This is a genomic window from Methylobacterium trifolii, from assembly GCF_022179685.1.
Lineage (GTDB): Bacteria > Pseudomonadota > Alphaproteobacteria > Rhizobiales > Beijerinckiaceae > Methylobacterium > Methylobacterium trifolii.
Genome location: NZ_BPRB01000035.1, coordinates 1 through 56555 on the forward strand (window position 1 = coordinate 1; position 56555 = coordinate 56555).

Genomic DNA, 56555 nt, shown 5'->3' on the forward strand with positions numbered 1-56555 from the left:
CCTGGCACTACACGCCGCGGGAGATCTTCGCGGCGTGTAGTGCCAGGTCAGAGCCAGGGGTCTTCCGTCATCGGCCACGAACATCGCCGCCTCCTGCAACACGTGCAGGCTAATTCTTCAACCCTTCAAGACGTTCCCCGTAAAAACTGCGCACACACAGGCTATCCCCATCGTTCCGGCCGGATGGTGAAGATTTGTGCCGCGCAGCAAGACTGTTGCACGGCAAACAGGCTCATGCGCGCCCCTTCGCCAGCCCCTCGAAGCCGAAGGCGGCGGCCTCCGGGACACCGACCCGCCTCGTGCGGACGTGCCCGCGGCTGAGCCGGGCGTGGACGGTGGCCATCACCAGGACGGCCATGGCGAAGACCTGATGAGCCAGCGCCGCCCAGAGGGGCACGGCCAGCAGGAGCGTGGCGATGCCGAGCCCCGCCTGCGCGAGGACGAGCCCCGCGATCCCCGCGGCACGGCGCGATGCGCCCGCCCCGCCCTGAACGATGCGGGCGTCGAGGGCGTGGAGCAGGGCCACGGCGAGGAGGAGGTAGGCCGTGAGCCGGTGGTTGAACTGGACCAGGGTGGTGTTGTCGACGAAGTTCTCGATCCAGGGCCTGACGGAGAACAGGTCGTCCAGGGGCGGGACGAGGCTCCCGTCCATGTCGGGCCAGGTGTTGTGGACCAGCCCCGCATGAGAGCCGGCCACGAGGCCGCCGAGGAAGATCTGCGCCAGCACCAACACCGGCAGGAGGGCGGCCGTCGCGCGCAGGCGCCGCGGCGCAGGGGCGCGCGCCTCGTCGCGCTCGCCCGCCGCGAGCCAGACCAGCCCGGCCAGGATCAGGCTCGCCATGGTGAGGTGGAGGGCGAGCTTGAGGGGGGCCACCGCGATCATGCCCGGCTGCAGCCCGGAGGCGACCATGATCCAGCCGATCGCGCCTTGCGCCGCGCCGAGCACGCCCAGGGCGAGCAGCCCGAGGCCGAGGCGGCGGCCGAGCATGCCCCGCCACCAGAACACGAGGAGCGGCAGGAAGAACGCGAGCCCGACGATCCGGCCGAGGATCCGGTGCCCCCATTCCCAGGCATAGAGCACCTTGAAGTCGGACAGCCCGAGGCCCTCGTTGAGGATTCTGTACTGGGGCGTGCCGCGGTACTTCTCGAATTCGGCGGCCCAGTCCGCGCCCGAAAGCGGCGGCACCACGCCGGTGACGGGCCGCCACTCGGTGATCGAGAGCCCGGACCCGGTAAGCCGCGTCGCGCCCCCCACCGCCACCATCGCCACCACCAGCACGGCGAGCAGGTAGAGCCAGGTCCGGACGGGGCCGGTGCGCTCGGGGTGGGGCCTCATGGCCGGGTCATCCGTCTGGTGTCGCGATCGGCTGCCGGATTAGGCGCTGGCGCTGCGGGCGGCAACGTTCGGCGGTGCCGCACCGCCGAAGCGGCCGTGCATCACGCGATCCCCGGACCTCCGAACGGTCCTCGCCGTTCGGAAAAGGCCCTGTCGCGCTGCAGGCGAGGTCTTCGCAACGGACGTGGTCGGGCGGGGACGGCCGGTCCTGTGCCGCTCAGGCGGCCTTGAAGGCGGCCTCGGCGGTGCGGCCGTCCAGCAGGGCCGGCAGGGCCTTGAGGTCGAGGGGCTTGGCGAGGAAGCCGTCGAAGCCAGCCGCGCGCGCGGCCCGTTCGTCCTCGCGGCCGGCATTGGCGGTGAGCGCCACCAGATGGAGGTGCCCGATGCCGGCTTCCCCGGAGCGGATACGGCGGGCGGTCTCGTGGCCGTCGAGGTTGGGCATGCGGATGTCGATCAGGGCGAGGTCGAAGGGCCCGCACCTGGCGAGCCGGTCCAGGGCCTCCAGGCCGTCGGCGGCGTGCACCACCTCGGCGCCCAGGCGCTCCAGGGCGCGGGTGGCGAGCAGCGCGTTGATCGGGTTGTCCTCGGCCAGCAGCACGCGGACGGCAGGCCCGGTGCGCCCGGCCGCCGGCAGCGGCGCCGGCCGGGCCGGCTCGGTCTCGGGATTGGGCGCGAGCAGGCGGTCGAACAGGGAGCGGGCGCGCACCGGCTTGATCAGGTAGCTGTCGAAGCCGGCGGCCCCCGGGGCGCCGAACTCGCGCCGGTCGAAGGGCGAGAGCAGGATCAGGCTGCAGCGGACGCCGCTGGCCCGCGCCGCGTCCGCGAGCCGGCGGACGGGGGCGTCGCCCAGGGCCCGGTCGGCGATCACGGCGTCGAAGCCGGCCCCGCACAACGCGGACAGGCCCTCCTCGATGCCCGCCACGACCACGGCGGCGGCCCCCGAGCGGGCGAGGCTGCCGGCGAGGTAGGGCGCCTGGAACGGCGAATCGGCCACGATCAGGACGCGCCGCCCGGAAAGCTGGACCGGCGGGGCAGCCTCAACCGAAGCGTCCGCCGGGGCCGCGGCCAGCGGCAGCGTCACCCGGAAGGTCGAGCCGCGCCCGAGCTTCGAATCGGCCTCGATCCGCCCGCCCATCCGGGCCACGAGGCGGCGGGTGATGGCGAGCCCGAGGCCGGTGCCCTCGTGGCGTCGGCTGGCACTGCCGTCCCCCTGCTCGAACTCCTCGAACAGGATCGGGATGCGGTCCTCCGGGATGCCGGGACCGGTATCCGACACGGAGAGGACGACGCCCTCCCCCGTGCGGCCGAGCGTGATGCCGACCCCGCCGGAGCCGGTGAACTTGATGGCGTTGCCGGCGAGGTTGACCAGGATCTGCCGCATACGGTCGGCATCGCCCACGACGAGGCCGGACAGGTCCTCGCCCACGTCCAGGGCGATCTCGATGCCCTTGTCCTGCGCGCGCGGGGCCAGCAGCTCGACCACGCCCTCGGCGAGCGCGGGCAGGTCGAAGGGCTCGGCCGCCAGATCCAGGCGCCCGGCCTCGATGCGGGAGAAGTCGAGGATACCGTCGATCAGCCCGAGCAGCGCCTGCCCGCTGGTGCGCACCGCCTCGACGTAGGTGCGCTGCTCGGCGTCCAGCCCCGTGTCGAGGACGAGGTCGGCCATGCCGAGGATGCCGTTCAGGGGCGTGCGGAACTCGTGGCTGACGGTGGCGAGGAAGCGGGATTTCGCGACGTTGGCGGCCTCGGCGCGGGCCAGCGCCACGTCGAGGGAGCGGGCGGACTCGACGCGGGCGGTGACGTCGTGGCCGGCGCGCAGCCACTGCATCGGCTCGTCGCCCCGCGCGATCGGCATCTCCACGAAGGCGAACCAGCGCGGCACCCCGTCCACCGGCAGCACCCGCGCCTCGATCCGGCGCACCCCGTCCGGGCCGATCTCGACGGAGCGGCTCTCCAGCACTTCGAGGTCCACGCTCGCGCCGACGAGGTCGAAGGGCCGGCGGCCGAGGAGGCGCGCGTAGCCCTCGTTGGCGAAGGTGATGCGCTGGAGACTATCCCGCTGCACGATCACCTCCATCGTCGCCTCGACCAGCGCCCGGTAGCGGTCCTCGCTCTCGGCGATGCGCCAGATCCGGTCGTGCAGGTGCTCGGCCTCGGCCTCCGCGCGCCTGTGCGGCCGCCGGCGCCACGCCAGCACGGCGAGGCTCGCGGCGGCGATCAGGGCAGGCAGGATCAGGGCGAGGTCCCGGAGGTCCATGGCAGGCTCCCCCGGCGGAAGGCCGGCTGGCGCCAGCTTCGCAAGGGAGATTGAAGGAGGCGTTGGGAAAGGCGCTTAACCGGAGCTTGCGCGGATACGCGAGCAGCAGACCGCCCTGAACCTCAACCCGCGGGAAAGTCGGCCCCGACGCTCGCCTCGCGCCAGGCCTCGATCTCGGCCAGCCGGCCCTTCAGCCGCTGCGTGACGGCCTCGAAACCCCAGGCGCCGAGGACGAGGTGGCGCGGCGGGTCCTCGACCTCGGTGATCCGGATCATCGCCTCCCCGGCCCGCACCGGGTCGCCGGCCTGGCTGCCGCCCTTCTCCGCCGTCGCCTTCAGGCGGGCGCCGGCCGTCTCGGCGTAGTCGGGGATCGTGCTCGGCGTCTGGACGCGGGAGCGCCCGGCCCGCTGCGCCCGCATCATCGGCAGCACGGCACGGGTCAGGGCGAACAGGCCGAAGACGTTGGCGTCGATCTGCGCCCTGATCCGGTCCGCCTCGCCCTCCTCGACGGAGGATTGGTAGCCGTGGCCGGCGTTGGTCACCAGCACGTCCAAGCGCCCGAATCTCTTGTGTGCCGCCGCCACGGCGGCTTCGATCTGCCCGGCCCTCGGTCACGTCGAGGGCCAGCGCCAGCGCCCGGTCCTCCGCGCCCGCTACGAGATCGGCCACCCGCCCGGCGTCGCGGGCCGTCACCACGGCGCGCCAGCCGCGGGCGAGGACGAGCCGGGCGAGGTCGTTCCCGAACCCGGTCGAGCAGCCGGTGACGAACCAGACCGGCGTGGTCGATGACGCCGTGATGTCCGTCCCTCGCGGCCCGCCCTGCGGGCCGTTCTCGCGATGGAGCGGGAGGTCGGGGCAGGCGCCGCGGGGTGGAGGCGTGGGCGCATGCATCCGCCTCATGTCAGCCCGCGGTGGAGTCCCTTCGGGGGGTCCCTTCGCATTGCTGGATCAGCAGGGCGACGAGGCCCGACCAGCCGGTCTGGTGGGAGGCGCCGACGCCGCGGCCGGTGTCGCCGTGGTAGTACTCGTAGAACAGGACGTGGTCGCGAAAGTGCGGGTCCTCCTGCTCGATGCGGCTGTCGCCGTAGACCGGGCGGCGCCCGTCCGCGCCGCGGGCCGAGAGGCCGATAAGGCGGCGCGAGAGGTCGTCGGCGATCTCGCCCAGCGACAGGGTCCGCCCGGAGCCGGTGGGCGCCTCCACGCGAAAGTCCGGGCCGTAATAGTCGTGGAAGCGGCGCAGGCTCTCGATCAGCAGGACGTTGACCGGCAACCAGACCGGCCCGCGCCAGTTGGAGTTGCCGCCGAACAGGCGCGAACCCGATTCGGCCGGCTCGTAGGCGAGGCCGAGGTCCTGGCCGGCCCAGGAGAAGCGGAACGGCGTGGCCGCGTAGACCTTCGAGACCGCGCGGATGCCGTTGTCGGAGAGGAACTCGGCCGGGTCGAGCATGCGCCTGAGCAGCGCCTTGAGGCGGTGGCCGCGCAGGAGCGAGAGCAGGCCGGTGCGGCCCTGGCCCGGCTCGTTCCAGCGGGAGACGAGGCGGGCGAGGTCGGGCCGGCTCTCCAGGAAGAACTGCAGCCGCGCCGAGAAGCGCGGCAGGCGCGCGATCTCCTCCTCCTTCAGCACCGCGACCGCGTAGATCGGGATCAGCCCGACCATGGTGCGCACCCGGATCGGCAGGCGCTTCCCGCCCGCGCTCTCGATCACGTCGTAGAAGTAGCCGTCCGCCTCGTCCCAGACCCCGTCGCCGGAGGCCGCCGCGATCAGGAGGAAGTGCTCGAAGAACTTCTCCGCCATGTCCTCGTAGGTGGAATCCTGGAGCGCCAGCTCGATCGCGATCCGCATCAGGTCGAGGGCGTACATCGCCATCCAGGCGGTGGCGTCGGACTGGGTGAGTTCGGCGCCTTCGCCTACCGGCTTCGAGCGGTCGAAGATGCCGATGTTGTCGAGCCCAAGGAACCCGCCCTGGAACAGGTTGCGCCCGGCCGCGTCCTTGCGGTTGACCCACCAAGTGAAGTTCAGGGTCAGCTTGTTGAAGATCCGCTTGAGGAAGGCGTGGTCGGGCCGGCCCGTGAGTGCCCGGTCCATCTCGAACACCCGCCACGCGGCGAAGGCGTGGAGAGGCGGATTGGCATCCGAAAACCCCCATTCGTAGGCGGGTAGCGCCGCGTTCGGGTGCATGTAGGCCTCGTCCACGAGGAGCAGGAGCTGCCCCTTGGCGAAGTCCGGGTCGACCATCGCCAGCACGAGGCTCTGCAGGGCGAGGTCCCAGGAAGCGAACCAGGGATATTCCCAGGCATCGGGCATCGAGACGATGTCGGCCGCGCGCACGTGGCGCCAGTCGGCGTTGCGGCCCCCGCGCCGTCCGGCCGGCGGCGGGGGCTCGGCCGGGTCGCCGTCCTGCCACTCGCGCACGTCGTAATGGTAGAGCTGCTTCGACCACAGCATGCCGGCGAGCGCCTGCCTCTGGACGCTGCGCAGGTCCGGATCGGGGATATTGGCCTGGAGGGCTTCGTAGAACGCATCCGCCTCATCCTGCCGCGCGGAAAACACCGCGTCGAAATCCGCGAAGGGGTCCGCCGCCTCGGCCTCCGGGCGGAATCGCAGGCGCAGGGTCCGGGTCTGCCCGGGGGCGAGGTCGAGGCGGTAGAGGGCGGCGCATTTGGTCCCGCGCTGCGCAGGGTTCACCGCGCCGGCCTCGCCACGGACGACGCGGGCGTCGATGCCGTCCTTGTAGAAGCCCTCCTTGTCGGAGGCCTTGGCCGGCCCGGTGCCGAAGAGCCGGTGGGTGTTGGTCTCGTTCTCGGTGAACAGCAGGTCGTCGGCCCCTTGCGCGTGGAAGCGCATCGGCGCCAGCCCCGGATGCAGGGCGCGCACGCTCCCGTCCCCGGCGGCCGACAGCTCCGGGCGCTCCGCCTCGCCGCGCCAGGACCAGGTGTTGCGGGCCCAGAGCTGCGGCAGCACGGTGAGCGCGGTCGCCTCCGGGCCGCGGTTCGTCACGCTGATCCGCATCAGCACGTCGTCCGGCGCCGCCTTGGCGTAGGCGATCTCCACGTCACAATAGCGGCCCGCGTCGAACAGGCCGGTGTCGAGCAGCTCGAATTCCGGGTCGTCCAGGCCGCGGCGGCGGTTCTCGGAGATCAGCCCCTCGTAGGGGAAGGCGTCGTGCGGGTACTTGTAGAGCATCCGCATGAAGGAATGCGTCGGCGTGGCGTCGAGGTAGTAGTAGAGTTCCTTCACGTCCTCGCCGTGGTTGCCCTCGGCGTTGGTCAGGCCGAACAGGCGCTCCTTCAGGATCGGGTCGCGCCCGTTCCACAGGGCCGGGGCGAGGCACCATTCGAGGTGGGCCGTGCCGAAGCCGCCGATGCCGTCCTCGCCCCAGCGATAGGCGCGGGAGCGGGCGTGGTCGTGGGGCAGATAGTCCCAGGCCTCCCCGTCCGGGCTGTAATCCTCCCGCACGGTGCCCCATTGCCGGTCGCTGAGATACGGCCCCCAGCGGCGCCAGGCGGGGTCGCTCCGCGCCTGGACGAGGCGGGCGCCCTCCGCCGTGTCGAAGAGGCGGGACGCCGCGTGGGGCTGGGTCATGGATTCGGGTCTCCCGTGCGAATGCCGCCGGCCGCTCCCGTCCGCATCCTGCGTGGCCTTCGGTATCGCAAGGGGGACGCGTGCGGGAGAGGGCGCCCGTCGCACCGCGCTTCACGGGCCGGCCCCGATGGTGTAGGCGCGGCGCGACCCCGGACCGGTCCACGGTCGTGAGACGTACGAGCATCATGCCGAGCCGCATCGACGCCACCTTCGCCCGCTGCCGTGCGGAGAACCGGGCCGCCCTCGTCACCTACGTGATGGCGGGCGACCCCGACCCCGAGACCTCGCTGAAGGTGCTGGAGGCCCTGCCGGAGGCGGGCGCCGACATCGTCGAGTTCGGCCTGCCCTTCACCGACCCGATGGCGGACGGGCCGGCGATCCAGGCCGCGGGCCTGCGGGCGCTGAAGGCCGGCCAGGGCGTGGCCAGGACCCTGGAGCTGGTGGCCCGCTTCCGCGCGGGCGACGCGGACACGCCCGTGGTGCTGATGGGCTACTTCAACCCGATCCACACCTACGGCGTCGAACGCTTCCTCGACGACGCGCTGGCGGCCGGCATCGACGGGCTGATCGTGGTCGACCTGCCGCCGGAGGAGGACGACGAACTCTGCCTGCCGACTTTGGCAAAGGGCCTCGCCTTCATCCGGCTCGCCACCCCCACCACCGACGAGAAGCGGCTCCCGGCCGTCCTCGCGAACACCGCGGGCTTCGTCTACTACGTCTCGATCACCGGCATCACCGGCACCGCGACGCCCGATTTCGGCAAGGTGGCGCAGGCGGTCGGCCGCATCCGGCGCCACACGGCCCTGCCCGTCGTCGTCGGCTTCGGGGTCAGGACCGGTGCGCACGCGGCCGAGATCGCCCGGGGCGCGGACGGCGTCGTCGTCGGCTCTGCCCTGGTCGACCGGCTGCAGCGGTCGCTGGACGGCGAGGGCCGGGCGCAGGCGGGAACCGTCGAGGCCGTGGCCGGGCTGGTGCGGGAGCTGGCAGCCGGCGTACGCTCGGCGGGCGGCGAGCGGGCGGCCTGAGGCCGGCCGCACTGGCGGTCCGGGCGACCGGCCACGATATCGACCTCGGAACAAACCGGACGGGCGCCTCACCATGGTCGAACCGATGAACTGGATCTCGGAGGTCGTGCGCCCCAAGATCAAGACCCTGTTCAAGCGCGAGACGCCGGAGAACCTCTGGGTCAAGTGCCCGGATACCGGGCAGATGGTGTTCCACAAGGAGGTCGAGGGGAACCACTGGGTCATCCCGGGCTCCGAGCACCACCTCAAGATGAGCGCCCAGGCCCGCCTCAAGATGATGTTCGACGGCGGCACCTGGCTCGACGTGCCCCTGCCCGAGGTCGCCGTCGACCCCCTCAAGTTCCGCGACGAGAAGCGCTACGTCGACCGCCTCAAGGAGGCGCGGGCCAAGACCGGCATGCAGGACGCCTTCAAGGTCGGGTTCGGCCGCGTCGGCGGGATGCCGATGACGCTGGCGGCCCAGGAATTCGGCTTCATGGCCGGTTCGCTGGGCATGGCGGCGGGCGAGGCCTTCGTGCGCGGCGCCGAGACGGCGCTCGACAAGCGCACCCCCTACATCCTGTTCTCAGCCTCGGGCGGGGCCCGGATGCAGGAGGGCATCCTCTCCCTGATGCAGATGCCGCGCACCACGGTGGCGGTGCGGCGCCTCAACGCAGCCAGGCTCCCCTACGTCGTGGTGCTGACCAACCCGACCACGGGGGGCGTGACCGCCTCCTACGCCATGCTCGGCGACGTGCACCTGGCCGAACCCGGCGCGCTCATCTGCTTTGCCGGCCCCCGCGTCATCGAGCAGACCATCCGCGAGAAGCTGCCCGACGGCTTCCAGCGGGCGGAATACCTGCGCGAGCACGGCATGGTGGACCAGGTGGTGCACCGCCACGCCCTGAAGGAGACGGTGGCCCGGATCTGCGGCCTCCTGATGAACGTCGGCCCGGAGGCCGGCACCGCCCGCGCGCCGGCGCAGGCGCCCGTCCCCGAACCCGCCTGACGAACGCCGCCGAACCGATGGATTCCTCCGACGCGCTGATGGCGCGCTTCCTGGCCCTGCACCCGCGTACGATCGACCTGTCGCTCGGGCGGATCGAGCGCCTGCTGGCGCGCCTGAACCACCCGGAGCGCCGGCTGCCGCCGGTGATCCACGTGGCCGGCACCAACGGCAAGGGCTCGACCATCGCCTTCATGCGGGCGATCCTGGAGGCGGGGGGCCTGGCCGCCCACGTCTACACCTCCCCCCACCTCGTGCGCTTCCACGAGCGCATCCGCTTAGGGGGCATCGGCGGCGGGCACTACGTGGCCGAGGACCGCCTGGCCGACGCCTTCGCCCGCTGCGAGGCCGCCAACGCGGGCGACCCGATCACCGTGTTCGAGATCACCACGGCCGCCGCCCTCCTGCTGTTCTCCGAGGCCCCGGCCGACGTGCTGCTGCTCGAAGTGGGCCTGGGCGGCCGGGTCGACGCCACCAACGTCATCGACGAGGTGGCCGCCGCCGTGGTCACGCCGATCGGGCGCGACCACGCGGAATATCTCGGCGACACGGTCGAATCGGTAGCCACCGAGAAGGCGGGCATCTTCAAGCGCGGCTGCCCGGCCGTGATCGCGGCCCAGGACTACGCCGAGGCCGATGCGGTCCTCTGCCGGCAGGCGGCGGCCGTGGGCGCGAGCCCGATCATCGTCGGAAACCAGGACTTCTCCGTGCACGAGGACAGCGGGCGCCTGGTCTTCCAGGACGAGACCGACCTGTTCGACCTGCCCAAGCCGAAGCTGACCGGCCGCCACCAGTTCACGAACGCCGGCACGGCCATCGCGGCTCTGCGCGCGGCCGGGTTCGGGGATATCGGCGTGGCCGCGATCGAGGCGGGCCTGCGCAACGTCGACTGGCCGGGCCGGCTGCAGCGCCTGAGCCGCGGCCGGCTCGCGGCGCTGGTGCCGGCCGGGAGCGAACTCTGGCTCGACGGCGGACACAACATCGACGGCGGCCGCATCCTAGCGACCGCGCTGGCGGATCTGGGCGAGCGCAGCGACGTGCCCCTCGTCCTCATCGTCGGGCTGCTCGGCACCAAGGACGCGGAAGGCTTCCTGCGCCACTTCGTCGGCCTCTCCCGCGCCCTGATCGCGGTGCCGATCGCCGGCCAGATGGCCGCCCGCCCGGCCGAGGAGGTCGCCGACATCGCCGGCCGGGTCGGCCTGAGCGCCCGCGTGTCCCCGAGCATCGAGGCGGCGCTGTCGGCCGTCAGTGACATCGCCTTCGAGAAGCCGCCGCGCATCCTGATCTGCGGCTCACTCTACCTCGCCGGCGCCGTACTCACCGCCAACGGCACGCCGCCTTGCTGATTGCTTGACGAGAGGCAATAGGCGCCGTCTCGACCTGGAACAGCGCCCCGCCCCGGCCGGCCATGCTGATCTTCCGAGAACAACCGCCGGATCGGCGAGTCCTCGGACCTGTGGCACGGGCGCTACATCTTGGCTGTGGAAAATGACCTATCTTCCCCATCGATCGGGCACATGCTGGGGATCACAAAAAATGAAAAAGCTTCTTTCTACGCTCGCAGCCTTCACGGCTCTCACCGCCGCCGCTTCCGCGGCTGACCTTCCGCGCCGCGCTCCGCCGCCGGTGTTCACGCCGGTTCCCGTCTTCACCTGGACGGGCGCCTACTTCGGTATCAACGCCGGCTACGCGTTCGATGCCAGCGAAGGCCGCAACGGCTTCATCGACGCCGCCAACAACCCGGTGGCCTTCAACCCGGCCACGGGTGCCGTGCTCACCCCCAACACCGTGCTGCCGTTCGTTCCCGGCCGCACCGTGCTGTTCACCCAGGATTCCCGTGACGGGTTCTCCGGCGGTGGCCAGGTCGGCTACAACTACCAGTTCACCCCGGGCTCCGGTCTCGTGATCGGTATCGAAGCCGACGCTCAGTACCTCGACTTCGGCGGCCGTCGTAACAACGGCATCACCTTCAACGGCGGCGCCGGCGTGGTCGCCCCGACCTTCGCTCCGGTCAACGGCAACCTGAGCGCCCTCGACTACTTCGGTACGGCCCGCGGCCGCATCGGCTTCGCCTTCGACCGCGCCCTGTTCTACGGCACCGGCGGTTTCGCCTATGCCGGCGGTGACGGCACCGCTCGCGTGAACAACTCCGTCGGCGGCCGTGACGGCTTCCGCACCGGCTGGACCGCCGGTGCCGGTGTCGAGTACGCCCTCCCGACCGACTCGTTCCTGAACTTCTTCCGTTCGTCCGCCGTGACGATCAAGGTCGAAGGTCTGTACGTGAGCCTGGACCGGAACCGCAGCAACCTGAGCCTCGTCGGCGCGACCTCGCAGTTCCCCGGCCTGGGCATCCTGCCGGTCTACGATCGCCTCGGCTTCAACACCCGTCGCGAAGACGCCTTCGCCGTCGTCCGCGCCGGCCTGAACTACAAGTTCGGCTCGTACTAGGCCGTTCTGCTGCGATCCGGACGGCGCGAGCCGTCCGGATCGTGAACGACAAAAAAACACTGGGTCCTGAAACCGAAAAAGCCCGGCCTCACGGCCGGGCTTTTTTTGTCGCGGCGGCACGACGTGGACGGACGACGGGATGCCGTCCGTCCGTTTTCGTCAGGCGCTGGCGGTCTGGGCGCTGATCCAGCGCGAGAGGTCGCCCTTGGGCGCCGCGCCGACCTTCTGGTCGACCTGCTCGCCGTTCTTGAACAGCAGCAGCGTCGGGATCGAGCGGATGCCGTACTGCGAGGCGATGCCGGGATTCTCGTCCACGTTGACCTTGGCGATCTTCACGCGGCCCTGAAGGTCGGAGGCGATCTCCTCCAGGGCGGGGCCGATCTGCCGGCACGGGCCGCACCATTCCGCCCAGAAATCCACGACGACCGGCTCGGCGGACTTCAGGACGTCCTGCTCGAAGCTCGCATCGGTCACTTTCACGGTCGCCATCACAATCCCTTTCCCATACCGCGCGGCGGCAAACGGCCGGCTCGCGCGACTGCGGCAGAATTGGCGATGGGGCGAGGCCCGGTCAAGGCGCCTTGCGGGCCCTGCATGACCGCCTCCCGCGGCCCTCATGCCGGCAGCGCGCACGGGGGAGGCCGAGAAAAACCTCGAAGTCCGGCCGGTTACGCCCCATCTCCGCCTCACCGAGCATCGGCGCGCAACCGCGCGCGCCTGAAGACGCGGTGCGGCCGTCGGCTGCCCGCCACCCCCGCCGTCCCGCACGGCGGCTCCGAGATGAGGAATGTCCCAGGTGACGCGAATCCGCTCCATCGCACTGGCCGGCCTGGCCACCGTCGCCCTCGGCTCCCCGGCCTTCGCTCAAGGGGCGGGCGGCTCCGAGGCGCGGCCGTCGCGAGTCGAGGGCGAGGCGTTCAGCGCGCCGGCCGCCAAGGGTGCGGGCGACAGCCCGGCCGAGACCGAGGCGCCGAACACGCGCTACAAGCCGCTGCTGCCGAATCAGACCCGCGCCCCGAAGCCCGCCGAGGCCACGAAGATCGAGGTCGCCACCGTCGCGAAGGGGCTGGCGAGCCCCTGGGCGATGGAGTTCCTGCCGGACGGCCGGATGATCGTCACCGAGAAGGCCGGCAAGATCCGGATCGTGGCCAAGGACGGCACGGTGGGTCCGGCCATCGCGGGCGTGCCCAAGGTCGATCCCCGCGGCCAGGGGGGCCTGCTCGACATCGCCCTGAGCCCCGGCTTCTCCGCCGACCGGATGGTCTATTTCAGCTACGCCGAGCCCCGCGACAAGGGCAACGGCACCACCGTGGCCAAGGCCAAGCTCACCGAGGACGGCAAGGGCGGCGGCAAGCTCGAGGAGGTCAAGGTCGTCTTCCGGCAGATGCCGACCTACGACGGCGACAAGCATTTCGGCTCGCGGCTGGTCTTCTCGGGCGACGGCAAGCTCTTCGTTACGGTGGGCGAGCGCTCCGACAAGGTCACGCGGGTCCAGGCCCAGGACCTCGCGAGCGGCCTCGGCAAGGTCTTCCGCATCGACACGGACGGCAACGCGCCCAAGGACAACCCCTTCGCCGGCAGCGACAAGGCCAAGGCCGAGATCTGGTCCTACGGCCACCGCAACGTCCAGTCCGCGGCGCTGGACGCGCAAGGGCGGCTGTGGACGGTGGAGCACGGCCCCCGCGGCGGCGACGAGCTGAACCGGCCCCGTCCGGGCCTGAACTACGGCTGGCCGGTGGCGACCTACGGCATCGAGTATTCCGGCGAGACGCTGGGGGACGGCGTCACCCAGGCGGCGGGCACCGTGCAGCCGGTCTATTACTGGGACCCGGTGATCGGCCCCTCCGGCATGGCCCTCTATACCGGCGACCTGTTCCCGGCCTGGAAGAACGACTTTCTGGTCGGCGGCCTCGTCAGCGGGGGGCTCGTGGTGCTGAAGGTCGACGGCGACAAGGTCGTCACCGAGGAGCGCGTGCCCCTCGACGCCCGCATCCGCGACGTGCGGGTCGGCCCGGACGGGGCGGTCTACGCCGTCACGGACGGGGCGGACGGCAAGATCCTCAAGCTGACCCCGCCCAAGGCCAAGGAAGGCTGATCAGGTCGACAGCCCGGCCTCGGCGAGCGCCGAGGCCATCTCCGCCTCGCTCAAGGGCCGGATCACCGGCCCCGAGGCCCAGACCAGCACCGGCCGGATGTGGTGCTCCGGATAGATCCGCGCCAGCAGGGCGGCGTAGAGGGCGATCTGGCCGGCATCGGCCTTCGGCAGCGCCGCCCCGGCGGCGGGCGGCCGACCGGTCTTGAAGTCGGCCAGCCAGACGGTGCCGTCCGTCACCGCGAGCCGGTCGACCCGGCCGAATACCGACCGCTCGGCCCCGTCCACCCGCACCGTCCCAGACAGACTCACCTCCGCCCGCGCGCCCTCGGAGAACAGGGGCGCGAGGTCGGGCTCCCCGATGACCCGCATCGCCGCCTGGACGATGCCCCGGTGCTTGCCCTCCGCCAGGCCCGGCGCGCGGGCCGCCACGAAGGCCAGGGCCGCGGCGTCCCGGCGGGTCGGATCGAGCCGCGGCAGGTGCTGCAGCAGGGCATGGATCAGGACGCCGCGCCGGCGCGCCTCGGCGTCGGCCTGCCGCGGCGGGATCAGCCGCGAGCCGTCCGCGGCCTGCATCATCCCAGACGGGGAGAGAGGCGGCGGCGCCTCGGCCTCGGCCGGCACGGGCGTGCGGAGCCATGCCGGGATCGGGGTCGCCTCGGCAGGCGCGCCGGCGTCCACGTCCGGCCGGAGCCCAGCCTCGCCCCCACGCCAGAGGGTGACGGGACCGTAGGTCGTCTCGACGGCCTCGCCGGGGCCGACGTGCCGCTCCATCCCGGCGAGCACCATCCGGCACCAGGCGGCCTCGGTCTCGCGCTCGTGCCCGCGATAGGGCGCGATCACCAACCGGTCGGCCGCCCGCGTCATCGCCACGTAGAGGAGCCGGTTGTGCTCCTCGCGGGCGCGGGCCTGCAACGCGGCCCGCGCGGAGCCGAGGACGGCGTTGTCGTAGGATCTGGCGCTCGACCAGACCGGTGGCAGGCCCGCACCCATGGCCGCCATCGGCAGGAGCGGCGGGTCGTTGCGGCCGAGGGGCTCGCAGCCGTCGATCACCACGACGACGGGGGCCTCCAGGCCCTTGGCGCCGTGCACGGTCATCACGCGGACCTCGTCGCGGCCCGATTCCATGTCGCGCTTGACCGTGTGCGCCCCCTCCCCCGCCGCGCCGACGTAGCGGGCGAGGAACCCGCCGAGCGAAGGCGCGTCGTTGGCCTGCTCGGCCTGCGCGGCGGCTGCGAGGAACACGTCGATGGCGTCGCCGGCTTCGCCGCCGAGGCGCGCGACGAGCTTTGCCCGCCCATTCCGGGGACCGAGGAGGGCGGCGTAGAAGCCGAACGGCCCCTCGGCGCCGGCCAGCGCGATCCAGCCGGACAGGGCCGCGAGACCGGCGATCGCGGCGGCGTCGCCCATGTCGGCGTGCCGGTGAAGGGCGTCCTCCAAAGTTTCCGCGAGGTCGCGGCGGGCCGCGATGCGGACGAGGTCGTCGTCGGACAGCCCGACCAGGGGCGTCTTGAGAGCGGTGGCAAGCGTCAGGTCGTCGGCCGGCAGCAGCCCGGCGCGGCCGACCGCGACGAGGTCGGCGACCGCGATGTGGGCGGCGACGTCGAGGCGGTCCTGGCCGGCGACCGGCACGGCGAGGCCCTTCAGGGCCCGGATCACCTCCTCGAAGGCCGCCCCGCGCTTGCGCACCAGGACCAGGATCTCGCCGGGCCGCCAGACCCGGCCGCCCTCGTCGCCCACCGTCGTCCAGCTCCGCACGGCCCGCGCGATCCGCCGGGCGGTGACGATGGCCGGGGCGTTGGCCTCCGGCGCGTCGACGGGGGCGGCCCAGGCATCGGGCTCGGTCTCCTCCACCGGCTCGGCCACCGGCCAGAGTTCGACCGCGCCGGCAGCGCCCGGGCGGGCGCTCGTATGAACCGTGCCCACGGCCGCATCGTCGAAGGACAGCCCCTCGTAATGCTCCGGCACGGAGAAGACCGCGTCGACCGCCCGGAGCACGCTCTCCGTCGAGCGGAACGACAGGGTCAGGGGTACGTCCGCGAAGTCCATCCCGGCGGCCTTGGCCGCGCCGATCCAGGCCGCGCGGGTCCGGGCGAACTCGCGGGGCTCCGCGCCCTGGAAGCTGTAGATCGACTGCTTCGGGTCGCCCACCGCGAAGCGGGTGCGCCGCAATTCCCGAGCGCCCTCGCCGGCCGCGAACTCGGCCGTGATCGCGTCGAGGATCGCCCATTGCTGCGGGTTGGTGTCCTGCGCCTCGTCGATCAGGACGTGGTCGATGCCGCGGTCGAGCTTGTACAGCACCCACCCGGCCCCGACCCGCGAGAGCAGGTCGAGGGTCTTGTGGATCAGGTCGTCGAAGTCGAGGGCGCCCAGCCGCGCCTTCTGCGCCTCCACGCGGCGGTGGATCTCGGCCGCCAGGGTGAACAGGGCGCGGGTGCGGGCAAGGGCGTGGGCCGCCCGCAGACGGTCGAACAGGGGCACGAGCCGGTCGCGCTCGTTGATGAGCGCCTCGCGCAGGGCCTCCGGCACGGCCTTGGTGCCGAGGCTCCTGTCGGCCTTCGGCTCGTCCTTGGCGGTGAAGAAGACCGACCGGTAAGCGTCGAGGGCGTCGGCCCTCGCGCCCGCCGCCTCGACCGCCAGCAGGGCATCGGCTAGCCCCTCGTCGGTGGACTTACCGGTGCGCAGGCGCGCGGCAAGATCGTGCAGGTCGCCGAGGCCGCCGTCGAGGATGCTCTTCTCGATCGTCTCGGCCGTCTCCCGCGCGCCGAGCCCGAGGGCCGCGTGCAGGGCCGCGAATTGCGGCCCCAGGCCCCGTCGGTCGCCGAGCACCGTGCGGGCCGACATCGCGGCGCGGATCGCCCGGCGCAGGATGTCGCCCGAGGCCTCGGGCGCGACCCGGGCCAGGGCGTCGCTCAGGACCGGGTCGCCCCTCACCGCGTCGGCCAGCACGTTGTCGGTCTCCAGGGCGAAGGCGGCCCGCGACTGGTCCTCGTCCAGCACCACGAAGCGGGCCGGCACGTTCGCCTCGAAGGGGAACATGTGCAGCAGTCGCTCGCAGAGGGCGTGCAGGGTCTCGATCTTGAGGCCCCCCGGCGTCTCCACCGCGCGGGCGAACAGGCGGCGCGCCGCTTCCAGTCGCTCGCGGCTGGGGGTGGCGCCTGTGAGGTCGGCGAGCTCAGCGCCGAGCGCGGCGTCGTCCAGGGTGACCCAGCGCCCGAGCAGCCGGAACACCTGGATCGACATGTTGGCGGCGGCCGCCTTGGTGAAGGTGAGGCAGAGGATGCGCCCGGGCGCCGCCCCGTCGAGGAGCAGGCGCACCACCCGGTCGGTGAGCACCTTGGTCTTGCCGGCCCCGGCATTGGCCGAGACCCAGGCCGAGGCGCGCGGGTCGGCCGCGTCGCGCTGACGCTCCCGCGTCAGGTCGTCGACGACGAAGGCGTCTTCGGCCATCAGCCCTCTCCCTCGCCCCCGAGCGACCATTCCAGCACGCGGGCGAGATGGTCGTAATCGCCGTAGGACTTCGCGAATTTCGGGTAGGGCCGCGAGGTGTAGGCCGCCTCCCCGGCCATGAAGCGGGCCACCAGCCCGCGCAGGCGCCCGGCATGCTCGGCCACGATCGCGTCCACCGTCCGGGCCTCCCCCCGCGGAGGCTTGAAAGGCGCCGGCACGAAGGGCTTTCGGCCGCCGGAGGCGTGGACGTAGAGAAGGTCGGGCGTCGCCTTCACGGCAGGGAGGCCTTCGAAGGCGCCGGCCATCAGCATCGCGGCCTCCAGGGTGAGCTGCGGCGAGAAGCCGGCGAAGACCTCGCGGTTGCCCGGCGGCTGGCCGGTCTTGAAGTCGACGATGCAGGCGCTGCCGTCCGGGCGCAGTTCGATCCGGTCGGCGCGGGCGCGCAGGGTGAAGACCTCCCGGCCCATGGGGATCGCCCAGCGGCCGGAGATCTCGGGGTGGATGCGGGCGAGGTCCGGGCGGCGGGCGGCCTCCCAGGGCAGGTAGGCGCCGGCCGTGCGCTCGTAGCGGGGCCACCACTCGGCATAGAGTTCGGGATAGGTGTCCTTGATATCCGTGAAGTGGTCGACGGCGACCTGCGCCAGGACTTCGCGTGCGAGGCCTGGATCGGGCAGGTCGGCCGGGTATTTCAGCGCGAAGCGCCCGAAGACGTCGTGGACGATGGAGCCCCGGTCGCTGGCGCCGGGCGCGGCGGCCACCGGCTCCAGGGGATCGAGCCCGAGGACGTGGCGGGCGAAGATGACGTAGGGGTCGCGCACCAAAGTCTCGATCTCGGTGACGCTCAGGCGGCGCGGGAACAGGGCCGGGTCCGGCCGCGGCTTCGGCTGGGTCAGGCGGGGTTGGGCCGGGGCGGCGTCGAGGGCCGCGGCATAGCCGGTGAAGCGCCGCCCGGCGGCCAGCGCCTCCCCCCAGCGCGTTTCGCCTGAAAACGCGCGCAGGCGCTGGAGCAGCCGGGACGGCACGGTCGGCGCGCCCTCGCGCTTGAGCGCGCGGGTGATCACCGCGTCGCGGCAGCCCAGGGCCTGGACGAAGTCGTGCGCCATCTGGCCGACGCGGCGCTCGGGCGGATCGAGGCCGACGCGCTCGCGCATCGGGCGGTTGAGGAAGGCGTCGGTGACGGTCTTCATCGGCCAGACGCCCTCGTCGAGGCCGCCGAGGACGACGCGGTCGGCACCGAGCAGGCGGGCTTCCAGCAGGCCGAGGATGCGCAGGCGCGGATGCGGGGCCGTCCCTGCGCAGGCCACGACCCGCTCGCGGGCCAGCGCCGTGAAGAAGGCCGGGTAGTCGGCGAAGCGCCCGTCGAGGCGGTCGGGCCGGGCCATCGCGAAATCGTCGAACAGGGCGTCGAGGCAGGCCAGCGACGCCTCGGGGGCGGGCTCCCGGTCGTCCGGCGGCCCTTCGAGCAGCCACTCGCAGGCGGCCCGGTGGCGGCCGGCGAGGGTGACGAGATCGCCGGTCTTCGCCTCGTCCGGGGCCGGGAAGTCGACGAAGGCCGCCTCCAGGCCGTCCACGACCCGCTCGGCCAGGTCCCAGTCGAGGTCGGTCAGGCGCTGCTTGGCGCGGGGGCGGCGCTGGCCCTCGCCCTGCCGCTGGTCGCGCAAAGCCGCGCGGATGCCGGCAAATCCGGCCTTGGGCGCCGGCCCGCGCAACGCCCCGATCTCCAGGGCCGCCGCGCCGCGCACGACCTCGCCCCGCGGCAGCCCGATCCGCACCAGGGGATGGGCCAGCAGGGCGATGATCCGGGCGGGGATCGCGTCGCCGTGCCGGTCGCCTGCGCGGATGAGGAGGTCGGCGGCCAGTTCCGCGGCAAGCCGCGCCAGCCGCCCCGCGGGGCTGCGCGCCAGGGGGAGGCCGGCCGAATCCTCGGCGACGATGCCCCAGCGGGCGAGTTCGGCAGCCACGCGTATGGCCAGCCCCCGGTCCGGGGTGACCAGGGCGGCGCTGGCGCCAGAGGTCTCCAGGGTCTCGCGCAGGGCGATCGCGGCGACGAGCGCCTCCTCCCGCTCGTCGGCCGCCTCCACCACGGCGAGCCCCGCGAGCCCGAGAGCGGCGGTGGCGTCGCGTTCCTGCGCATCCAGGCGCGCCCAGGCGTCCGTCGTCTCGGCAGGCCGCAGGGCCTCGGACAGGAGGCGCGCCCGCGCCGCCTCCTCGGGGCGAGAGCGGCCGAGGTCGGTCACGGCCCCGCGCGGCAGGTTCATGCAGTCCGGGCCGAGCAGGCGGTGCAGCACCGCCTGCGGGTGGCCGTGGGCGATCGCGCGCGTAGGCCCCTCCCCCGTCTCGATCGCGTCCCATCCGGTCGCATCGAGGTCCAGGTCGAGGCCCGGCAGCACCACGGCGCCCCGGCGCAGACCCGCGACGGCAGCGATCAACTTGGCGGTGGCCGGCACCGAGCCGGTCGAGCCGGCGATCACCACCGGGTCGTCCGGCCGCTCGCGCGCGAGGCGCGCCGCCTCGGCCAGGACGAGGCTTCGGGCGCGGAAGACCGGGTCACTCAAACTCCGCTCGGCCAGGATCGCCGGCCACGCCTCGGCGGCGATGCGCAGGAAGTCGAGGGTGAGGCCGAAATAGCGGGAGTATTCCGCCTCGACGGCGGCGCCGATCTCCGACCAGGGCAACCCCTCCACGGTCAGCGCATCCATCAGGCGTTCGAGGTCGCCGGCGAGGCCGATGGCGTCGGCCGGCGAGGACGGCACCAGGAACGGCACGTCGTCGTCGATGGGCAGGAGCCGGCGGTCCACCGTGTCGGCCCAGGCCTGGACGAGGCGGGCGAGGATGAGACGCCGCTCCAGGGGCGGGATCGGCGGGTTGAGGCTGTCGGGGCCGTTCTCCAGCAGCGGCTCGGCGGCGAGATCGAGTTCCGCCTCGTCGGCCTCGCCCAGGGGAATCATCCGCGGCAGCAGCGCCGCCGCGCCGAGGCGCCGTCCGAGGATCGCCGCCAGCGCGCGGGTCGCCCGGCGCGTGGGCAGGAACACCGTCACGCCGGCCAGCGCCAGGGGATCGGCCCCGACCGGGCCCACGAGGCGCCCGTCGATCAGGGCCTCGGCCAGGGTCGGCAGGAAGGGCGCGCCGCGGGAGATGGTGAAGACGTGGGAGTCGGGCATGCGAGGTTCCATCACCGCTTCGCCGAACCGGGCCGACGCACGACGGCGCGCCCGATCCGGCGACCGCCTGCAACGACGACTCTACGCGTTCATTGTTCGTTCTTCAAACGCCCCAAGCCTTGGCGCCTCACCCCTCCCGCGCGCTCAGCCGCACCCGCTCCTCCGCCGCCCGGATCGCCTCCGGCGTGCCGACGTGCAGCCACTGGCCGTCGAGGCGCACGCCGAACAGGCGCGCGTTCGCAATGGCCCGGTCGAACAGCAGGTTGAGGGAGAAGGCGCCCTCCGGCGTGTCGGCGAACAGTTCCGGCTTCAGGATCGCGACGCCCGCGTAGATGAAGGGGGCGATCTCGCGCTCGCCGCGCCGTTCCAGGCGCCCGTCCGGGTCCATCACGAAGTCGCCCGCGCCCTCGTAGCCGAGGCTGGTGGCGGTGGGGGCGACCAGCAGCAGGACGTCCATGGCGTCGGCGTCCCAGCCCGCGATCATGCGCGCGAGGTTGGGGTTCGGGCCCTCGAGCCAGAAGGAATCCGAGTTCAGCACCACGAACGGCCCGTCGCCGACAAGCTCGAGCGCCTTCCGGATGCCGCCGCCGGTCTCCAGCAGCGCCGCGCGCTCGTCGGAGACGACGATGCGCGGGGCCGTCTCGCGGCGGGCGAGGTGCCCCTCGATCAGGTCGGCGAGATAGTGGACGTTGACCACGGCCGTCTCGATGCCGGCCTCCGCCGCGCGGTCGAGGGCGTGGTCGAGAAGGGCCTTGCCGGCCACCTCCACCAGGGGTTTCGGCACCGTCGCGGTCACGGGCCGCATGCGCTTGCCCAGGCCCGCCGCGAGGACGAAGGCGCGGGTGACGGCGGGAATCGCGGCGTCTCGGGTCTCGCTCATGCGGTCGGCTCGACTGTGGGGAGGCGGCGGTCAGGCCACGTCGATGGTGGGCTTCACCAGGTCCGGCAGGTGCTCCGCGTGCCAGGCACGCAGGTCGGAGAGCGCCGGATGGGCGAGGTTGCGGGCGAGGTAGCCCTCGATCCGCGGCAGGTGGGCGAGGTAGCCGGGCTTGCCGTCGCGCCGGTCGAGACGGGCGAAGATCCCCAGGATCTTGGTGGCGCGCTGCGCGGCCAGCAGCGCGTAGGCGGTGGCGAAGGCGCCCACGTCGAAGCCGGGGTCGCGGGCCCGGCGCTCGCGGGCGTAGAGGCCGAGCAGGCGCAGCTCGAACTCGGCGCTGGCGTCGACGCGGGCATCCTGGAGCAGCGAGGCCACGTCGTAGGCCGGGTGGCCGAGGACCGCGTCCTGGAAGTCGATCAGGCCGACGCGCTCCAGCCCCGTGCGCTCGGGCAGCCAGATCAGGTTCGGCGAGTGGTAGTCGCGCAAGGTCCAGGTCGGCCGGTCGGGAACCGCCCCTTTCAGTGCCTCGCGCCAGAGCCGGACGAAGTCGGCGCGGGCGGCCTGCGACAGGGTCACGTTCCGGATCGCCGGAGCGTACCAGTCCGGCAGCAGCTCGGCCTCGAACAGCAGGGCCTCCACGTCGTAGGTGGGCAGGACGTGGTCGATGCCCTCGGCCACCGGCAGCACGCCCGGCAGTTCCGTGGCGTGCAGCTTGGCCAGCAGCCGCGTCGCCTCCGAATAGCGCTCCGGCCGCGGGCCGCTCGCATCCGCCACCGGCTCGCTGCCGAGGTCCTCCAGGATCAGCAGGCCCTCGGCGAGGTCCTCGCCGTAGATGCGCGGCGCGGAGAAGCCCAGCGCCCGCAGGCCCCGGTCCAGGGCCACGAAGGCGTGGACGCTCTCGGCGAGCTTGACGATGGCGCTGTAGGGCTTGCCGTCCCGCACCGGCGGCCCGTCCGGGCGCGGCGGCGAGATCATCAGCACGGCGCTGGTGCCGTCGGCATTGGTCAGGCGCTCGTAGGCGCGCGACGAGGCGTCCCCCTGCATCAGCCGGCGCTCGGCCATGTCCCAGTTGGCGCGGGCGAGCAGCCCCCGTACGGCGCGGGCGCGGTCGAGGCGCGCGCGCATGCCGCCGCTGCCGTCGATGCGGGCGAAGCGCGAGCCCTCGCCGAACTCGGGACGCAGGGCGAGGTCGATGGTGAGCGTCGGGCCGTCCCGGTGCGGCAGCCGGTCGGGCCACTCCACCAGGGCGATGGCGGATTCGGTCATCTCGTCGAAGCCGAGTTCCACCAGTTCGTCCGGCCCGCGCAGGCGGTAGAGGTCGGCGTGGACGATGGCGCGCCCGTCATGGGCCGCGTAGGGCTGGATCAGGGTGAAGGTCGGGCTCGGGACTTCGAGCGCCGGGTCGCGCGCCATCTCGCGGATCAGGGCGCGAGCGAGCGTGGTCTTGCCGCCGCCGAGGCCGCCGGAGAGCGCCACGAGGTCGCCCGGCATCAGGAACTCGGACAGGAACAGGCCGAGGTCCTCCGTGGCGCCCTCCTCGGGCAGCACGATCTCCCACGGGGCGGGCTCCGAAGGCGCGGGCTCGGAGGGCGCGGGCGCTCCCGGAGCAGGCTGGTCCTGCGGGCGCATGTCCGGATCGTCCTCGCCCAAAGCCGACATCTCCTCGGTCCGCCACGTCCCCGGCCCGCTGCGCGGTCCTTCGCGGGGACGGCGCGGCTGCGGGCGTTTCTAGCGGAGGATCGTTAACCGAACATCGTGCCAACCCGAAGCCGCCCGTGGCATGACCGCCCGCATGCCATCAAAAAGTCCGGCGCGCGCGATCGAATCGAGGACATGGATGCCTCGCGCCCTTGACCGTCCATTGCGCCGGTGTCATCTCGTCTCCTGTCGCTAACGCGTTGAAAATCAACTAGTTTTCAAGAGTTCTAATCTAGCGCGAACCTAAGACGACCCGCTTCAGCCGCGGGGCATTCCACACGAGAAGGCGGGTTTTACGGATCGCATGATCGTCTGTTCCTGCAACGTCCTGTCCGACGGCGCCGTGCGCGACTGCCTCAACGGCGGCCCGGCCTGTCCGCGCACGCCCGCCCAGGTCTATGCCTGCCTCGGCTGCAGCCCGAAATGCGGGCGCTGCGCCCGCACCATCCGCGCGATCATGCGCAACGCCCTCGAAGGTGCGGCCCTGGACGCCGCGCATGGGGGCAGCCATGCCTGCAATACGGGTTGCGCGAGCGGATGTAGTTTGGGAAAGGTCCAAACTGCGGGTGAGGGGATCGCCGCCTGACGGCTTGAGCCCGGCCCATCCCCTCCCGAACCAGACGGGACAGAAGGGGAGTCCGATCGGATGAAGGGCGACACCAAGGTCATCGAGTACCTCAACCGGGGCCTGCGCAGCGAACTGACGGCCGTGAGCCAGTACTGGCTGCATTTCCGCATGCTGAACGACTGGGGCTACATCGAGCTCGCGAAGTTCTGGCGCAAGGAATCGATCGAGGAGATGAACCACGCGGACCGCTTCGTGGACCGCATCCTGTTCCTCGACGGCTTCCCGAACCTCCAGGAACTCGATCCGCTGCGGATCGGCCAGAACGTCCAGGAGATCATCACGTGCGACCTCGCGGCCGAGAACGAGGCCCGCGCCCTCTACCTGGAAGCCGCCAAGTACTGCGATTCGATCAACGACCGGGTCACGAAGAAGCTGTTCGAGGCCCTGGCCGAGGACGAGGAGGGCCATATCGACTTCCTCGAGACGCAGCTCGAACTGATCGGCCAGATCGGCCTGCCGCTCTACGCCCAGCGCCACATCGGCGGCCTGGAGCCGATCGCGCCGGAAGCCGTCTAGGTTCTCGACGCCTCCGGCCGGGCAGGTCGCGGACGTGCCGCGACCCGAGTGCGGCCTCTCCTCCCCCACGGATCTCGGGCTTGGCCGAGATCCGCACTCTCGCTGGCTCAAGTCGGGCAAGCCCGACTTGGGATGGGGCGGGGAACCGCGTTCCGGAATAGTGACTCATCCGGGCGCGGGCGCTGCGTGAACCTGCCAGCCCCCTAACAGAGGCAGATCCGAGACAATGCGGCTCGTCGTTGTGGGCGCCGACGGGCGCATGGGGCGGATGCTGGTGCGCGCGGTGGCGCAGGCCGAGGGCTGCACCCTGTCGGGGGCGATCGAGCGCGAGGGCTCGGCCGCGCTCGGCCAGGATGCCGGGGTGCTGGCCGGCCTGCCGCCCCTGGGCGTGCCGGTCACGGACGACCCGCTGACGGCGTTCGCCGCGACCGACGGGGTGCTCGACTTCACAGGTCCTGCCGCCACCGTCCACTTCGCCGAACTCGCGGCCCAGGCCCGCATCGTCCACGTGGTAGGCACCACGGGCCTGTCGGAGGCCGACCTCGCCAAGCTCCGGGCCGCCGCCTACCACGCCCGCATCGTGCGCTCTGGCAACATGTCGCTGGGCGTCAACCTCGTGGCCGACCTGGTGCGGCGGGTCGCGGCGGCTTTGGGACCGGACTTCGACATCGAGATCGCCGAGATGCACCACCGGATGAAGGTCGATGCGCCCTCCGGCACGGCGCTGCTGCTGGGCGAGGCCGCCGCCGAGGGCCGCGGCGTGGACCTGGCGGAGGTGCGCGTCTCGACCCGCGACGGCCATACCGGGGCCCGCAGGCCCGGCGACATCGGCTTCGCGACGCTGCGCGGCGGCAGCGTGGTCGGCGACCACAGCGTGATCTTCGCAGGCGCCGGCGAGCGCATCACCATCAGCCACCACGCCGAGGATCGCGGCCTGTTCGCGGCCGGCGCCGTCAGGGCGGCCCTGTGGGCACATCCCAAGCCCCCCGGCCTCTATTCCATGACGGACGTGCTCGGCCTGTAGTGCCCGAGCTTGGGCGTTGGCACCGCCTCTGCTACGAGCCGGCCGCATGTAGTCGGCGCCGATCCGCCGGCCCGACCCCAAGGAATCTTTCGCGATGGAGCGCCTGCTCGTCCTCGCTCGCCACGGCCAGAGCGACTGGAACCTCAAGAACCTGTTCACGGGCTGGCGCGACCCGGACCTGACCGACCTCGGCATCGAGGAGGCCCGGAAGGCCGGGCGCTGGCTCAAGGGCGAAGGCTACGGCTTCGACGTGGCCTTCACCTCCAAGCTCAAGCGGGCCCAGCGCACCAGCAGCCTGCTGCTGCAGGAGATGGACCTCACCGAGATCGAGACGATCCGCTCCGAGGCCCTGAACGAGCGCGATTACGGCGACCTCTCCGGCCTCAACAAGGAGGACGCCCGCCAACGCTGGGGCGCCGAGCAGGTGCACCAGTGGCGCCGTTCCTACGACGTGCCGCCGCCGGGCGGCGAGAGCCTGAAGGACACCGCCGCCCGCGTGCTGCCCTACTACATCGAGACCATCCTGCCCCGCGTGATGGCGGGCGACCGGGTGCTGGTGGCCGCCCACGGCAACTCCCTGCGCGCCCTGGTGATGGTGCTCGACCACCTCAACCCCGCGACAATCGCCGGGCTGGAGATCGCCACCGGCGTGCCGCTGGTCTATCGGCTGAACGCCGACACCACCGTGGCGATGAAGACGGTGCTGGAGCGGCACATCGACGAGACCTGACCGGGCTCCCGCCATGCCGGTCGAACTCGCGCCCGGGCTGATCCACCATCCCGGCCGGCTCGATGCCGCGGCCCGGCGCCGGCTCGCCGCGGACGTCGCGGCCGTGCTGGCGGCGGCCCCGCCCGTCACGCCGCGGATGCCGCGCACCGGCAAGCCGTTCTCGGTGCGGATGTCGAATTGCGGCCCCCTCGGCTGGGTCTCGGACCGGGACGGCTACCGCTACCAGCCCCACCATCCCGAGACGGGCGCGCCCTGGCCGGCCATGCCGGCGGCGGTCCTGGAGGCCTGGGAAGACCTGTCAGGCCACACCGCCCCGCCGGAGGCCTGCCTCATCAACCTCTACGCCCCGGGCACCCGCATGGGGCTGCACCAGGACCGGGACGAGGCGGACCTGTCGGCCCCCGTGCTGTCGCTCTCGCTCGGCGCCCCGGCCCTGTTCCGCTACGGCGGCCTGCGGCGGTCCGACCCCACCCGCTCGATCCGCCTCATGGCAGGCGACGCCCTGGTGATGGGCGGCCCCTCGCGCCTGATCCACCACGGGGTGGACCGCATCCTGCCGGCGGGCGACCTCCTCGGCGCCGCCGAGGACCCGCTGCCGGGAATCCTGCCGGCTGGTGGGCGCTGCAACCTCACCCTGCGGCGCGTCACGCAACCCGGCGCGGTCTCCGGCGTTCAAGCTTGACGGTGCGAGCCTGTCCGGCGCGGCGGCCGCGACCGTGGAACGAGGAGGTCTCCATGGCTCTGGTCCCATGCCCTGCCTGCAATCACCCGGTCTCGGAGCAGGCGCGCGCCTGCCCCTCCTGCGGCCATCCCGGCAGCGGCGAACGCGGGGGCGTGGCGCGCGTCCTCGGCAACGTCGCCGGCACCTACATCTCGGCGACCAGCTTCGCGAGCCTCGTGCTCGGCGTCGTGATGTTCACCGGCTTCTCAGCCATCATGATCACGCTGATCCTCAGCCACCGCTGAGGCGGGGTTCGCGCGCCTTCGACGGGACGAGCGATGCCCTTCGGCGACGCCGAAGAAGAATCGTCCGTCGGCAGGATTGCCGAGGGTCTTCTCGACGTGTCCTGACAGAGCAGCCGGCGTGTCATTACCTTCGAGGAAACGTTCGACAACACTGCGCCGCCACGCTATGGCGACGGAAAATGCATAATCCATTCGGACGAGATCTGCCCGTTCAAGAGGCAGAGGTGATACCCGCGACAGACTAAGCTGGCGTCAGCACTACGGAGGAGACACGGAATGAAACCCACGACGCGTGCGTTCGTCGGCACCCTGTTCGGTGCGACGGCGCTGGCAACGGCCCTGGCGATGCCGGCCTTTGCGGCGGACCCGATCAAGATCGGCGTGACCGGCCCCTATACCGGCGGCTCCTCGGCCATGGGCGTCTCGATGCGCGACGGTGCGCGCCTGGCCGCCGCCGAGATCAACAAGAACGGCGGCGTGCTCGGCCGCCAGATCCAGCTGGTCGAGCGCGACGACGAGGCCAAGAACGAGGTCGGCGCGCAGGTCGCCCAGGAACTCATCAACAAGGAAAAGGTCGTCGCGACCTTGGGCTTCATCAACACCGGCGTGGCCCTGGCCGCCCAGCGCTTCTACCAGGAAGCCGAGATCCCGGTGTTCAACAACGTCGCCACCGGCACCGTCATCACCAACCAGTTCAAGACCCCGGACTACGACAGCAACTACGTCTTCCGGAACTCGGCCTACGACGTGCTCCAGGCCGGCATGATGGTCGACGAGGCCCTGGCCAAGGGCCACAAGAAGATCGCGGTGCTCGCCGACTCGACCAATTACGGCCAGCTCGGCCGCGAGGACATCGAGAAGTACCTCGCCACCAAGAGCGTGAAGCCGGTGGCGGTGGAGAAGTTCAACATCAAGGACGTCGACATGACGGCCCAGCTGCTGAAGGCGCAGCAGGCCGGTGCCGAGGTGATCCTGGCCTACGGCATCGGGCCGGAGCTGGCGCAGATCGCCAACGGCATGGCCAAGCTCGGCTGGAAGGTGCCGATGATCACGTCCTGGCCCGCCTCGATGCAGAGCTTCATCGACATCGCCGGCAGCAACGGCAACGGCGTGATCATGCCGCAGACCTTCATCGAGGATAAGACGCTGCCCAAGCGCAAGACCTTCCTCGAAGACTACTACAAGACCTACGGCGTCACGAAGATCCCGACCCCGGTGGCGGGCGCGCAGGGCTACGATTCGGTGTTCCTGATCGCCGCCGCGATCAAGCAGGCCGGCTCGACCGACGGGCCGAAGATCCGCGAAGCCCTGGAGAACCTGAACACCAAGGTCGAGGGCGTGGTCACCACCTACGACAAGCCGTTCACGGCCACCGACCACAACGCCATCACCCGCAACATGGTGGTGTTCGGCAAGGTCCAGGACGGCAAGATCGTCTACGACAAGGCCGAGGACGCCAAGAACGCCGGCGTCGTCCGCCTCAAGGAGAAGACCTCGAACTGATCCTTCGGGATCGGTATCGATCATGACCGCCGCCGGGCCGCCCGGCGGCGGGACGGGCCGTCCGGGCAAGGCCATCCCCCGCGTGGGCGCGCGGGGGTGGTCCGGACGGGGCGAGGCGCGCGACCCACCCGAGACGGGCATTCGAACCAGATGACCATCTTCCTGCAGCTCGTCGCGTCCGGCGTCGCGGTCGGCATGATCTACGCCGCCATCGCCTTCGGCTACCAGCTCACCTTCGCGACCTCCAAGACCCTGAACTTCGGCCAGGGCGAGGCGCTGGCGCTGGGCGCCCTGTTCGGCCTGACGCTGGCGCCCTTCACCGGCTACTGGCTGATGATCCCGCTGGTGCTGGTCTTCGGCTTCGCACTCGGCGCCGTGGTCGAGCGGCTGGCCGTGCGCCCGGCGGTGAAGATCAAGTCCGAGTACGGGTGGATCATGGCGACCATCGCGCTTGGCATCATCTTCAAGAATCTTGCCGAGAACATCTGGGGCCGGGACGACCTCAAGTTCCCTTCGCCGCTTCCCGAGGAGGCGATCCAGGTCGCCGGCGTCCGCATCCTGCCGATGGAGCTGCTGATCATCGCCGGCGCCCTGCTGATGATGCTCGCGGTCGAGATCTTCAACCGCAAGTCGATCTGGGGCAAGGCGGTGATCGCCACCTCGAACGACATCGACGCGGCCGGCCTGATGGGCATCAACACCAAGCGCGTCATCACCCTGTCCTACTCGATCAGCGCCATGACCGCGGCCTTCGCAGGCGTCCTCGTCGCCCCCGTGACGCTGACCGGCGCCACCATGGGCGCGGTGCTGGCCCTGAAGGCCTTCGCGGTGGCGATCATCGGCGGCTTGGAGTCGGGCCTCGGCGTCATCGTCGGCGGCCTGATCCTGGGCGTGGCCGAGACGATGACCGGCTTCTACATCTCCACCGGCTACAAGGACGTGCCGGGCCTGATCCTGCTCCTCGTCGTGCTCTCGGTCCGCCCGGTCGGCCTGTTCGGCAAGGCCGTGATCAAGAAGGTCTGAGCAGTGAATACCTGCGCCCGGCTCACACTTTCCCAAACACCGGGCGTCTCCCTCCCCCCTCTGCGCAGGAGGGCGGCCCTCGCGTCAGCGAGGGTCGGGAGAGGGGAACGCGTTGTCCGGCTACGGCGCTTCCCTCTCCCGACCCGCTTCGCGGGCCACCCTCCCCCGCAGAGGGGGGAGGGAAGGACGTGTTGCGCTTCGAATCCGACATCCTTGATCCCGCCCGCTCCCACGAGGTCCTGACATGGCGCAATCCACGCTCGCGCCGACGGTCGCCCCGGCGGCCACCCCCGGCTTCTCCCGCCACGTCGGCGCCCTGGGCGCGATCCTGCTCGTGGTCTTCCTCGCGGCCTTCCCGCACGTGATCACGAGCAGCTACTACGTGCACCTGCTGATCGTGATCGCGATCTACGCGATCCTGATCCTCGGGCTGGACATCGTGGTCGGTTATACCGGCCAGGTCAGCCTCGGCCATGCCGGGCTGTTCGGCGTCGGGGCCTATGCGGCCGCGATCCTGTTCCTGAAGTTCAAGCTCGGCATCTGGGCCGGGCTGCTGGCCGGCATCGGCTTCACCTCCGTCTTCGGCCTGTTGCTGGCGGTGCCGGCGCTGCGGGTCACGGGCCCCTACCTCGCGATGGTGACGCTGGCCTTCGGCACCATCATCCAGATCTTCATCAACGAGCTGACGCCGATCACCAACGGGCCGCTCGGCATCACCCTGCCGCCGGCCCGCGTCATCGACTTCGCGATGTTCGGCATCACCCCGCCCTGGGGGGCGGCGGGCCGCAAGCTCGAATTCTACTACCTCGTCTGCGCCGCCCTGCTGCTGACCATCCTGGTGGTGAACCGGGTGGTTCGCTCGCCCTTCGGGCGCGCCTTCGAGGCCCTGCGCGACAGCCCCATCGCCTGCGACTGCATGGGCGTCAGCGTCTACCGCTACAAGGTCTACGCCTTCGTGGTCTCGGCCGCCCTCGCGGGGCTGGCCGGCGCCCTGTTCGCCTGGTCGGAGCGCTACGTCGCCCCGAACTCCTACGGCTTCGAACTCACGGTGCTGTTCCTGCTCGCCGTCACCATGGGCGGGCGCAAGTCGCGCGCCGGCCCGCTGATCGGCTCGGCCATCATCGTGATGATGCCCAACATCCTGGCCGACATCGAGCTGGTGCGGATCATGGCCGGGATCATCGCCGCGGTCGCCCTGGTCGTCGGCGCCCTGGCGTTCATCCGCAAGCAGGACAACCGCTACGCGATCCTGGTGCCGGTGGTGCTGTGTATCCTGTTCTTCCCGGCAACGCTCGCCCTGCAATCGGTCACGGACTTCCGGCTCACCGTCTTCGGCCTGATGATCCTGTTCGTGGTCTACTACCTGCCCGACGGCATCGTCGGCTTCCTGCGCGACAAGATCCCGGCCCTGCGTCCCGCCCACACCGCCGAGGGGCGGACCGTGCAGGCCGAGGGCGCGGCCCTGATCGCCCAGCGCGGCCGGGCGGCCGGCACCGAGCCCCTGCTGACGGTGGACCAGGCCCTGATGCAGTTCGGCGGCCTGAAGGCGCTGGCCGGCGTCGACCTCGCCGTGCGGCCGGGCACGATCCACGGGCTGATCGGGCCCAACGGCTCGGGCAAGAGCACGATGATGAACGTGCTCACCGGCATCTACAAACCCACCGCCGGCTCCGTGACGCTGGCGACGGCCGGCGGGCAGGCTAGGCGCCTGGACGGCCGGACGCCCTCGGAGATCGCGCTGGCCGGCGTCGCCCGCACCTTCCAGAACGTTCAGCTCTTCCGCGAGATGACGGCGCTCGAGAACGTGCTGGTCGGCCTCCACCACGCCTTCCACGGCACCATCGTGGACGCGATCCTCGGCACGCCCCGGCGCCGGCGTGAGGAGCGCGAGGCCCGCACCCGCGCCATGGCGATCCTGGACTTCATGGGGCTGGCGAGCCTGGCCCAGGTCGAGGCGCGCAACCTGCCCTACGGCAAGCAGCGCCTGCTGGAGATCGGTCGCGCCCTGGCGCTCGACCCCGTCCTGCTGCTGCTCGACGAGCCGGCCGCCGGCCTGACGGCCCCCGACATCGCGGACCTGACCGCGATCATCCGCAAGATCCGCGATGCCGGCATCACCGTGATCCTCATCGAGCACCACATGGACGTGGTGATGGGCCTGTGCGACCGGGTCAGCGTGCTGGATTTCGGCCACAAGATCGCGGAGGGCGGCGCCCGCGAGGTCCAGCAGGACCCGAAGGTGATCGAGGCCTATCTCGGCAGCCCCGCCGAGACCGAGGGGCAGCCCGTCCATGCTTGAGGTCACCAACCTGTCGGCCGGCTACGGCCAGATCGAGGTCCTGCACGGCCTCTCCTTCACCGTCCCCAAGGGCCAGGTCGTCACGCTCATCGGTTCCAACGGGGCCGGCAAGACCACGACGATGCGGGCGCTCTCGGGCATGATCCAGCCGCGCTCGGGCTCGATCAAGCTCGCCGGCCGCGAGATCGGCGGCCTCGACAGCCACGACGTGGCCCGTGCGGGGCTGGCCCACTCGCCCGAGGGGCGGCGGGTGTTCCCGACGCTCAGCGTGGAGGACAACCTGACGCTGGGCGCCTTCCCGCGGCTCACCGGCTCGCGGCCGAAGGGGGACGTGGCCGCCGACCGGGAGCGGGCCTTCGTGCTGTTCCCGCGCCTCAAGGAGCGGCGCACGCAGCTCGCGGGCACCCTGTCGGGCGGCGAGCAGCAGATGCTGGCCATGGGCCGGGCGCTGATGCTGCGCCCGGAGATCCTGCTGCTGGACGAGCCCTCGATGGGACTGGCCCCGAAGCTGGTGGAGGAAGTCTTCCGCATCATCCGCCAGCTCAAGGAGGAGCAGGTGACGATGCTGCTGGTGGAGCAGTTCGCCATGGCCGCCCTCGGCGTCGCCGACCACGCCTACGTCCTGGAGAACGGCCGCATCCGCTTCCAGGGGCCGGCCGCACAGCTCAAGAACGACCCGGCCGTGCGCGCGGCCTATCTCGGCGGGGATCACTGACCGTCTCGCCCCGCGGCTCGGGCGGAGGAGACCGGGTCGGCCCGCGGGCGCGGACCCTTCAGTAATGCGGCGGGGGAGGCTCGGGCCCGCGTTGGGTTCCGCGCTCGCCGGCCGCCTCCAACTGCTCGCTGAGTGCCTCCACCTGCCGGGTCAGCCGGTCGATCGCCTGCCATTGCTCGGTCGCGGTCCGGCTCAGGTCCTCGATCGTGGCGTCCTGCTCGGTCAGGCGCATCTCGAGACGGTCGATGCGGGCCGGGTCGTCCATGCACAAGTCCCTCGGAGGCCGGTCGGGCCGCCTCTCTGAGAGTTCGCGCCGCCCCGGTCAATCACTTCGAGAGCCCACGGTGAGGGCCGGCGGCACACCGGATACGAGAGCCGTTCGATCGCGTGGCGATGCGGCTTCCGGCTTCGCGCACGCGAGTGATCGTCGTACGGCACGAGAGGATCATGGGCCGACGGCGGTACGGATGAATATCTGTCACGGCATACAACCATTTGTTGCAATTATTGATAATACAATCTGCGAGAACGGAGGAAAGTCTGGTGACTGCGGCATATTGCGCTGGTTTCACGGGATTTTGATGGAGAATTCCAGTAATCGCCGGCGAGATGTCAGTCCGTTAATCACCCGGCATCAAAAGTCTCATGGCAAGAGGCCCGCTCCGGAACCATACGCCATGCACTTCCTGTCACCCCGCCGCGACCCGGTGCTCGAAGCCCTCGACCGGTCCCAGGGCCGGATCGAGTTCGGCATGGACAGCACCATCACGTTCGCGAACCAGACGTTCCTCGACGTCGTCGGATACGCGATGGACGAGATCCGGGGGAAGCCTCACGGCATGCTGGTCCCGCAGGCCGAGCGGGAGAGCGAGGCCTACCGCACGTTCTGGGACGAGTTGCGTCAGGGACGGTTCCAGGCCCGGGAATTCAAGCGGGTCGGCAAGTCCGGCCGGACCATCTGGATTCAGGCCTCCTACAATCCGGTGGCCGATCGCGGCGGCAGGCTGGTGAAGGTGGTGAAGTTCGCGACCGACATCACCGCCCGGAAACTGCGCGACGCCACCTACGAAGGCCAGATCGCGGCGCTGAATCGCTCCCAGGCCGTGGTCCACTTCGCCCTGGACGGCACCGTCACCGATGCCAACGAGAACTTCCTGAAGACGATGGGCTATCGCCTCGACGAGGTCCGCGGCCGCCACCACGGCATGTTCATGCCCCCGGCGGACCGGGACGATCCGGCCTACGCCGCCTTCTGGCGCGCGCTGGCCGAGGGCCGCTATCAGGCCGGAGAGTTCCGGCGGCTGGACAAGCAGGGCCGGGAAGTCTGGATTCTGGGTGCCTACAACCCCGTGCTCGACCTCGACGGAAAAACCTGCGCCGTCGTGAAGTTCGCCACCGACGTGACGAAGGAGGTCGCCGCCAGGCTGGCCCGGATCGAAGGACAGCGCGCCATCTTCGCCGACATCGAGGCGATCACCCACGCGATGTCGGACGTCAACCGGCAGGCGCAGATCACTTCAGAGAGCGCGGCCCAGACCTCGGGCAACGTCCAGGCCGTCGCGGCCGGTTCCGAGGAGTTCGCCGCCTCCATCGAGGAACTCAGCCGCCACGCCACGGAAGCCCAGGGCGCCTCGGACGACGCCGTGCGCCGCGCCGAGGAGGCGGGCGCGATCGTCTTGGGCCTGACGGCGGCCGCCGACCGGATCGGCGAGGCCGTGACGCTGATCCGCTCGATCGCCGACCAGACCAACCTCCTGGCGCTCAACGCCACGATCGAGGCGGCGCGCGCCGGTCAGGCCGGACGGGGCTTCGCCGTCGTGGCCGCGGAGGTGAAGGCCCTGGCGACCCAATCCTCGCGGGCGACCGAGGAGATCGGAACCCAGATCGGTGCCGTGCAGGACGCGACGGCCAAGGCCGTCGGGGCGATCGAGGACATCGCGCGGACGATCGGGCAGCTCAGCCAGATCTCGCTGAGCGTCTCGTCGGCCGTAACCGAGCAGGCCGCCGTGACCCGCGACATGTCCTCGAACATGCAGACGGCCGCCAGCAGCGTCGGGCTGGTGCGCGGGAACATGGAAGGAATCGTCCTGGCCGCCGACGCGGTCGACGCGTCCGTCAGGAAGATGGCCGCGGCCGCCCGCGCCCTCGGCTGACAGGTCCTCCGCGCCGGTCCCGGCCCGTGGCCGGGACCGGTCGATGCCGTGCGGGCGATCGGCCCGTCAGCGGCGCTCGTAGAGCAGCCGCGCCCGGATGGTGCCTTCGATCGCGCGGATCTCGCCGAGCAGGGCCTCGGCGTCCGTGTCGTTGGCGTCCGTCTCCAGCACCACGTAACCGACTTCGCCGTCCGTCTGGTAGAACTGCGCGGCGATGTTGATCGCCCGCCGGGCGAAGACCTCGTTGAGGCGCCCGAGCATACCCGGCAGGTTGCGCTGGACGTGGATGAACCGCGTCCCGGTCGGCCGCGCCGGCAACTGGACCTGCGGGAAGTTCACGGCGCCGACCGTGGAGCCGATGTCGGAATAGTCGACGAGCTTGCGCGCCACCTCCGCGCCGATGCGCTCCTGCGCCTCCTCGGTGGAGCCGCCGACATGCGGGGTGAGGATGACGTTCTCCAACCCCTGGAGCGGCGAGACGAAGCGCTCCTGGTTCGAGCCCGGCTCCACGGGGAAGACGTCGACGGCCGCCCCGCGCAGGTGGCCGTCGCGCAGGGCGGCCGCCAGGGCGTCGAGGTCCACCACCGTCCCGCGGGCGTTGTTGATGAGGAAGCTGCCCGGCTTCATCGCGCGGATCTCGGCCGGCCCGATCATGTTGGCGGTAGCCGCCGTCTCGGGGACGTGCAGGGAGACCACGTCGCTCTGGGCCAGCAAGTCGCCGAGCGTCTCGGTCGGCTCGGTGTTGCCGTGGCGCAGCTTGTCGGTCTGGTCGTAGTAGACGACCCGCATGCCCATCGACTCGGCCAGCGTCGAGAGCTGCGAGCCGATGTTGCCGTAGCCCACGATGCCCAGCGTCTTGCCGCGCACCTCCAGGGAGCCCACCGCCGACTTGTCCCAGAGGCCGGCATGGGCCCCGACCGAGCGCGGCACGATGCGCCGCAGCAGCATCACGATCTCGCCGATGACGAGTTCGGCCACCGAGCGGGTGTTGGAGAAGGGCGCGTTGAAGACCGGCACGCCGCGGTGGCGGGCCGCCTCCAGGTCGACCTGATTGGTGCCGACCGAGAAGCAGCCGACGGCGAGCAGCCGGTCGGCGGCGTCGAGGGCGGCCGCATCGAGCTGGGTGCGCGAGCGGATGCCGAGGATGTGGATGCCGGCCAGGGCCTCGTGCAGGGCCGCGCGGTCGAGGGCCTTGGGCAGGCGCACGAGGTTGGTGTAGCCGGCCGCCTGCATCAGCGAGACGGCGCTGTCGTTGATGCCTTCGAGGAGCAGGACGCGGATCTTGTCCTTCGGCAGGGAGAGCTTGTCGGGAATCATCGCGCGCGGACTCTTCGTGGCACGGCGCCCTGCGCCGTTCCCGCGGAGGGATAGGAGCACGAAGTGTGCAATGCAACACGCTCCCGCGACGGGCGGGCCGGCTGGAGCGTCAGGGCCCGGCTCCGGACGCTCGGGCGTCAAGCCGCCCGACGCGCGGCCGGCTCGGCGAGTTCGATCCGGTCCCGGCCGTTGCGCTTGGCCCGGTAGAGGGCCGCGTCGGCGTCCCGCATGAGGCCGTCGAAATCGCCCCGATACGCCCGGCTGGCCGCGATCCCGACGCTGACCGAGAGGCGCAGGTGCGGCAGTTCGGGGATCGCGAGGGTTGCGAAGGCGCCCCGGATCCGCTCGGCCTGCGCGCGCGCGGCCTCGGGCGTCCGATCCGACAGCAGGCAGGCGAACTCCTCGCCGCCGAGCCGCCCCAGCACCGTGCCGGGCGGAAGCAGGGTGGTCGCGAGGCTGCAGAAGCCGACGAGGACGCCGTCGCCCACCGCGTGGCCGTAGGTGTCGTTGATGGCCTTGAAGTTGTCGAGGTCGAAGACGAGCATCGCGGCCGGGCCGCCCGCCTGGAGGAGGGCTTCGGCACCGGCGACGAAGGCCCGGCGGTTGGCGGCGCCCGTGAGCGGGTCGGTCGAGGCGGCGATCCGCTGCTCGCGCTCGGCGCGCTCCTTGGTGAGCGCCATGAAGGTGAAGGCGATGGCCAGGGTGAAGAGCATGCCGGCGAGGCAGAGCACGCTGAGCCAGGGCGAGGCCAGCGGGTCGGCGCCGGGAGCCGGCGGCGCGAGCACGGCCATCGGAATCCGCACGAAGTAGAATCCGGCATAGGTCGCGAGCAGGACGGTGGCGGGGTAGCGCGAGACCAGCACCTCCGCCCGTCCGCGCCAGACCTCGACGGAAGCGGCCGTGCAATAGGCGCCCGCCAGGGTCGAGGCGACGATCACGCGTGCCGTCTGGGACCCGTAGAATGCCGGTACGCAACAGAGGAGGGCCCAGACCAGGCCGCCCGCCAGGGCGAGCGGCAGCCGAAGCGGCCGCCCCTCGAAGGCGCGCATGCCGCTCCAGATCAGGCCGTAGGCGGCGAGCATCACCGCGTTGGCGAGCCCGATCGAGAGGATGTCGGGGATGATTCCGCGCAACGCCAGACCGCCGGAGGCCAGCGAGCCGGTGAGATGCGCGACGCCCCAGATCGCCAGGGCACGCGAGGTCCTGGCCTGCGACCACGACAGGACGAACATCGTGCCGACCAGGAAGGTCGTCACGAAGCACGCCAGAAGCAGGGTCGCCGGATCGAGACGCATCTATTTCCCCGATGCCCCCCTCGACCTCTCCATGGTGCCGGAAGTCCGGCGCCGCTCCCTCACGGACAAAGCCGCGTGCAGGAACGATCTATACCCTGCCGAAGATAACAAAGCCTGCACACCGGAAACAAACGGGCGGCAAATATAAAATTCGTCCAACCTAAGGCTGTCGTTACGGCAATGCGACGACACCACGGCAGGGGATACGGCAGCGCTTCACTCCGGCGTCCGTATCCCGCCGGCCGGAGATGCCAGCGGCGTGATCCGCAAGGTCGTGATCCGGTTCTTGGCCTTGCGCAGCACCTGGAAGCGGAAGCCGTGGAAGTTGAAGGCGGTTCCCTGGTCGGGGATGGCGCGGGCCTCGTGGATGACGAGGCCGGCGATGGTGGTGGCCTCCTCGTCCGGCAGGTTCCAGTCCATCGCCCGGTTGAGGTCGCGGATGGGCACGCCGCCGTCCGCGTTCACCGAGCCGTCGGCCTGCGGGCGCACGCCCGAGACCGTCACGTCGTGCTCGTCGGCGATGTCGCCGACGATCTCCTCCAAGATGTCCTCCAGGGTGACGAGGCCCATCACCTCCCCGTACTCGTCGACGACGAGGGCGAAGTGGGTCTTCTTGGTCAGGAAGGCCTTCAGCTGGTCGCGCAGCGACGTGGTGTCGGGCACGAACCAGGTCTCCAGCGCCAGGGCCTCGACCTTCAGGCCGGAGGCGTCCCCGCCGGCCGCGTCCAGGGCCCGCAGGAGGTCCTTGGCGTGCAGCACGCCGACGATGTTCTCGGGCGTGCCGCGCCAGAGGGGCATGCGGGTATAGGGCGAGGCCAGGACCTCGCGCACGATCTCCTCGGAGGGCAGGTCGGCGTCGATGATCCGCATCTTGGTGCGGTGGACCATCACCTCCGAGACGGTCAGGTCCGAAAGGTCGAGGAGGCCGCCGAGCATGTCGCGCTCGGCCTTGGCCACCCCCCCTTCCCGGTGGAGCAGGGCCACCTGCCCGCGGATCTCCTCCGTGGCCGAGAGGATCGACTGGTGCTCGCCGATGGTGACGCCGAAGGGGCGCAGCATCAGCCGCACCACGCCCTCGATGGCGATGGCCAGCGGGCCCATGACCGCGACCGCGAAGGCCACGGGCCGGGCCATGAGCAGGGCGGCCTTGTCCGGCTTCGAGATGGCGAGCGTCTTGGGGAGCACTTCGGCGAAGACGATGACCAGCACCGACATGCCGACCGTCGCGTAGATCACCCCGCTCTTGCCGACCAGCGCCGTGAGCACGCTGGCCGTGAAGGCCGAGGCCCCGATCGCCACGATGTTGTAGCCGATCAGCATGGCGCCGATGAAGCGCTCGCGGATCGCCAGGATGCGGTTGACGATCGCCGCCCGCGGGTCGCCCGCCTGCTCCAGGGAATGCATCCGCGCCCGCGAGGCCGCGGTGAAGGCGGTCTCGGCGCCGGCGAAGAAGGCCGAGAGCAGGAGCGAGATCACCACGATGCTCGCGGCGAGCCAGAGATCGGTGGGGGTTTCCATCGGCCGGTTTTCTCGTCCTCGCGCGAGCCCGGTCCCTCGGAAATCGGGGCGGCACGTCCGGGCTCCTCATAGAGGAAATTTTTGCGGTGTGCCCCCTCGCGTGCGGGCCGCGCCCGCGTTCAGGCGGCCCATGCGGAACGACGGGCGGCGGCGAGATCGGGGTAGCCGTGGACGCGGTGGATCAGGCGATGGTGCCGGGACTCCTCGCCGAAGGGCGCGACCTTCCAGTCCCAGGCGCGCCGGCAGCGGCGGGAGCGCGAGAACAGCAGCACGCTCTCGCGCACGTAGCCGAGGCGGCGATGGCGCAGCGGCGCGCGCGTGGCGAGCGACAGCAGCCATGCGAGCAGCATGGCCGGAGTGCGCCCGGTTCAGGCCTGGTCCACGGCCGAGGCGTCGCCCGGCGCGCCGCGATAGCCGGTGGCGAGCACGTAGAGTTCGCTCGAATCGGCCCGGCTGGCGGAGGGCTTGACGTGGCGGACGGCCGAGAAGTCGCGCTTGAGGTCGGCCAGCAGCATCCCCTCGGTGCCCCCCTGGAACACCTTGGCGAGGTAGGCGCCGCCCGGCGCCAGGATCTCGCGGGCGAACTCGGCGGCGGTCTCGGCCAGGCCGATGATGCGCAGGTGGTCGGTCTTCTTGTGGCCGGTTGTGTTGGCGGCCATGTCCGACAGGACGAGGTCGGCCGGGCCGCCGAGCAGGTCGGTCAGGCGGCCGGGCGCGTCCGGATCGAGGAAGTCGAGGGTGATGAACTCGACGCCCGGCATCGGCTCGATCTCGAGGAGGTCGATGCCGACGATGCGGCCGGTCTCGCCCACGGTGCGCGCCGCGACCTGGGACCAGCCGCCAGGCGCCGCGCCGAGGTCCACGATGCGCTGGCCGGGCTTGAGGATCTTGTGGCGCTCGTCGATCTCGATCAGCTTGTAGGCCGCCCGCGAGCGATAGCCCTCGCGCTTGGCCCGGGCCACGTAGGGGTCGTTGAGCTGCCGCTCCAGCCAGCGCTTCTGGGACAGGGTGCGCCCGCGCCCGGTCTTGACCCGCTGCTTGAGGTCGCCCCGGACGCCGCCCGTGGACCCGGCTCCGCCGCGCCTGTCGCTCACCGGTAGCCCCCGCGGCGCCAGACGCCGTCCTCGCGCATCATGTTCATCAGGAGCCCCTCGCGCAGGCCCCGGTCGGCGATCCGCATGCGCTCGGACGGGAAGGCCCGGCGGATCGCCTCCAGGATGGCGCAGCCGGCGAGCACCAGGTCGGCCCGGTCGCGCCCGATGCAGGGGTTGTCGGCCCGCTGGTCGAGGCGGGTGTCCAGGAGGTCGTCGATGGCGGCCGTCACCGAATCGTCGCTCATCCAGAGCCCGTCGACCCGGCGCCGCTCGTAGCGCACCAGCCGCAGGTGCATGGCCGCGATGGTCGTGACCGTGCCGGAGGTCCCGAGCAGGTGGAAATACGGTGCGGTGGCCGCGGCCGCCGCCCGGATGGCGAAGGCGGCCAGCAGTTCGGACACCTCCGCGACCATGCCCTCGAACATCATCCGCGTGACCTCGGCGCCCCCGTGCCGCTCGGCCAGCGTGACCACGCCGACGGGCAGGGAATCCCAGGCGCGGATGCGCAGGGTCGGGTCGGTTGAGGGGTTCGTGGCCTCCCCGTCCAGCCAGGCGATCTCGGTGGAGCCGCCGCCGATGTCGAAGATCACCACCGACTCGGCCTGCGGGTCGGCCAGCGCCGCGCAGCCGGTGACGGCGAGGTAGGCCTCGGTCTGCCGGTCGACGATCTCCAGGTCGAGGCCCACCTCGGCCCGCACCCGGTCCACGAAGGCGGCCCCGTTCACCGCGAGGCGGCAGGCCTCCGTGGCGATGATCTTGGCCCGGCGCACGCCGCGGGCCTGCATCTTGGACCGGCAGACGCGCAGGGCCTCGACGGTCCGCTCGATCGCGGCCTCGCTGAGGCGGTCCGCGTTGCCCAGGCCCTCGCCGAGCCGCACGATCCGCGAGAAGGCGTCGATGACGCGGAAGCCGTGGGAGGCGGGCTCGGCGATCAGCAGGCGGCAATTGTTGGTGCCGAGATCGAGGGCCGCGTAGGCGTTGCGTCGCCCGGAGCGCTCGGACGCGGCCGGGGTCTTCAGGAGAATGCCTGCGCCGGATACGGGGCGTTCCGGCGCGGCTGCGGCGCTCTCGTCCCTCATCGGCGGTGCCGTAAATCCTCGTCCACTGACCCCGGCCAACGGCCCGGCCATCATTCCCGATCGAACCTACAGGGTCGCCAGGGAACTGCAACGTCTGGATTTTTTGTTCACGGCCGGTGGGCTACGGCGGGCCGGTCCGGTCACTCCGCCCGGAGCGTCGCCACGAGGCCGTGGACGGGCTCGCCGCGCTCCATGCGCAGCGTGGCCGGCACGATCGCCTCGATCCGCAGGCCCGCCTGCCCGGCCGCCCGCTCGACGTAGGCGCGGGCGTGGCCGTAGCGCCCGTGGCCATGGAGCCGGAACGTGTCCACGCCGGCCTCCGCCTCGACGCTGAAGACGAAGCGGCCCCCCGGCAGGAGCGCCGTGCGCACGGCCGCGAAGACCGGCTCCAGCGGCCCGAAATAGCAGAGGGTGTCGGCCGACACGACGAGGTCGTAGGTCCGTGGAGAGCCTTGCAGGTGGAGGGTGAGTTCGGCCCGGTCGAGCCGGTCGTAGCTGCCCCGCTGCCCGGCCTTCTCCAGCATCCTGCCCGAGAGGTCGACGCCGACGAGGCGGTGGGCGAAGGGGCGGAGCGCCGGTCCGCACAGGCCCGTGCCGCAGCCGGCATCGAGGATGGCGAGGTCGGCGGCTGGCCGCTCGTAGGCCGCGGCGACGGCGGTCGCCACGTGCTCCGGGGCGCGGTAGTCCAGGCGGGCGAGCTTGTGGTCGAAGCTCGCCGCGAAGCCGTCGAAGAGGCTCTCCACGTAGCGGTCGCTCGCCCGGTCGGGGACGCCCTCGCCGGAGATCGCGGCGAGGAGATGCCGGGCCGCGGGACTGTCGGGCTCGTCGCGGAGCCAGTCGCGCAGGATGGTCAGCGCACGTCCGGTCTCGTTGGTCGCCGCGTAGGCGGCCACGAGGTAGCGGCGCGTGACCGCGTTGCGCGGCTCCAGTTCCAACGCCCTGGCGTGACAGGCGATCGCCGCCTCGATCCGCCCGCGCCCGGCCAGCAGGCGGCCGAGATTGTCCCAGGCCTCGCGGTACGTCGGATCGAGGGCCACCGCCTCCCGGTAGACCGCCTCGGCCTCGTCCACCCGGCGCAGGGCCCGCAAGCTCACGCCGAGGTTGTTGCGGGCGTCGGTGTTCTCCGGTTGGAGGGCGATGGCCGTCTCGTAGGCCTTGAGGGCGAGATCCGGCCGGTCGAGTTCGAACAGCACGTTGCCGAGGTTGTTGTGCATGCTCGGATCGTCGGGCTCGATCGCGATGGCGCGCCGGATCAGGCGGACGGCCTCCAGGGACCGGTTCGTCTGGTGGTGCAGGATGCCGTAGAAATGCAGCGCGGCCGCGAAATCCGGGGCGGCCTCGAGGATGCGGCCGTAGACCGCCTCGGCCATGGCCACGTCGCCCGAGCGGTGCGCCCGCACCGCGATCGCCAGCGCGTCCTGCGCCGTGACCGTGTCGGCATCCCGGCTCGTCCCGGACTCCGTCATGCCCCCCTCCCCCGCAGCGAGACGACCGGGGGCATCATCGCGCGGCGCGGGCGTCAGGTCTCGGAAAAAATCGCGATTCAGCCCAGGGCCTTGCCGAGGCTCGCGGCGCGCGGGGTCGGGCGCAGGAGGCTCTTCACCTGCCCGTAGGGGCGGGGCCGGTTGATCACCTCGTCCAGGCGCGACCACAGGGTCTTGGGCGAGAACGGCTTGGCGATGATCTCGTTGACGCCGAGCGAGACCGCGCGGTCGACTACGTTGCGGCGGGGCTGGGCGAGCATCAGGATGATCGGGATCGTCGGGCAGGGCGAGGTGGTGGGCGTGCGCGCCAGCCGGATGAACTCCTCGCCGGAGAGGATCGCGAGGTCCCAGTCGATGATGGTGAGGTCGGGCTTGCTCTCGGCCAGGACGCCCAGCGCCTCGGCCCCGTCCGGCGCCTCCAGCACGCGCTTGATCCCGACGCGCATCAGCATGTCGCGGACGATGCGGCGGATGTACAGGCTCTCGTCCACCACGAGGGCCGAGAAGTCCGGGAAGGTCGGGGTCGCGATCATCGGGGGCTGGAACGAGCCTGGCCCGTGAGGGGGCCCGCGCAGCCTAGGCCGCCGGCCTTTGCGCTTCCCTAACGCCGGCGGGCGCCTGATCCGTTGCCGGCGCAGAGGCGTGACACGGCCTCCGGCGCCGTCGAAGGACAGCCCCGACGGCGACGGAAAGTGACTGGACAGAAGCCTGTCGTGCAACAAGGACCTTGCAGTCAAGCCCCGATTGCGTCAGGACTGAGGCGTTGTTCTTGGTTACCGCGACCGAGAGCAATGATAGTGCGGGGCGTGGGCTGTCTGGGATGGCGCGCACGCGGTATTCGAGACGTGGGCGGCGGACGGGTTTTTGGCGAGCTTTTCGATGGGACGTGGTCGTGATTTCAGGGGGCCGCAGAAGCGCGGCTTCGATGACGGTGCCGAGCCGAGATGGCCGGATCAGGCACCCCCGAGCGGCGGTTACGGTGGCGGCGGCTTCGGTGGTGGTGGTGGTGGCGCCAGCGGCGGGTACGGCGGTGGCGGCGGTGGCTTCGACCGCGGTGCGCCGCGGGGTGCGGCGCCGGTGCCCACGGGGCCGGAGCGTGATGCCACGGTGAAGTGGTTCAACAAGGAGAAGGGCTTCGGCTTCGTCGAACTCGGCGACGGTTCGGGCGATGCCTTCCTCCACATCCGCGCCGTCGAGGCCGCGGGCCATGCCGACCTGATGCCGGGCACCCGGCTGACGGTCCAGACCGCGCAGGGCCAGAAGGGTCCGCAGGTCACGAACGTCACAAGCGTCGACACCTCGACGGCCGAGGCGGCTCCGCCCCGGCGCGAGATGCGTCCGCCTCGCACCGGCGGCTTCGGTGCAGCGGGCGGCGGGTACGGCGGCGGCAGCGCCGCTGGCGGCTACGGTGGTGGCGGCGGCAGCTACGGCGGCGGTGGCGGCGGCGGGTATGGTGCCGGCGCTGGCGGCGGCGGTGGTGGTGGTGGCCGCTTCGCATCCGGCCCCTCGGTCGAGATGTCGGGCACCGTGAAGTGGTACGATCCGGCCAAGGGCTTCGGCTTCGTGTCGGTCAACGACGGCGGCAAGGACGTGTTCGTGCACCGCTCCGCTCTGTCGCGGGCCGGCCTGGACTCTTTGGCCGAGGGCCAGCCGGTCACCCTCGCGGTGGTCGATGGCCAGAAGGGCCGCGAGGCACAGAGCATCAACGTCGAGGATTGATCCTCGGTCGTGAACCCGGCGGCCTCGCTTCCGCCGCGTTCCCAGCGTGATCTCGATACGGCGGTCCCCGAGGGGCCGCCGTTTTTCGTCGTGGCACCCGTCCGATCCCGGACCGCCAGGAGCCCCATGCGTCGCGCCGCCCTGCCGTTCGCAATCCTGCTCGTGCTCGGCGCTTCCGCGCCGCGGGCCGAGGACTTCACCGGTTTCTATGCCGGCCTGAACGCAAGCTACGCGATGAACCGCGACCGCGACCGCGACGGGCATCGGGTCAGCCGCACGACCGCGGCGGGTGTGGTTCCCGGCGCGGCCGATGGCCTGCCGCCGAGCGCGGCCTCGGCCGCCAAGCTGATGCAGGACCGGCGGACCGGAGCGGACGCGAACGCCGCCCGCTGATCCATGCTTCGTCTCGCCTGGAGGAAAAGTCCGGTCAGACCGATCCCAGCGTCCGCAGCCGCGCCCGCGGGTGGATCTCGGCCTGGCTGATGACAGGGGTCTCCCGGCGGAAGCGCTCGATGATCGAGCGCACGAAAGGCCGCGATTGGGCCGAGGTGACGAGCACCGGCATCTCGCCCTGGCGCGCGGCGGCCTCGAAGCGGTCGCGGACCGCGTTGACGAACTCGCCGAGCTTGGAGGGCTGCATCGCGAGATAGCGCTCCTCGCGCTCGCCGACGATCGATTCCATGAAGGCCTGCTCCCAGGCCGGCGACAGGGTGACGATGGGCAGCATCCCGTCCGGCCCCTGGTACTGTGCGCAGATCTGGCGGCCGAGCCGCGCGCGGACGTGCTCGACCACGTCGCGCGGGTTCTTGACCGAGCCCGCCACCTCCGCGATGCCCTCGACGATGGCGCCGAGGTCGCGGATCGAGACCCGTTCTGCCAGCAGGAACTGCAGCACCCGCTGGATGCCCGTGGTGGAGATCAGGCTCGGGCTCACCTCCTTGAGCAGGTCGCCGTGCTCCTTGGGCAGTTCGCGCATGAGCTTCTGCACCTCGACGTGGTTGAGGAGCTCGGAGACGTGCGCCTTGATGATCTCGGTGAGGTGCGTCGAGACCACGGTGGCGGCATCGACCACCGTGTAGCCCTTGAGCTGGGCCTGGTCGCGCAGGGCGGCGTCGATCCAGGTCGCGGGCAGGCCGAAGGTCGGCTCCAGCATGTGCTGGCCGGGGAGCTGCACCTGCCCGCCCATCGGGTCCATCGCCATGAACTGTCCGGGGAAGATGCGGCCGGTGCCGGCTTCGATCTCCTTGACGCGCACCACGTAGGCGTTGGCGTCGAGCTGGACGTTGTCGAGGATGCGCACGGAGGGCATCACGAAGCCGAGTTCGGCCGCGAGCTGGCGGCGCAGGGCCTTGATCTGGTCGGTGAGCCGGTCCTGCCCTTCGCCGTTGACCAGCGCCAGGAGGGCGTAGCCCATCTCCAGCTTGAGGTCGTCGAGCTTGAGGAGGTCGGTGACCGTCTCCTCCTTCTCCTTCGCCGCGGCGGCGACGGCGGCCGCATCCATCGGCTCGCCCTTCGCGTCCAACGGCGGGGCCTCACGCGCGGTCTTGGCGGCCCGCCAGGCCGCGTAGCCGGAGGCGCCGGCCAGCGCCAGGAACGGCAGCATGGGCATGCCGGGCAGCAGCGCGATCAGCACCATGACGCCGGACGACATGCCGAGCGCCTTGGGGTAGTTGGCGAGCTGCTTGCCGAGGGCCTTGTCGGCCGAGCCGCGCACGCCCGCCTTCGACACCAGGATGCCGGCCGCCGTCGAGACGATGAGCGCCGGCACCTGGGAGGCCAGGCCGTCGCCGATGGTGAGCAGGGTGTAGCTCTTGGCCGCTGCGCCGAAGCCCATGCCCTGCTGCGCCACCCCGATGATGATGCCGCCGACCACGTTGATGAAGGTGATCAGCAGGGCCGCCACCGCGTCCCCGCGCACGAACTTCGAGGCGCCGTCCATGGCGCCGAAGAACGAGGATTCCTCCTCCAGGGCCGCGCGCCGGGCCTTGGCCGCCTTCTCGTCGATCAGGCCGGCGGAGAGGTCGGCGTCGATGGCCATCTGCTTGCCGGGCATGGCGTCGAGGGTGAAGCGGGCGGCCACCTCCGCGATGCGCCCCGAGCCCTTGGTGATGACGACGAAGTTCACGATGATCAGGATCGCGAAGACGATGATCCCGATGACGAAGTTGCCTCCCATCACGAAGTTGCCGAAGGCCTCGATCACGTGGCCGGCCGCCGCCGTGCCCTCGTGGCCGTGGCCGAGGATCAGCCGCGTCGAGGCGAGGTTCAGCGCCAGCCGCAGCATGGTCGCGATCAGCAGCAGCGTCGGGAAGACGGTGAATTCGAGCGGGTTGTCGATGAACAGGCCGACCATCATGATCAGCACGGACATGATGATCGAGACCGCCAGCAGCAGGTCGAGCAGGACCGAGGGCAGCGGGAAGATCAGGACCGCCAGGATGCCCATGACGGCGGTGGCGAAGAACAGGTCCGAGCGCTTGGACAGCGCCTGGAAGCTCGCGCGGGTGGGGATCGAGAACCCGGCATAGGAGGCGGGCGCGCTCGCCTGCCCCGGCACGGTCGCCGTCTCGCTCATGCCCTGCGCACCCCCGCCCGCGACAGGCGGACCCGGCAAGAATTGCCCGGTGCATGGTTAGCGCGGCCTTAACGTCCGGCCGGGCCGGTCAGGCTTCGCCCTCCTCCGCCTCGGCCGCCGCGCGGAACGCCACCCCGAGCATCTCCTCGAAGGGCAGGATCATCGCGCCCTTGTCCCTGGCGCCGTGGCCCTTGCGCAGGGCGGTCTGGTAGGTGGCGGTGGCGGCCGCCAGCACCGGCATGGGGATGCCGTGCTCGGCCGAGACGCCGGCGCCGCTGACGAGGTCCTTGTAGGCCAGCGCCATCGGGTATCCCTCGTCGAAGCGCCCGGCCAGGATGCGGGGCACGAAGTAGTCCGCGGCAAAGCTCCGGCCCGTGCCCGTGGTGACGACCGAGCCGATCAGGGCCGGGTCGAGCCCCATGCGCACGGCCATCGGCAGCACCTCGGCCAGCGCCGCGATGTTGATGTCGTAGAGGATGTTGTTGATCGTCTTGGTGAGCTGGCCGCTGCCGGAGGCCCCCATGTGCAGGATCGTCGTGCCGATACAGTCGAGGAGGGGGCGCACCTGCGCGAAGGTCGCCGGATCGCCGCCGCACATGACGGTCAGCGTCCCGTCGATGGCGCGGGCGGGCGCCCCCGAGACCGGCGCGTCGAGGAAGCGCAAGGCCCGCGCCTCCAGGGACCGGCCGATGGCGACCGCCTGCTTGTAGGCGACGGTGCTGAGATCCACGATCGTGCGCCCCGCGGGCAGCAGCCTGGCGAGGCCCTCTTCGCCGAGAAGGACGGATTCCACCACGTCCCCGTCCGGCAGGCAGAGGAACAGGACGTCCACGTCGCCGAGCCGGGCGAAGTCGGTCGTCGCCACGAGCCCCGCCTCTTCGAGGCCGGCGAGCGAGGCGGCGCGGGTGTCGGCGGCCAGCACGGTCGCGCCGCTCCTGCGCAGGTTGAGGGCGATGGGCCGGCCCATCTGGCCGAGACCTATGAAGCCGACGCGCATGGTGTTCCCCTCTTCACTGCGGCGAGCCGGGATCCTGGTCGCCGAGCACGCGCCTGCGAAGGGTTTCATCCGTTTCAGATGCACGGAATTCGTCCACGGGCCGCGCTTTACTTCCCCGTGCCTCCTTGCTTAGTCAATGGCGCAGCAACCGTTTTTCGGACGGGTCGAGGCAGGCGGCACGACCTGCGACCCGAACTCTGCGACCCGGAGGAACCCGATGTTCAAGCGCGCCGTCGCCACTGCCGCCCTGCTCGCGCTCGCCGCCACCGCGGCCCGCGCCGATGACGTGGTGCGCTTAGGAAATCTCAAGTTCGCCCATTACGGCGCCATCTCCTACCTGAAGGAGATTGCCCCGAAGTTCGGCCTCAAGATCGACGAGCGGCAGTTCGCCAAGGGCGCAGACATCTATCCGGCCATGGCGGTGGACCAGATCGACATCGCGGCCTCGGGCGGCGACGGGGCGGTGGCCGCCCGCGGCAACGGGGTCAAGCTCTACGTGGTGGCGGGTTTCGCCAACGGGGGCGTGCGCATCCTCAAGCGGCCGGATCTCGCCGCCACGTCGGTGGCCGAGATCAAGGGCCTGAAGGTCGCCACCGTCCGCGGCGGCACGCAGGACCTGATGCTGCTCGCCGAACTCGACAAGCACGGCATGACCTGGTCCGAGCGGCCGGGCAAGGACGTGCAGCTGACCTACTTCAACAACTACGCCGACCTGAACCAGGCGCTGGCCCAGAAATACATCGACGTGATCTGCCAGAGCGAGCCGCAATCGACCCAGGCCATCAGCGCCGGCTGGGGCGTCGAACTGGTCAAGCCCTACGACACGCCCATCGGCGTGCCGGTGCGCCCCCTGGTGATGACCGAGAAGATGTACAACGAGCGGCCGGAGGTCGCCGCCCGCGTCCTCAAGCTGTTCGTGGCCGCCACCAAGGCGTTCATCGACGATCCGGCCCTGGCCGAGAAATACGTCCGCGAGACCGTGTTCAAGGGCCAGCTCTCGAGCCAGGACTTTCGCGATGGGATGGCCAACGCGAAATACACCTACGACATGCCGGCCGGGCACATGCAGACCACGACCGACTACATGGTCAAGTACGGCCTGGGTAAGATGGTCGCCCCCCCCAAGAGCGACGCCGAGTGGGTGAAGCTCGACCTGCTCGACAAGGCGAAGGCCGAGCTGAAGACCAACTGATGCGCCTCTCGTCCCTGCGCGGTGCCATCGTCCCGGTCGGCCTGCTGATCCTGTGGGAGATCCTCAGCCGGGCCGGGGTGTTCTCTCCGATCGTGCTGCCGCCGCCCTCCGCGGTGGCCGTGAAATGGTTCTCCGGCCTGCTGCCGGGGCTGCCCTACCAGCCGGGCACGGAGAGCTACCTCGCCTGGATGTTCTCCGGCGAGATGCCGCACGACACCGTCTCCAGCCTGTCGCGCGTGCTCAGCGGCTTCGTCATCGGCGCGGGGCTCGCGGTCCCAACCGGCCTCGTGCTCGGCACCAGCGACCGGCTCTACGCCCTGTTCAACCCCTTGCTGCAGGTGCTGCGGCCGATCCCGCCGATCGCCTATATCCCGCTCGCCATCGTCTGGTTCGGGCTGGGCAACCCGCCGGCCCTGTTCCTGATCGCGCTGGGCACCTTCTTCCCCGTCCTGGTCAACACCATCGCCGGGGTCCGGCAGGTCGACTCGATCTACATCCGCGCCGCCCGGAACCTGGGGGCCAATTCCTGGACGATGTTCCGCCGCGTGATCCTGCCGGCGGCCAGCCCCTTCGTGCTGGCCGGGATGCGGATCGGCATCGGCACCGCCTTCATCGTGGTGATCGTGGCCGAAATGATCGCGGTCTCGGACGGGCTCGGTTACCGCATCCTCGAGGCGCGGGAATACATGTGGTCGGACAAGATCATCGGCGGCATGCTGACGATCGGCATCCTCGGCCTGATCATCGACGGGGCGATGTCCCGCTTCAACGACCACCTGCTGCGCTGGCACCGCGGCCTCGAACGGTAACGCGTCATGTCGGCAGAGATCGTGGTCGCGGATGCCGGCAAGGTGTTCGGCAGCGGGGATACGGGCGTCGCGGCCCTCCAGGACATCACCACGACGGTGCCGGAGGGGCAGTTCCTCTGCCTCCTCGGGCCGTCGGGCTGCGGCAAGTCCACCCTGCTCAACGCGATGGCCGGCTTCACGCCGCTGACCTCCGGGCGGATCACCGTGGGCGGGCGACCCGTGACGGCGCCGGGGCCGGACCGGGGCATGGTCTTCCAGGAATATGCCCTGTTCCCGTGGATGAGCGTCGAGGACAACGTCCGCTTCGGCCTCGACATCAAGGGCATCCCCAAGGCGGAGGCGACCGTCACCGTCGACCGCATCGTGGCCACGCTCGGCCTGTCGGACTTCCGCAAGCGCTACCCGAAGGACCTGTCGGGCGGCATGCGCCAGCGGGTCGCCATCGCCCGCATCCTGGCGCTGGACCCTCCGGTGATGCTGATGGACGAGCCCTTCGGGGCGCTGGACGCGCTGACCCGGCGCACCCTCCAGGACGAGCTGCTGCGGATCTGGTCCGAGTACCGAAAGACCATCGTCTTCGTGACGCACTCGATCGAGGAGGCGATCTACCTCGCCGACCGCATCCTGGTGATGACCTACCGGCCGGGCCGCATCAAGCGCGACGTCACCGTGGCGATGCCCCGCCCGCGGGACACGGCGTCGGGCGACTTCAACGCGATCAAGCGGGAACTTGCCGGCCTGGTGATGGAGGAGCAGCGCCGCTTCACCGACGCGGAGATGCACGCCCCGGCGGTGGATTGAGCCCTGCCGAACCCGGCCGGAGGGACGATCCTCAGATTCGCCGCTTTCGGACCGCAGGAGGCGGCATCACACCCGCCCCTCCGGAGTCCCGCCCGGTGATCCGCTTCGACAACGTCACCAAGATCTACCGGACGGACGGCCACCGCCGCACCATCCTGGAGCGGGTCTCGCTGACCCTGAAGCCCGGCATCAGCTACGGCATCCTCGGCATCAACGGCGCCGGCAAGTCGACCACCATGCGGCTGATCGGCGGCACCGAGGAGGCGACGAGCGGCAAGATCACCCGCGGCCTGCGCGTCTCCTGGCCTTTGGGATTCGGCGGCGGCTTCCACCCCCAGATGACCGGCCGCGACAACGTCATCTTCGTGGCCCGCATCTACGGGGAGGACCCCAAGCGCGTGCTCGACTACGTCGAGGACTTCTCCGAACTCGGCAGCTACCTCGACGTGCCGATCCGGACCTATTCCTCGGGCATGGGTTCGCGGCTGGCCTTCGGCATGAGCATGGCGATCCCCTTCGACTGCTACCTCATCGACGAGGTGACGGCGGTGGGCGACGCGCGCTTCCAGAAGCGGTGCTCCGAGGTCTTCGCCGACCGGCGCAAGAACGCCGACGTGATCATGGTCTCCCACTCGATGGAAGTGATCCGGGAGTGGTGCACGCAGGGCATCGTCCTGATCAACGGCCGGGCCATCATCTACGAGGACGTGAACGACGCCATCGAGGTCTATCGCCGCCTGAACGCCTGAAGCCCGCAGGCTTGGGTGCGGCGGACATGGTTTCGCCGCGGGCGCATGCGAACGAATCGGACCGCGCCTGCACGCGACAGGCCCCGGAACACCACGTTGCGAGCCCTGCGAGCCCCATGAACGTCGAGATCCGCAAAGCGCAGGGCCAGCCGCTCACGACCGCCGACCGCTCGAACGCGGTCGCCGAGTCCCTGCGCCAGATCGCGCGGGTGTCCCGCTTCGTCGACCGCAAGAAGGGCATCCGGTCCTACCAGAGCCACGTCAAGAGCGACCCGTGGCTGCCGGTGCTGTTCGTGCTCTGCTTCCTGCTGCCGACGCTGGTCGGCGCCGCGTATTTCGGCCTCGTCGCCTCGGACCGCTACGTCACCGAAGCGCGCTTCGCCATCCGCCCGGCGCTGGGCGGCGCCGAGAAGGCCAGCCCGGACTCGGTCGGCACCAATTCCGGCGTGCCGAGCCAGATGGTCGCCCAGGACACGCTCATCACCTACGAGTACGTCCTCAGCCGGCCGATGCTGGAGGTGATCCAATCCAAGCTCCCGATCCGGACGTGGTTCAGCCGCGACGAGATCGACTACTTCTCCCGCTTCGATCCCGAGAAGCCGATCGAGAAGCTGCTCAAGTACTGGCGCAACCGGGTCGCGATCGACGTCGAATCGGGATCGGGCATCATGTCGCTGACCGTGAACGCCTTCGACCCGGCCGAGTCGCTGGCGATCACGCAGGCCGTCCTCAAGGAGGCCGAGCGGATGGTCAACGACCTCAGCATGGCCGCGCGCAAGGACGCGGTGGCCGAGAGCAACCGCGAACTGAAACTCGCCGAGGAGCGGATGGCCAGGATCCGCCTGGCCGTGCGCGACCTGCGCAACCGCGACGGCATCCTCGACGCCCAGAAGACCAACGAGACGAACCTGAAGGTGGTCGGCGAGCTGCGCGCCACGCGCATCAACCTCGCCGTGCAGCTCACCCTGGGCCAGCGCGACCTCGGTCCGGAATCCCGCCGGATTCAGGACATGAAGGCGCAGATCAAGGAACTCGACGACAACATCGCCCGGATCGAGCGTCAGTCGGCCAGCTCCGATCCGGAGCAGAAGCGCCTGCTCTCCGACGCGCTGACGCGCTTCGAGGCCCTCGACAACGACCGCAAGGACGCGGAGAAATACTACGCCAAGGTGCTCTCGGCCGACGAGCGCGCCCGCATCATCGCCGCCCGGCAGATCGAGTTCTTCAGCCCGATCGTCCAGCCGGTCATGGCCGAATCCTCGACGCAGCCGCGCCGGCTCCTGATGACCAGCCTGGTCGCGGCCGGTGCCGCGATCCTGTTCGCCGGCGCGCTGTTCGCCCGCAAGCAGATGGTGTGATCCGCCCTCTCGCGGGCGGCATCAGGCAACGGCTCCCGGCGCGCGGGCCAAGTGAAGACGCTCCGGCGAGCGTAGCGGAACCTGTCCCCCGTGGAGAAGCCCTCGCGCTGCGCCGGCTCGGACTCAAAGGCGGCGATCCCGGCCGACCTGCAGCGCCGGGGCGAGCTGCGATGAGCCGTCTCTCGCGGCCCGGACCGATGGGCGATCAGCCCGCCGCGCGCATCCGCGGCGTTGCCTCCAGGCTCCAGGCCCGAACCTCAGCGTCGATCGCCAGGGCCTCGTCCACGTCGGCCGGCGCCGTGCGGTAGCGGGCGGCGAAGTGTTCGCAGGCCCGCTCGACCAAGTCGGCGATGTCGTAGAACCGGATCGCGCCACGGATGAAGGCGGCGACCGCGATCTCGTTGGCCGCGTTCATCACGGTGGGCGCCGCGCCGCCGTCGGCCAGCGCCGCGCGGGCGATGCGCAGGCAGGGAAAGCGGGCCTCGTCGGCCGGCTCGAAGGTGAGGCTGCCGGCGGCCGCCAGATCGAGAGGCCGGCCGCGGGCAATGGTCAGCCGGTCGCCGAGGCCGAGGCAATGGGCGATCGGCACCCGCATGTCGGGCATGGCGAGACCGGCGGTGACGGCGCCGTCCAGCCAGTAGACCAAGCCGTGCACGATCGATTGCGGGTGCACGATCACGTCGAGGCGCTCGGGCTCCAGGGCGAAGAGGTGGTGGGCCTCGATCAGCTCCAGCCCCTTGTTCATCAGGGAGGCCGAATCGATGTTGATCTTCATGCCCATCGACCAGGTCGGGTGGGCGGCGGCCTCCGTCGCCGAGGCGGCCGCGATCCGCTCACGGGTCCAGGTGCGGAACGGGCCGCCGGACGCCGTGATCGTCATCTTGGCGACATCCGAGACCGGGCCGTTGCCCAGCGCCTGGGCGAGCGCGTTGTGCTCGGAATCGACGGGCAGGAGCTTGGCGTTGTAGCGGGCGGCGTCCCGCATGAAGGCGTCGCCGGCGCAGACCAGGCTCTCCTTGTTGGCGAGCGCCACGGTGCGCCCGAGCCGCAACGCCGCGTGGGTCGGCTTGAGGCCGGCGGCCCCGCTCACCGCCGCGACCACGATGTCGGCGTCGCGCGCCACCGCCTCCAGCACGGCCGACTCGCCGGCCCCGTTGGGGATGCCGGAGCCGGACAGCGCCTCGGCGAGCGCCGGCCCTGCGCTCGCGTCGGCCAGGGCGGCGAACTGCGCGCCCATCTCGCGGGCGAGTTTGGCGAGCGCCACCGCGTCCCGCCCGCCGACCAGGGCGCCGACGCGGAAGCGGTCCGGATGCTGGGCCAGCAGGTCGGTGGTCGAGCGGCCGATCGAGCCGGTGGCCCCGAGGATTGTGACGGTGAGGGTCACGACGAACTCCTTCAGACCGCGCCGAGGCGGTTCAGGACCAGATACAGGCCGGCGAGCAGGGCCACAGCAAAAAAACCGTCGAGCCGGTCCATGACGCCGCCGTGGCCCGGGATGGACTTGCCGGAATCCTTGACGCCGTAGCGGCGCTTCAGGGCGGATTCGAACAGATCGCCCCCCTGGCTCAGCATCGAGGCGAAGCCGCTGACGAGCGCCACCACCGGCAGCGGCGTGTCCGCGAGCGGGCTCCAGCCCTGGGCGCGGGCGAGCAGGACGATGCCGATCCCGGCCGCCACCGCCCCGACGAGCCCGCCTGCAGCGCCGGACCAGGTCTTCTTGGGCGAGACCGCCGGCATCAGCTTGGGGCCGCCGAACGTGCGACCGGAAAAATAGGCGCACACGTCCGTGGACCAGACCACGGCGAACATCCAGGCCGGGCCGAGGATGCCGATCTCCGGCGCGTCGCGCAGGGCTACCGGCACCAGGGCGATCACCGCGGCACCGAGCAGGCCGCAGAGCGCCCTGAACCGTCCCGGCCCACCCTGCGCAAGGACGAGAACGAGGACGGCGCCGACCCCGAGGATGGCGAGACCGGCGAGGAGCGGCGCGCGCCCGTGCAGGCACAGCACCGTTCCCAGGAGCGTCGCGGCGACGATCGCAACGAGCAGCCGGCGCGGCCCAGTCCGGCTCATGCCGATCCACTCGGCAGCCCCCACGATGCCGGCAGCCAGCCAGATCAGCGCGAAGGGCCAGCCCCCGAGCACCAGGGCCGCGACGACCAGGGCGGCCAGCACGATGCCGGAGACCACGCGCAGGCCGAATTCGCGCCCCGCGAAGGGGTTGCGGCCGGCACCCGCGGCTTCGCCGGGGGCCGCCATCAGCCGGCCCGCCGGACGGGGCCGATCCGCTCGTCGTGCATCGTACCCCCGACCCGGCGCACCGGTTCGGAGCCCGTTCGGCCTCCGAAATGGGTCGTCAGCCGACGGGACGGGTGGATCGAAGGGTTCATCCCGTCCATCTCCCTCATCCTGAGGTGCTGCGAAGCAGTCTCGAAGGAGCTCTCCAGATACCGCAGAGACCTCCGGAGGCCTCCTTCGAGGCCTCCACTGCGTGGACGCACCTCAGGATGAGGGGGATGGGCGGGATCATGCATGTCGAACAGGCTCTTAGACCTGCATGATCTCCTTCTCCTTGTTGGCCAGCACGCCGTCGATCTCGCCGATGTGCTGGTCGGTGGCCTTCTGCACGTCGGCCGCCTGGCGCTTCTCGTCGTCCTCCGAGATGGCGCTGTCCTTGAGGAGCTTCTTGAGGTGGTCGAGCCCGTCGCGGCGCACGTGGCGCACGGCGACGCGGGCCTCCTCCGTGTACTTGTGGGCGACCTTGACCATCTCCTTGCGGCGCTGCTCGTTCATCTCGGGGATGCGCAGGCGGATGGTCTGGCCCTCGGTCTGGGGGTTGAGGCCGAGGTCGGATTCGCGGATCGCCTTCTCCACGGCGGTGACCATGGAGCGGTCCCAGACCGATATGGAGAGGAGCCGCGGCTCCGGCACGCTGACGGTGGCCACCTGCGCCATCGGCATCGACGAGCCGTAGGCGTCGACCTGGATCGGGTCGAGCAGGCTCGGCGTGGCGCGACCGGTGCGCAGGGAGCCGAGGTCCTTGGAGAGGGAGGCGACGGCGCCCTGCATCCGGCGCTTGATGTCGGCGAGGTCGAAGTCCGGTGTGGCCATGTCTGACGAATCCCGACAGGTCTTTTCTTGAAGCGGACCGGCCCGACGGGCCGGATTGCGTGTGGCCTCAATGGACGAAAACCGGGCAGGCCGCAAACCGCTCCGGACAGGACCATCGTCTCAGGCAGAATATCAGGGGACCACGTGCGTCGAGGGCGCAGCGCCGGTCAGGATCGCGGCGATCGAACTCGGGGGATGGACCGAGCCGACGACGATCGAGAGCCGGCTCTCGCGGGCGAGCGCGAAGGCCGCCGTGTCCATGATCTTTAGGTCGCGCGCGATCGCCTCGTCGTGGGTGATGCGGTCGTAGCGGGTGGCGTTCGGGTCCAGCTTGGGGTCGGCCGAGTAGACGCCGTCGACTTGCGTGGCCTTCAGCACGGCGTCGCAGCGCAGTTCGGCCGCGCGCAGGACGGCGGCCGTGTCGGTGGTGAAGTACGGGTTGCCGGTGCCGCCGGCGAGCACCACGACCTGCCCCTTGTCGAGGTGGTGGAGCGCGGGCTGGCGCGCGTAGGTCTCGCAGATTGTCGGCATGGAGACGGCCGACATGGTGCGGGCCTGGACGCCGGCGGCGTTGAGCGCCGTCTCCAGGGCGAGCGAGTTCATCACGGTGGCCATCATGCCCAGCGAATCGCCGGTGGCCCGGTCGATGAAGCCGGCCTGGGAGATGCGCGCCCCGCGGATCATGTTGCCGCCGCCGACGACGAGGGCGACCTCGATGCCCGTCTCGATGGTGCGGGCGATGTCCTCGGCCAGCCCCGCGAGCGTCGGAGGGTGGAGCCAGTAGCCGTCGGGGGCGGCCAAAGCCTCGCCGGAGAGCTTGACGAGGACCCGGCGAAAGGGCGTTTCCGACATCGAGCCATCCCTTCGCCGGCGCAAATCCGCCGCGTGCTTCCGAACCGAGGGGCTTCTACGTCAGGGGCATGGGAACAGTCGAGAGTGACTGAAGCCCCTGGCTGACTGGAATGGCGGGGCTCTGCCAGTACACATC

Annotated in this window: 46 protein-coding genes and 1 pseudogene; 23 read left to right on the top strand and 24 right to left on the bottom strand. The window is 71.1% G+C overall.

Annotated elements, in window-relative coordinates; genetic code table 11:
* Positions 1–232 precede the first annotated feature (232 nt).
* The 4 genes and pseudogenes from COGEMETH_RS02890 to COGEMETH_RS02905 all read right to left on the bottom strand — a co-directional run bounded on the left by COGEMETH_RS02890 (position 233) and on the right by COGEMETH_RS02905 (position 7176).
* Positions 233–1336 carry a COX15/CtaA family protein gene (locus COGEMETH_RS02890; protein ID WP_238181124.1) on the bottom strand — a complete coding sequence of 368 codons (1104 nt, stop codon included), beginning with the start codon at positions 1334–1336 and terminating at the stop codon, positions 233–235.
* A 217-nt stretch (positions 1337–1553) separates the two neighbouring features.
* Positions 1554–3593 (bottom strand): ATP-binding protein, encoded by a 2040-nt coding sequence (locus tag COGEMETH_RS02895; protein WP_238181125.1) that lies wholly within the window; start codon positions 3591–3593, stop codon positions 1554–1556.
* 122 nt (positions 3594–3715) lie between these two features.
* Positions 3716–4391, bottom strand: a pseudogene (locus COGEMETH_RS02900) (SDR family NAD(P)-dependent oxidoreductase).
* Positions 4392–4494: 103 nt separating this feature from the next.
* A complete protein-coding gene (locus tag COGEMETH_RS02905) occupies positions 4495–7176 on the bottom strand; it encodes an MGH1-like glycoside hydrolase domain-containing protein (RefSeq protein ID WP_238181126.1) in 2682 nt (893 codons plus the stop codon).
* Between the two features lie 185 nt (positions 7177–7361).
* On the opposite strand from COGEMETH_RS02905, the gene trpA reads away from it, so the two are divergent.
* The 4 genes from trpA (at position 7362) to COGEMETH_RS02925 (ending at position 11634) form a co-directional block, all read left to right on the top strand.
* Complete coding sequence (gene trpA / locus COGEMETH_RS02910) at positions 7362–8201, top strand: tryptophan synthase subunit alpha (RefSeq protein WP_238181127.1); 840 nt, start codon at positions 7362–7364, stop codon at positions 8199–8201.
* A gap of 73 nt (positions 8202–8274) precedes the next feature.
* On the top strand, positions 8275–9189 hold the full coding sequence (gene accD, locus COGEMETH_RS02915; protein ID WP_238181128.1) for an acetyl-CoA carboxylase, carboxyltransferase subunit beta: 915 nt from the start codon (positions 8275–8277) through the stop codon (positions 9187–9189).
* 17 nt (positions 9190–9206) lie between these two features.
* Positions 9207–10532, top strand: coding sequence for a bifunctional folylpolyglutamate synthase/dihydrofolate synthase (locus COGEMETH_RS02920; protein ID WP_238181129.1), 1326 nt, complete (start codon positions 9207–9209; stop codon positions 10530–10532).
* A 190-nt stretch (positions 10533–10722) separates the two neighbouring features.
* On the top strand, positions 10723–11634 hold the full coding sequence (locus COGEMETH_RS02925; RefSeq protein ID WP_238181130.1) for an outer membrane protein: 912 nt from the start codon (positions 10723–10725) through the stop codon (positions 11632–11634).
* Between the two features lie 159 nt (positions 11635–11793).
* Here the strand turns inward: COGEMETH_RS02925 and trxA are convergent, their stop codons facing one another.
* Positions 11794–12123, bottom strand: a complete 330-nt coding sequence (gene trxA, locus COGEMETH_RS02930) for a thioredoxin (protein WP_238181131.1) — start codon at positions 12121–12123, stop codon at positions 11794–11796.
* 307 nt (positions 12124–12430) lie between these two features.
* Between trxA and COGEMETH_RS02935 the strand changes: the two genes are divergently transcribed.
* Positions 12431–13729, top strand: coding sequence for a PQQ-dependent sugar dehydrogenase (locus COGEMETH_RS02935; protein ID WP_238181193.1), 1299 nt, complete (start codon positions 12431–12433; stop codon positions 13727–13729).
* Here the strand turns inward: COGEMETH_RS02935 and addA are convergent, their stop codons facing one another.
* From addA to tsaE, 4 genes are all read right to left on the bottom strand, one after another.
* Entirely contained in the window at positions 13730–17176 is a 3447-nt protein-coding gene (gene addA, locus COGEMETH_RS02940; RefSeq protein ID WP_238181132.1) for a double-strand break repair helicase AddA, read from the bottom strand. It lies immediately after the preceding gene.
* Entirely contained in the window at positions 17176–20337 is a 3162-nt protein-coding gene (gene addB, locus COGEMETH_RS02945; RefSeq protein WP_238181133.1) for a double-strand break repair protein AddB, read from the bottom strand. The genes addA and addB overlap by 1 nt, the downstream gene beginning before the upstream one ends.
* Positions 20338–20464: 127 nt before the next feature.
* On the bottom strand, positions 20465–21217 hold the full coding sequence (locus tag COGEMETH_RS02950) for a nucleotidyltransferase family protein (RefSeq protein ID WP_238181134.1): 753 nt from the start codon (positions 21215–21217) through the stop codon (positions 20465–20467).
* A 30-nt stretch (positions 21218–21247) separates the two neighbouring features.
* Positions 21248–22873 (bottom strand): tRNA (adenosine(37)-N6)-threonylcarbamoyltransferase complex ATPase subunit type 1 TsaE, encoded by a 1626-nt coding sequence (gene tsaE, locus COGEMETH_RS02955; RefSeq protein ID WP_238181135.1) that lies wholly within the window; start codon positions 22871–22873, stop codon positions 21248–21250.
* Between the two features lie 343 nt (positions 22874–23216).
* Between tsaE and COGEMETH_RS02960 the strand changes: the two genes are divergently transcribed.
* From COGEMETH_RS02960 to COGEMETH_RS03005, 10 genes are all read left to right on the top strand, one after another.
* Entirely contained in the window at positions 23217–23498 is a 282-nt protein-coding gene (locus COGEMETH_RS02960; protein WP_238181136.1) for a (2Fe-2S)-binding protein, read from the top strand.
* 60 nt (positions 23499–23558) lie between these two features.
* Positions 23559–24056 (top strand): bacterioferritin, encoded by a 498-nt coding sequence (gene bfr, locus COGEMETH_RS02965; protein WP_238181137.1) that lies wholly within the window; start codon positions 23559–23561, stop codon positions 24054–24056.
* A gap of 226 nt (positions 24057–24282) precedes the next feature.
* Positions 24283–25080, top strand: a complete 798-nt coding sequence (gene dapB / locus COGEMETH_RS02970; protein ID WP_238181138.1) for a 4-hydroxy-tetrahydrodipicolinate reductase — start codon at positions 24283–24285, stop codon at positions 25078–25080.
* Between the two features lie 94 nt (positions 25081–25174).
* Complete coding sequence (locus COGEMETH_RS02975) at positions 25175–25810, top strand: 2,3-bisphosphoglycerate-dependent phosphoglycerate mutase (protein ID WP_238181139.1); 636 nt, start codon at positions 25175–25177, stop codon at positions 25808–25810.
* Positions 25811–25823: 13 nt separating this feature from the next.
* Positions 25824–26492, top strand: a complete 669-nt coding sequence (locus tag COGEMETH_RS02980; RefSeq protein WP_238181140.1) for an alpha-ketoglutarate-dependent dioxygenase AlkB — start codon at positions 25824–25826, stop codon at positions 26490–26492.
* Between the two features lie 53 nt (positions 26493–26545).
* Positions 26546–26776, top strand: a complete 231-nt coding sequence (locus COGEMETH_RS02985; RefSeq protein ID WP_238181141.1) for a zinc ribbon domain-containing protein — start codon at positions 26546–26548, stop codon at positions 26774–26776.
* Positions 26777–27121: 345 nt separating this feature from the next.
* The gene (locus tag COGEMETH_RS02990) at positions 27122–28279 is read left to right on the top strand and encodes an ABC transporter substrate-binding protein (RefSeq protein WP_373875309.1); all 1158 of its coding nucleotides are present in this window, start codon (positions 27122–27124) and stop codon (positions 28277–28279) included.
* A gap of 150 nt (positions 28280–28429) precedes the next feature.
* Entirely contained in the window at positions 28430–29302 is an 873-nt protein-coding gene (locus COGEMETH_RS02995) for a branched-chain amino acid ABC transporter permease (RefSeq protein ID WP_238181143.1), read from the top strand.
* A gap of 244 nt (positions 29303–29546) precedes the next feature.
* A complete protein-coding gene (locus COGEMETH_RS03000) occupies positions 29547–31601 on the top strand; it encodes a branched-chain amino acid ABC transporter ATP-binding protein/permease (protein ID WP_238181144.1) in 2055 nt (684 codons plus the stop codon).
* Positions 31594–32316: an ABC transporter ATP-binding protein gene (locus COGEMETH_RS03005; protein ID WP_238181145.1), complete on the top strand. Its 723-nt coding sequence runs from the start codon at positions 31594–31596 to the stop codon at positions 32314–32316. The genes COGEMETH_RS03000 and COGEMETH_RS03005 overlap by 8 nt, the downstream gene beginning before the upstream one ends.
* Before the next feature lie 58 nt (positions 32317–32374).
* Here the strand turns inward: COGEMETH_RS03005 and COGEMETH_RS03010 are convergent, their stop codons facing one another.
* Positions 32375–32581: a SlyX family protein gene (locus COGEMETH_RS03010; protein ID WP_238181146.1), complete on the bottom strand. Its 207-nt coding sequence runs from the start codon at positions 32579–32581 to the stop codon at positions 32375–32377.
* A gap of 412 nt (positions 32582–32993) precedes the next feature.
* Between COGEMETH_RS03010 and COGEMETH_RS03015 the strand changes: the two genes are divergently transcribed.
* On the top strand, positions 32994–34469 hold the full coding sequence (locus tag COGEMETH_RS03015) for a methyl-accepting chemotaxis protein (protein ID WP_238181147.1): 1476 nt from the start codon (positions 32994–32996) through the stop codon (positions 34467–34469).
* A 66-nt stretch (positions 34470–34535) separates the two neighbouring features.
* On the opposite strand, the gene serA is transcribed toward COGEMETH_RS03015, so the two are convergent.
* The 8 genes from serA to COGEMETH_RS03055 form a co-directional block, all read right to left on the bottom strand.
* The gene (gene serA, locus COGEMETH_RS03020) at positions 34536–35786 is read right to left on the bottom strand and encodes a phosphoglycerate dehydrogenase (protein WP_238181148.1); all 1251 of its coding nucleotides are present in this window, start codon (positions 35784–35786) and stop codon (positions 34536–34538) included.
* A 137-nt stretch (positions 35787–35923) separates the two neighbouring features.
* On the bottom strand, positions 35924–37081 hold the full coding sequence (locus COGEMETH_RS03025) for a GGDEF domain-containing protein (protein WP_238181149.1): 1158 nt from the start codon (positions 37079–37081) through the stop codon (positions 35924–35926).
* A 216-nt stretch (positions 37082–37297) separates the two neighbouring features.
* The gene (locus COGEMETH_RS03030) at positions 37298–38599 is read right to left on the bottom strand and encodes an HlyC/CorC family transporter (protein ID WP_238181150.1); all 1302 of its coding nucleotides are present in this window, start codon (positions 38597–38599) and stop codon (positions 37298–37300) included.
* Positions 38600–38718: 119 nt separating this feature from the next.
* Positions 38719–38949: a hypothetical protein gene (locus COGEMETH_RS03035; RefSeq protein WP_238181151.1), complete on the bottom strand. Its 231-nt coding sequence runs from the start codon at positions 38947–38949 to the stop codon at positions 38719–38721.
* A gap of 18 nt (positions 38950–38967) precedes the next feature.
* On the bottom strand, positions 38968–39693 hold the full coding sequence (locus tag COGEMETH_RS03040) for an RlmE family RNA methyltransferase (RefSeq protein WP_238181152.1): 726 nt from the start codon (positions 39691–39693) through the stop codon (positions 38968–38970).
* Complete coding sequence (locus COGEMETH_RS03045; RefSeq protein ID WP_238181153.1) at positions 39690–40772, bottom strand: Ppx/GppA phosphatase family protein; 1083 nt, start codon at positions 40770–40772, stop codon at positions 39690–39692. Before COGEMETH_RS03045 ends, COGEMETH_RS03040 begins: the two co-directional genes overlap by 4 nt.
* A gap of 140 nt (positions 40773–40912) precedes the next feature.
* Entirely contained in the window at positions 40913–42238 is a 1326-nt protein-coding gene (locus COGEMETH_RS03050; protein ID WP_238181154.1) for a tetratricopeptide repeat protein, read from the bottom strand.
* A 77-nt stretch (positions 42239–42315) separates the two neighbouring features.
* Positions 42316–42789 (bottom strand): response regulator, encoded by a 474-nt coding sequence (locus COGEMETH_RS03055; RefSeq protein ID WP_238181155.1) that lies wholly within the window; start codon positions 42787–42789, stop codon positions 42316–42318.
* Positions 42790–43135: 346 nt separating this feature from the next.
* Between COGEMETH_RS03055 and COGEMETH_RS25550 the strand changes: the two genes are divergently transcribed.
* Positions 43136–43975 carry a cold-shock protein gene (locus COGEMETH_RS25550; RefSeq protein ID WP_283214951.1) on the top strand — a complete coding sequence of 280 codons (840 nt, stop codon included), beginning with the start codon at positions 43136–43138 and terminating at the stop codon, positions 43973–43975.
* A gap of 126 nt (positions 43976–44101) precedes the next feature.
* A complete protein-coding gene (locus tag COGEMETH_RS03070; RefSeq protein WP_238181156.1) occupies positions 44102–44368 on the top strand; it encodes a hypothetical protein in 267 nt (88 codons plus the stop codon).
* A gap of 34 nt (positions 44369–44402) precedes the next feature.
* Here COGEMETH_RS03070 and flhA read toward each other — a convergent pair whose 3' ends face one another.
* Complete coding sequence (gene flhA, locus COGEMETH_RS03075; protein WP_238181157.1) at positions 44403–46550, bottom strand: flagellar biosynthesis protein FlhA; 2148 nt, start codon at positions 46548–46550, stop codon at positions 44403–44405.
* Positions 46551–46638: 88 nt separating this feature from the next.
* A complete protein-coding gene (locus COGEMETH_RS03080; protein WP_238181158.1) occupies positions 46639–47547 on the bottom strand; it encodes an NAD(P)-dependent oxidoreductase in 909 nt (302 codons plus the stop codon).
* 217 nt (positions 47548–47764) lie between these two features.
* Here COGEMETH_RS03080 and COGEMETH_RS03085 point away from each other — a divergent pair, with 217 nt between their 5' ends.
* From COGEMETH_RS03085 to COGEMETH_RS03105, 5 genes are all read left to right on the top strand, one after another.
* Positions 47765–48739, top strand: coding sequence for an ABC transporter substrate-binding protein (locus COGEMETH_RS03085; RefSeq protein ID WP_238181159.1), 975 nt, complete (start codon positions 47765–47767; stop codon positions 48737–48739).
* Positions 48739–49548 carry an ABC transporter permease gene (locus COGEMETH_RS03090; RefSeq protein ID WP_238181160.1) on the top strand — a complete coding sequence of 270 codons (810 nt, stop codon included), beginning with the start codon at positions 48739–48741 and terminating at the stop codon, positions 49546–49548. Before COGEMETH_RS03085 ends, COGEMETH_RS03090 begins: the two co-directional genes overlap by 1 nt.
* 6 nt (positions 49549–49554) lie before the next feature.
* Positions 49555–50349, top strand: coding sequence for an ABC transporter ATP-binding protein (locus COGEMETH_RS03095; RefSeq protein ID WP_238181161.1), 795 nt, complete (start codon positions 49555–49557; stop codon positions 50347–50349).
* A 95-nt stretch (positions 50350–50444) separates the two neighbouring features.
* Positions 50445–51098: an ABC transporter ATP-binding protein gene (locus COGEMETH_RS03100; RefSeq protein ID WP_238181162.1), complete on the top strand. Its 654-nt coding sequence runs from the start codon at positions 50445–50447 to the stop codon at positions 51096–51098.
* 116 nt (positions 51099–51214) lie between these two features.
* The gene (locus COGEMETH_RS03105) at positions 51215–52456 is read left to right on the top strand and encodes a KpsE/RkpR family capsule polysaccharide export protein (RefSeq protein ID WP_238181163.1); all 1242 of its coding nucleotides are present in this window, start codon (positions 51215–51217) and stop codon (positions 52454–52456) included.
* 205 nt (positions 52457–52661) lie between these two features.
* On the opposite strand, the gene dxr is transcribed toward COGEMETH_RS03105, so the two are convergent.
* The 4 genes from dxr to pyrH all read right to left on the bottom strand — a co-directional run bounded on the left by dxr (position 52662) and on the right by pyrH (position 56419).
* On the bottom strand, positions 52662–53840 hold the full coding sequence (gene dxr / locus COGEMETH_RS03110; RefSeq protein WP_238181164.1) for a 1-deoxy-D-xylulose-5-phosphate reductoisomerase: 1179 nt from the start codon (positions 53838–53840) through the stop codon (positions 52662–52664).
* An 11-nt stretch (positions 53841–53851) separates the two neighbouring features.
* A complete protein-coding gene (locus COGEMETH_RS03115) occupies positions 53852–54715 on the bottom strand; it encodes a phosphatidate cytidylyltransferase (protein WP_238181165.1) in 864 nt (287 codons plus the stop codon).
* 288 nt (positions 54716–55003) lie between these two features.
* On the bottom strand, positions 55004–55567 hold the full coding sequence (gene frr, locus COGEMETH_RS03120) for a ribosome recycling factor (protein ID WP_238181166.1): 564 nt from the start codon (positions 55565–55567) through the stop codon (positions 55004–55006).
* A gap of 132 nt (positions 55568–55699) precedes the next feature.
* Entirely contained in the window at positions 55700–56419 is a 720-nt protein-coding gene (pyrH, locus tag COGEMETH_RS03125; protein WP_238181167.1) for a UMP kinase, read from the bottom strand.
* Positions 56420–56555: the final 136 nt, after the last annotated feature.

Bases quoted from the DNA above. Each gene is read 5' to 3' on its own strand.
- COGEMETH_RS02890 (WP_238181124.1), bottom strand. From the start codon at position 1,336: ATGAGGCCCCACCCCGAGCGCACCGGCCCCGTCCGGACCTGGCTCTAC.
- COGEMETH_RS02895 (WP_238181125.1), bottom strand. From the start codon at position 3,593: ATGGACCTCCGGGACCTCGCCCTGATCCTGCCTGCCCTGATCGCCGCC.
- COGEMETH_RS02905 (WP_238181126.1), bottom strand. From the start codon at position 7,176: ATGACCCAGCCCCACGCGGCGTCCCGCCTCTTCGACACGGCGGAGGGC.
- trpA (WP_238181127.1), top strand. From the start codon at position 7,362: ATGCCGAGCCGCATCGACGCCACCTTCGCCCGCTGCCGTGCGGAGAAC.
- accD (WP_238181128.1), top strand. From the start codon at position 8,275: ATGGTCGAACCGATGAACTGGATCTCGGAGGTCGTGCGCCCCAAGATC.
- COGEMETH_RS02920 (WP_238181129.1), top strand. From the start codon at position 9,207: ATGGATTCCTCCGACGCGCTGATGGCGCGCTTCCTGGCCCTGCACCCG.
- COGEMETH_RS02925 (WP_238181130.1), top strand. From the start codon at position 10,723: ATGAAAAAGCTTCTTTCTACGCTCGCAGCCTTCACGGCTCTCACCGCC.
- trxA (WP_238181131.1), bottom strand. From the start codon at position 12,123: ATGGCGACCGTGAAAGTGACCGATGCGAGCTTCGAGCAGGACGTCCTG.
- addA (WP_238181132.1), bottom strand. From the start codon at position 17,176: ATGGCCGAAGACGCCTTCGTCGTCGACGACCTGACGCGGGAGCGTCAG.
- addB (WP_238181133.1), bottom strand. From the start codon at position 20,337: ATGCCCGACTCCCACGTCTTCACCATCTCCCGCGGCGCGCCCTTCCTG.
- COGEMETH_RS02950 (WP_238181134.1), bottom strand. From the start codon at position 21,217: ATGAGCGAGACCCGAGACGCCGCGATTCCCGCCGTCACCCGCGCCTTC.
- tsaE (WP_238181135.1), bottom strand. From the start codon at position 22,873: ATGTCGGCTTTGGGCGAGGACGATCCGGACATGCGCCCGCAGGACCAG.
- COGEMETH_RS02960 (WP_238181136.1), top strand. From the start codon at position 23,217: ATGATCGTCTGTTCCTGCAACGTCCTGTCCGACGGCGCCGTGCGCGAC.
- bfr (WP_238181137.1), top strand. From the start codon at position 23,559: ATGAAGGGCGACACCAAGGTCATCGAGTACCTCAACCGGGGCCTGCGC.
- dapB (WP_238181138.1), top strand. From the start codon at position 24,283: ATGCGGCTCGTCGTTGTGGGCGCCGACGGGCGCATGGGGCGGATGCTG.
- COGEMETH_RS02975 (WP_238181139.1), top strand. From the start codon at position 25,175: ATGGAGCGCCTGCTCGTCCTCGCTCGCCACGGCCAGAGCGACTGGAAC.
- COGEMETH_RS02980 (WP_238181140.1), top strand. From the start codon at position 25,824: ATGCCGGTCGAACTCGCGCCCGGGCTGATCCACCATCCCGGCCGGCTC.
- COGEMETH_RS02985 (WP_238181141.1), top strand. From the start codon at position 26,546: ATGGCTCTGGTCCCATGCCCTGCCTGCAATCACCCGGTCTCGGAGCAG.
- COGEMETH_RS02990 (WP_373875309.1), top strand. From the start codon at position 27,122: ATGCCGGCCTTTGCGGCGGACCCGATCAAGATCGGCGTGACCGGCCCC.
- COGEMETH_RS02995 (WP_238181143.1), top strand. From the start codon at position 28,430: ATGACCATCTTCCTGCAGCTCGTCGCGTCCGGCGTCGCGGTCGGCATG.
- COGEMETH_RS03000 (WP_238181144.1), top strand. From the start codon at position 29,547: ATGGCGCAATCCACGCTCGCGCCGACGGTCGCCCCGGCGGCCACCCCC.
- COGEMETH_RS03005 (WP_238181145.1), top strand. From the start codon at position 31,594: ATGCTTGAGGTCACCAACCTGTCGGCCGGCTACGGCCAGATCGAGGTC.
- COGEMETH_RS03010 (WP_238181146.1), bottom strand. From the start codon at position 32,581: ATGGACGACCCGGCCCGCATCGACCGTCTCGAGATGCGCCTGACCGAG.
- COGEMETH_RS03015 (WP_238181147.1), top strand. From the start codon at position 32,994: ATGCACTTCCTGTCACCCCGCCGCGACCCGGTGCTCGAAGCCCTCGAC.
- serA (WP_238181148.1), bottom strand. From the start codon at position 35,786: ATGATTCCCGACAAGCTCTCCCTGCCGAAGGACAAGATCCGCGTCCTG.
- COGEMETH_RS03025 (WP_238181149.1), bottom strand. From the start codon at position 37,081: ATGCGTCTCGATCCGGCGACCCTGCTTCTGGCGTGCTTCGTGACGACC.
- COGEMETH_RS03030 (WP_238181150.1), bottom strand. From the start codon at position 38,599: ATGGAAACCCCCACCGATCTCTGGCTCGCCGCGAGCATCGTGGTGATC.
- COGEMETH_RS03035 (WP_238181151.1), bottom strand. From the start codon at position 38,949: ATGCTGCTCGCATGGCTGCTGTCGCTCGCCACGCGCGCGCCGCTGCGC.
- COGEMETH_RS03045 (WP_238181153.1), bottom strand. From the start codon at position 40,772: ATGAGGGACGAGAGCGCCGCAGCCGCGCCGGAACGCCCCGTATCCGGC.
- COGEMETH_RS03050 (WP_238181154.1), bottom strand. From the start codon at position 42,238: ATGACGGAGTCCGGGACGAGCCGGGATGCCGACACGGTCACGGCGCAG.
- COGEMETH_RS03055 (WP_238181155.1), bottom strand. From the start codon at position 42,789: ATGATCGCGACCCCGACCTTCCCGGACTTCTCGGCCCTCGTGGTGGAC.
- COGEMETH_RS25550 (WP_283214951.1), top strand. From the start codon at position 43,136: ATGGGACGTGGTCGTGATTTCAGGGGGCCGCAGAAGCGCGGCTTCGAT.
- COGEMETH_RS03070 (WP_238181156.1), top strand. From the start codon at position 44,102: ATGCGTCGCGCCGCCCTGCCGTTCGCAATCCTGCTCGTGCTCGGCGCT.
- flhA (WP_238181157.1), bottom strand. From the start codon at position 46,550: ATGAGCGAGACGGCGACCGTGCCGGGGCAGGCGAGCGCGCCCGCCTCC.
- COGEMETH_RS03080 (WP_238181158.1), bottom strand. From the start codon at position 47,547: ATGCGCGTCGGCTTCATAGGTCTCGGCCAGATGGGCCGGCCCATCGCC.
- COGEMETH_RS03085 (WP_238181159.1), top strand. From the start codon at position 47,765: ATGTTCAAGCGCGCCGTCGCCACTGCCGCCCTGCTCGCGCTCGCCGCC.
- COGEMETH_RS03090 (WP_238181160.1), top strand. From the start codon at position 48,739: ATGCGCCTCTCGTCCCTGCGCGGTGCCATCGTCCCGGTCGGCCTGCTG.
- COGEMETH_RS03095 (WP_238181161.1), top strand. From the start codon at position 49,555: ATGTCGGCAGAGATCGTGGTCGCGGATGCCGGCAAGGTGTTCGGCAGC.
- COGEMETH_RS03105 (WP_238181163.1), top strand. From the start codon at position 51,215: ATGAACGTCGAGATCCGCAAAGCGCAGGGCCAGCCGCTCACGACCGCC.
- COGEMETH_RS03115 (WP_238181165.1), bottom strand. From the start codon at position 54,715: ATGGCGGCCCCCGGCGAAGCCGCGGGTGCCGGCCGCAACCCCTTCGCG.
- frr (WP_238181166.1), bottom strand. From the start codon at position 55,567: ATGGCCACACCGGACTTCGACCTCGCCGACATCAAGCGCCGGATGCAG.
- pyrH (WP_238181167.1), bottom strand. From the start codon at position 56,419: ATGTCGGAAACGCCCTTTCGCCGGGTCCTCGTCAAGCTCTCCGGCGAG.